Raw genomic sequence first — 57,671 nt, 5'->3', positions numbered from 1 at the left:
AGTCCCCGAGGCCGCCACCGGTCTGCGCCGGTTCCGCCGCTTTCCTCGGGGATCAAGACTGCTTGACGCGCGCCTCGCAGGCACGGATCAGCTCCAGGTGCTTCGCCACTACGGGGCGTGCCCCCCGGGCGGCCGTCTTGACCTCGGCGTTGCCTCCCGTGGCGACTTCGCGGTCGATCAGGGCCAGCGTCTCCTCGTGGCTCTTGGCCTCGGTGGTCAGCCACATGGTGTTGTACGCGCTCGTACCCACGTTGGCCTGCAAGGCGGTCATCGTCTTCTCCTGCGCGGCGGAGGGCGCGGCGGACAGCGGGACACGCAGCTTGCTCGCCAACGCCTTGACGCCGAGGTCCAGCTTCGTGTGGTCGCGCACCAGTATGGCGCCGACCGTCTTCACGCAAGCCGCCGTGGCGTTCTTGCGTGCGCTCTGTCCGGCCGCGATCTCGGCCAGGTTGCCCTGGTGAATCGCCTTCAGGAACGGCGCGTCATCGGCGGCCGAGGCCGCCGCGTACGCGGAAGGCGCGGATATGCCGGCCAGCGCTGCCAGCATCGTGGCAGCGGCTATGCGTCGCACAGCGATCATCTGCGTGCTCCCTTCGCCCGGTCCGGGACGCACACAGTTGGCGCCGGAGCGGTCGTTGGACGGGCACCCGAGTCGGTGCCCGGAGCCCATGCATTCCCTTGCGGAACACGCCGGTCACACAATCACTTCTCAATCACGCGAACGGCCGTCAGATCGCGGGCGCGGCAGCCGGCCGCGCCCTGGGCACGACAGGCCGCGGTGCTGGCCGGCCTCCGCGTACTGGCCGGCGCGAACGACTGGGGTGACGTCGCTAACAGAAAAGTGTTAGCGTTGATCTCGCCGGGTTGCGAGGAGCGCTACCCGGTCGAGAGAAGGAGCAGCGCCATGACCGAGCAGACCGTTTCTCCGCGCCGGGTAGCGATCGTCACCGGAGGGTCCCGCGGCATCGGCCGCGAGAGCGCCGAGCGGCTGGCCGCCGACGGATTCGCCGTCGTCCTCAACTACGCCGGCAACACCACCGAGGCCGAGGCGGCGGTCGCCGCCATCACCGCCTCCGGCGGGCAGGCGATGGCGTTCCGGGCCGACGTGGCCGACGAGACGGCCGTAGCGGCGCTCTTCGACGCGGCGGAGGACGCGTACGGCGGGATCGACGTGGTTGTGCACGCGGCGGGCGTCATGACGCTGGCGCCGCTGGCCGAGATCGACCTGGACGCCCTGGACCGTATGCACCGTACGAACATCCGCGGGACGTTCGTCGTCGACCAGCTGGCCGCGCGCAGGCTCCGGGACGGCGGGGCGATCATCAACTTCTCCAGCTCCGTCCTGGCGCTGGCACTGCCCGGCTACAGCGCCTACGCCGCCACCAAGGGCGCGGTCGAGGCCATCACCCTGATCCTCGCCCGCGAACTGCGCGGCCGGGACATCACCGTCAACGCCGTGGCCCCCGGGCCGACCGCCACCGCCCTGTTCCTGGACGGCAAGGACGAGCAGACCATCGCGAGGATGGCCGGCCAGGCACCCCTGGAGCGGCTGGGCACCCCGCAGGACATCGCCGAGGTCGTCGCCTTCCTCGCCGGTCCCGCTCGCTGGGTCAACGGACAGGTGCTGCGTGCCAACGGCGGCATCGTCTGACGCGGCGCGGGTCGGGCGTCGCGCGCCCTCCCGCCCGGCTCCCGAACCCTGCGCACCACATCAACTACCGAGGAGTTCCGCCATGGGCAAGACCATCGTGATCACGGGCGCCGGTTCCGGTTTCGGAGCGCTGGCCGCCCGCGCCCTCGCCCGGTCCGGCCACACCGTCTACGCCGCGATGCGCGACACGACCGGCCGCAACGCGGGCCGGGTCGCCGACGCCAAGGCGTACGCGGCCGAGCGTCAGGTGGACCTGCGTACCGTAGAACTCGACGTGCTCTCCCAGGAGTCCGTCGACGCGGCGGTCAACACCATCCTGGCCGAGGCCGGTTCGCTCGACGTGGTGATCCACAACGCCGGCCATATGGTGACCGGCCCCGCCGAGGCCTTCACCCCCGAGGAACTGGTGGCCGTCTACGACACGAATGTGCTGGGGACCCAGCGGGTCAACCGGGCCGCGCTGCCTCATCTCCGCGCCCAGCGGCACGGACTGGTCCTCTGGATCGGCTCCACGTCCACGCGCGGCGGCACCCCGCCCTATCTCGCGCCGTACTTCGCCGCGAAGGCGGCCATGGACTCCCTCGCGGTCTCCTACGCCGCCGAGCTGGCCCGCTTCAACATCGAGACCTCCATCGTCGTGCCGGGTTCCTTCACCTCGGGCACCAACCACTTCGCCACCGGGGGCCACCCCTCCGAGCAGACCGTCGTACCCGCCTACGAGGCCCGCTACGCCGGCCTGATGGACCAGGTCTCCCAGCGCCTGGCCGCGCTCGCCCCGGCCGAGGCCGATGTGTCCCAAGTGGCCGATGCCATCGTCGAGGTGGTCGACACGCCGCACGGCAGCCGTCCCTTCCGGGTCCATGTCGACCCCGCGAACGACGGTTCCGAGGAAGTCAGCGAGGTCGCCGACCGGATCCGCGCCGAATTCCTCACCCGCATCGGTCTGGATGATCTCCTTGCCCCTCAGGACGCCAGTCAGCTGCTGTCCGGTGAACGGCTGGACCGGCTCTCCGACGCTTCCTGAGAGAGCCGGCCCGCACGTCCCTTCCGCCCGGGGGCGGGACGGTCAGATCTGGGCGAGGCCGCCGTCGACGAAGAGTTCCGCGCCGGTGGTGAAGGAGCTCTGGTCCGAGGCGAGGAAGAGGGCCATCGCGGCGACCTCGTCCGGGCGGCCCATCCGGCCCAGCGGGATCTGGGCCGTGAAGCTGTCCTTGAACTTCTGCCGCGACTGCGCGTTGTCGCCCGCCAGTCCCTCGATGCCGGGGGTCTCGATCGGCCCCGGAGAGACGGCGTTGACCCGGATCCCGCGGTCGGCGAGCTCCGCCGCCCAGGAGCGGGCGAGGTTGCGGATGGCGGCCTTGGTGGCGCTGTACACGCTCATCGCCTCGATGCCCAGCGAGGCGTTGGTGGAGGAGAGCACGATCACGGACGCGCCGTTGGGCAGCAGCGGCAGGGCCTTCTGGACGGTGAAGATCAGCCCCTTGACGTTGATGTCGAAGGTGGTGGCGTAGTGCTCCTCGGTGATCTTTCCGAGCCGTGCGAGTTCGCCGCCGCCCGCGTTGGCCGCCACGACGTCCAGACGTTCGCTGCGGGTTTGGATCGTCTCGAAGAGGGTGTCGAGATCCCGCAGGTTCGACACATCGCTCTGTACGCCGACGGCCCGCTCCCCGATGGCTTCCACGGCGGCGTCCAGTTCGGGCTTGCGCCGTCCGGTCAGATAGACGGTGGCGCCTTCTTCGGCGAACCGGCGTGCGATGGCGAACCCGATGCCCTTCGAGCCGCCGGTCACGAGGGCCACCTTGTTTTCCAGCTGTCCCATGACATCCATCCTTGAGGTAATGGGTTTTGTTACATTAAAGGGTGCGAAAAACGATATGCACGCGCACTTGAGGTACGACGCGCCGAAAGTGCCTGCTCTAGCGGGCGGCCAGCACGTTCTGGAAGACATCGGCCAGCGTGGTGCGGGCCAGTTCATCGCGCAGGACGACATCGATTCCGTCGTACACGCTCTGCATCGTCGGCCGGATCCCGAAACCCACCGGACAGTCCAGGTTCGGTTCCGCGCGGTGCATGGCGAACAGGGGGCTGGGCTCCACGGCGTCGTAGACGTCCAGCAGTGTGATGGCTTCGAGCCCACGCGTCAGCGTCCAGCCCGCGCCCGCGCCGCGCCGGGATTCGACGATTCCGGCCTCGCGCAGCTCTCCGAGCAGGCGCCGGATGACCACGGGGTTGGTGTTCACGCTTCCCGCGATCTGCTCCGAGGTGGCGATCTCGTGCCCCTGGCGCCGGTGGAGTTCCATCCAGACCAGCGCATGGGCGGCGACCGTCAGTCTGCTGTTCGCGCTCACTCGTTCTTCACCTCCTGCCCTCCCGTAACTTCCGCTCCCCCGTTTTCCGCGCTCCTGCATTCCCGCGGCCGATAGTCGCAACGGTAAGTGTTACGACAGACCTCGTCAATCGCCCGCCTGGTCAGCGCGGGCCGTGGACATTAGGGTCGGCCGGTGTGACGGAGACCGATCTGAAACTGAGTGACGGTCGCACGCTTCATGTCTACGACACGGGCGCTGACGACTCCGACGACACCCTCGCCGTCTTCTGGCACCACGGGACGCCGAACATCGGCGCGCCGCCCGCGCCCCTCTTCCCGGCCGCGGCCCGGCTTCGTATCCGCTGGGTGTCGTACGACCGTCCCGGATACGGCGGATCGTCCCCTCATCCGGGCCGGGACGTGGCCTCGGCGGCCGGTTACGTCGCCGGTGTCGCCGACGCGCTGGGCATCGACCGGTTCGCGGTCATGGGACATTCCGGCGGCGGCCCGCATGCCCTGGCCTGCGGGGCGCTGCTGCCGGACCGCGTCCTCGGCGTCGTCAGCGTGGCCGGGCTCGCCCCGTTCGGCGCCGAAGGGCTCGACTGGTTCGCGGGCATGGCGGACTCCGGGGTGGCGTCACTGCGCGCCGCGGCCGAGGGGCGCGCGGCGAAAGAGCGACACCAGGCGTCGGGCGTCGTGTACGACCCCGAATTCACCCCGGCCGACCAGGCCGCGCTCGCCGGGGCGTGGTCATGGCTGGGAGAGGTCGTCGGTCCGGCCGTCGCGGCGGGTCCGGGCGGGCTGATCGCCGACGACCTGGCCTATGTCGCCCCGTGGGGCTTCGAGCCCGCGCGGGTCGGCGCACCCGTTCTGGTCCTGCACGGCGGCCGGGACAGGGTCGTGCCCAGCGCGCACGGCCAGTGGCTCGCGAGTCACTGCCCCTCGGCGGAACTCCGGCTGAGCCCGGACGACGGGCATATCTCGGTCCTCACCTCCGGTGAGGCCGCGCTGGAGTGGCTCAGGGCCCGCGCCGACCGGCACCTGACCCCGCGCTGAGACAACCGGCGGAGATCCCGCCCTCGCGGATCACGGTGAGAACGGCCGGTGGGCTGAGCGGGAGTCAGGCCACGTGGGTCTGGACGCCGGCCTCGCGGCCACCTGACTGAACGCGCGCACGCAGCACCCGCGACCCCGGTTCCACCGGCGCGGCCACCGCCCTGCCCAGCCGGTCCTTCGTCGCCGCCCGCCAGGGCTCCAGCGCGTCCAGCTCCCTGAGCACGGTCATCTCCGAGACTCCAAGTCGATTCACCACATGATGTGGCCGCGCGCTATGTGGATCACCTCCATTGCCTTCCGGCCGGGCGGGGCCGAAGATCCTCGGCACCGCATCCCTGGCCCCAGGGATCCCTGGAGTCACGGACCCATGGGCTCACGGTCCTCCGGGCCCCGGACCGTGGCAGCCAGGACGCTCGACAGGAGGACACCCGATGACCACAGCGCCCCCGCGCGAGCCGGCCCCACCGACCGGCAGGGAGCCCTGGCCGGCGCGCATGGCGCTGCGCTTCACCGCGTTCTCCGAGAGATGGCTGCCCGACGCGCTGGGCTTCGTGCTGGTGGGCACGTTCGCGGTCTTCGCGCTCGGCCTCGTGACCGGCGAGGACCTGTTCGGCGCCCCGTCGGATCCGGCGGCCACGACCGGCTACGGACTGGTGGACGCGTGGGGTCAGGGCTTCTGGTCCCTGATCACGTTCACGCTCCAGATGGCGATGATCATTATCGCCGGGTACGCGGTCGCGGTCTCGCCACCGGTCGGGCGGCTGATCGGCCGGCTCGCGCGGGTGCCCCGTACGCCACGCGGAGCCATCGCGTACACCGCGGCCGTCGCGATGGTGACGTCCTATCTCAACTGGGCCTTCAGCCTGATCTTCACGGCGATCCTCGCCAAGGAGATCGCACGCAGGGTTTCGGGTGTCGACTACCGGGCGCTGGGCGCGATGGCCTTCCTCGGACTCGGCACCGTATGGGCCCAGGGCCTGTCCGGGTCCGCGGCGCTCCAGGTGGCCAGCGATACGTCGAGCCCGCCCGCCGTGCAGAAGGTCATCGAGGAGGGGCGCGGCAGCGGTCTCATCCCGCTCACGGACACCATCTTCCTCTGGCAGGGCATGGTGGCCACGGCGATCGTGTTCGTCGTCGCCGTCGGTATGGCCTGGTTCCTGTCGCCGTCGCCGGAGCGCGCGAAGACCGCCGAACAGATGGGCGTCGACTTGGGTCCCAGCGTGGCGAACGAGCGTGCGGAGCCGCGCCGCGGCCGGCCCGGGGAGTGGATCGAGTACAGCCCCGTCTTCGCGATCCTGCTGTTCGCACTCGGAGTGTGGTACCTGGCACGGCACTTCGCCCGCGCGGAGGGCAGCGCCCTCAACGCCCTGGACCTGAACACCGTCAACCTCATCCTCATTCTGCTGGCGCTCATCCTGCACTGGCGTCCGGTACGACTGGCACAGGCGGTCAAGGAGGGGACTCCGGCGGCTTCCGGCGTACTGCTCCAATTCCCGCTGTACGGCGGGATATTCGGGATGATCGCCTTCACCGGGCTGAGCAAGACCATCGCCGGCTGGCTGGTCTCGGTGTCGAACGAGTTCTTCTACCCGGCCTTCATCGCCATCTACAGCTGTGTGCTCGGCGTCTTCGTCCCCAGCGGCGGCAGCAAGTGGGTCATCGAGGCGCCCTACGTCCTGGACGCGGCCAACCAACTCCAGGTGAACCAGGGCTGGGTGGTCGTGGTGTACGACCTCGGCGAGGCGAGCGCCAATCTGCTCCAGCCGTTCTGGATGCTGCCGACACTGACGATCCTCGGACTCAAGGCACGCGACATCATGGGCTACACCTTCGCGATGTTCCTGGTGTGCTTCCCGGTCGTGCTGATCCTCGTCACCCTGTTCGCCCGCACGCTCCCCTTCCCGTGAGCGGTGCGGTGGCGTCAGGTCGTGAACCCCGCGTGCACATGGTCGTGATGGGTGTTGTCGGTGAAGAACTGACCGGGGGCGCCGCCGGAGAGCTGGACCGGTCCGCCGACGTTGTACGAACCGGCCGCCGCCGCGTCCCGCATGAACGACTCGACCAGCCGGCGCGAGGTGGCCGGATCTACCACCTTGTGTCCGTCGATCTGCCAGACGTCGAACGCCCGGCCGCGCGGATGGTCACTGGGCCGGCTGGTGCCGAACACATTCAGCGGGTGGCCGGAGCGCACCACACTGATGTACATCCGGTACGTACCCGCCAGCCGCAGCAGGGCTCGCAGCGCGCTCGGGTGGACCTTCCCGCTGCGGATGTCCGCCTCGGCGGCGGGAGGCAGCAGGATCCGCGATTCGGCCAGTACCCGCCGCGCGGCATCGGGCAGCGAAGCGGCGGCGGCGCCGGGCCGCGCGGGGTGCAGCGCGGTCACGTCCCAGCGTGGCCGCGCCCGGCTCAGCCGTACGTCCACGGTCGTGCCGCCCGCGTGCCCCGGCGTCCACTGCCGGCACACCACGAGCACGCTGGCCGAGTCCGCCAGGATCCCGCCGTACTGCGCGTCGATCACCTGGAGGGCGGCCTCGGGCGCGCCGGGCAGCAGCGCGCCCGCCTGATCCACCAGCGACGGCGCGGCCCCGAGCGCGGCCACCCGCTTCTTCGCCGCCGCCGCACCGCCCTGGCCGGCGGGCCAGGCGCCGATCGCCTCCACGACCCGCACGGCACGCAGCTTCACGGCGGGATCCACATCGTCCCGGTCGGGCCGCCATGGCGTGGTCGCCGGCAACGAGGAGGACGGCGGGGGTGAACCGGACCCTGAGACCGACAGGGGCGCGGACGGAGGACCCGAGCACCCCGCCGCTCCCATCAGCACCCCGCCCGTTCCCAGCAGCAGCGCCCGCCGGCCGAGTGGCTGTCCCATGGCTCCACCTCGTTCGTGTCCCCGGCTCTCCACCTGCCCCCAGCGTGCGGGGGCGGCCACCACCTCGCATGCGGGCCGTGGCGAACGCGGACCGTGCTCCTGCCCACATCGATTCGATGCTCGATGGATCACCTGAATTGCACACTTGTGCCAGAACACGTGGATGGTTGATTGTTCTGGGCCCACTCCCGGCCGATTCTGGCCGTTTCCGACCAGGGGTGTAGGCCATGTACCGCAACAGGGTCAGGATATAGCCGTGGTGGGCAACCTTCCCGTCGTGACGACCAGCTTTGTCGGCCGGAGCAGCGAGCTGCGCTGGATCGAACGGGCACTCGCGGAGCACCAGTTGGTCACGCTCACGGGCAGTGGTGGCGTGGGCAAGAGCCGACTGGCGCTGCGTGCTGCGGAGCGGGCGGGCGGCTTGTTCCCGGATGGTGTGTGGTGGGCGGATCTGTCGCCGTTGTACGACGAGCGGCTGTTGCTGGGGACGGTATGTGACGCCGTCGGGCTCTCGGATCACTCGCTGCGGTCGCCGGTGGAGGCGTTGTGCGAGTGGCTGGCGGAGCGGCGGTTGCTGCTGGTGCTCGACTGCTGCGAACGGACGGTGGCCGCGGTCGGACACCTGGCCGGTGAGCTGATGACGGCCGCGCCCGGCCTGACCGTGCTGGCCACGAGCCGCCAGCCGCTCGGGACGAGGGGCGAGCGCTGTCTCGACGTACCGCCGCTGCCCCTGGAGGGCGATGACGAGGCGCTACGGCTCTTTCGCGACCGGGCGGCCCGTACCGCGCCCCAGGTATCGCTGGACGACCCGGCCACGGCCGCGGCGGCGGTCCGGATCTGTCATCGCCTCGAAGGCATCCCGCTGGCCGTCGAACTGGCCTGCGCTCGACTGGCGGACCACTCCGTCGAATACGTCGCGGACCTGCTGACCACCCGGCTCGATGTGCTGACCGACGACACGGTCTGGCCGCGGCGCCACCGCGCGCTGCGTACGGCGATCGGGTGGAGCCATGAGCTGTGCGCCCCTCTCGAACGTCTGCTGTGGGCCAGGCTCTCCGTCTTCCGCGGCGACATCAGGGCGGAGGACGCGCGGGCCGTGTGCGCCGGAGGCCCCCTCAGCCCCGACGCGGTCACCACCACCCTGGCGGGACTCACGGCCAAATCCGTCCTGCGCCAGGACGGCGACGACGGCCGCTACCGCATGCTCGACACCCTCCGCGAATACGGCGCCATGTGGCTGGGCGAACTGGGCGAGGAGAAGCTGCTCGCCGACCGGCACGCCGCCCACTTCGCCGAACTCGCACGCCAGGCCCACGCCGGCTGGCTCGGCCCCGAACAGGTCGCCTGGTACCGGCGCATCGCCGACACCCACGCCGATCTGTGCGCGGCCATCGACCATCTCCTCGAACACGACCCGGCACAGGGCGTGGAGATGGCGGGCCGCACCGGGCTCTTCTGGAGCTGCTGCGGCCATCTCCACCAGGCGCGCAGCTGTCTGGAACGCGCACTGCGCCGCCACCCCGCCGGAGGAGAGCACCGCACCCGCGCTCTCTGGGCCCTCGGCATCACTCTCGCACTCCAGGGCGACCATGAGGCCGCCCGCCGGGTCGGTGAGGAGTGCAGCGTCTCCGCCTGGCACGACAACGAACCGGAATCCCTGCTCTCCGCCGCCCACCTCGTCGGCTTCAACTGCCTGATGATGGGCCGCCCCCTGGCCGCGCACACCGTCTGCGACCGCGCGTTGCGCAATCTGCCGGGCGACCCGCTCGACGCCCCGTCGCAGCTGCGCTGCCGGGTGATAAGGCTCTTCGCGCTCACCGCCCTCGGCCGACTCGACGACGCGCGCGAAGAGGCCGCCGGGCTGCAACGGATCAGCCTGCGTTACGGCGAGCGCTGGGCGCGTGCCTACGCCGACCACCAACTCGCCTTCATACACCTCCTCCAGGGCCGTCCGCGCGATGCCGAGAGCCACGCGCGCGCGATGCTCGCGGGGAAGTACGAGCTGCACGACAGTCTCGGCATCGCTCTCGGTCTCGATCTGCTCGCCGGGGCGATCGCGGTCCAGGGCGACGGTGTGGAGGCGGCCCGCACGTACGGCACGGGACACGCGTACTGGCGCATGATCGGCCACCCCCACCGTGGTTCCCCCGAACTCGGCGCGCTCCGTGAGGAGTGGGAGCGGCGGGCACGGGAAGCGGCGGGCGACCCCGCCTACGAGCGGGCGTACGGCCGGGGTCTGGCCGATGACGCCAGGAGCGGGCTCGTCCGTGCGCTCCAGGGCCATCTGCCGTCGTAGGGCGCTACTTGTCAGACAGGGCCGAGTGCCCCACGCCGCAAGGTGCCGCCCCCCACGGGGACGGACCCTGAAGATGGATCACAACGTCACACAGACCGTGGCGGCATCACACCTGCCGGTTCTCGGCGCGAACCATCCACGCGTGCTTTTCGAGGGTGTCGATGATCGAGTGGAGGATGTCCGCGGTGGACGGGTCCGCCTTGTCCACGCCATCGTGCAGGCGCCGCATGGTCGCTGTCGTCGCGTACAGGCGCGTCGTGATGAGATCCACCACGGCTGCCACGCTCAGCTCGCCCTCGGGGAACTTCGGCAGGGTCGTGGTGGCCACAACGGTGTCGGAGCGTCCGTCCGGAACGGTGTGGAGGGCCCTCATGCGCTCGGCGATCTCGTCGCCCGCCTCTCGGGCGTCGTCCACGATGTTGTCCAGCTGCTTGTGCAGGTCCCGGAAGTTGTGGCCCACCAGGTTCCAGTGAGCCTGCTTGCCCTGTAGGTGCAGTTCGATGAGGTCGACAAGTATTGCCTGGAGGGCCTCCGACAACTGCCGGGACGCCGTGAAGCCCACGGCCGCGTCGTGCTCGGAGAGACGAGCAGAGGGTGAAACAGTGCGCGACGTCATGTTTCCGCTCCTTCAGAGAAACGCATTCCCCGGGACACTGAGCGCAGAGAAGGCGTGCCGTCATGTCACCTCCAGTCTCGTCGCAGACCCCCGACCTCGCAGCTCGGACCCTTTGGCACCGGCTTGACCGCTCCCTGGTCCGCCATCGGGCAGCCGACCCCGAAACCCTCGCCGACGCCCCGCCGGCCGACCTGCTCCCGGGGTGCCGGGGTGGCCGCTGTCAGGGCTGGAGCGTGGTGGACCAGGCCGCGGTGACGGCCTCGTAGGCGGTCTGTCCCGTCTCGTCCAGCGTCCGCGCCGTCCCGTCGGCCATGACGACCGCCAGCGTCCGCACCGCGAAGGTGTCCAGCTCCAGTACCGCTACCACGCGTTCGAGCTGGGAGATCAGGCAGCGTGGTGAGCGCGGCGGGTCGCCCCACTCGGCACCGGCCTGTCCGACGAGGTCCAGGAGCCCTTCGGTGCCGGGCTCCTCGTCGAGGGCGCGGTGCAGTCGGGTGAGGACTTCCCACAGCGCGTCCAGGTCACCGGAGTCCACCGCGAGGGCGTGCACGGTCGGCTGTGGGGCTCCGGTGGGGGAGAGCAGTGGTTCGAGACCGCCGCCGGCGAGTGCCGGGAGCATGGAGACGACGCGGTCGCACGCGGTCGCGGCCTCGGCGTAGGGGGCCGCGGGGAGCTCCCACGGGTCGTCGTCCAGGGCCGCGGCGGCCGCCAGATGATCGAGCAGCCGGTCCCCGACGGTCCGCAGATCGCGCAGCCAGTCCTTGTCGTCGGGCAGCACGCACCACCGTCGGCCCGGCCTCAGTGTTTTCGCGCTCTCGTTCATTCGTCCAGCGTTCCAGCACCGCGCCTCCGCCCGCAGGCACTTGCCCGCGCCTGGCGGAGAACGTACGGACGCGCCGGCGGTACGGCACGTCCTGGCCGGAGGCCCGGCGCCGGGTTCGGCGCAGGCGCCGGGCCTCCGGCCGGATCGGGGCGCGCGCCGCTCGCCCGGGGCGCGTAGCTGAGAGTTACCGCGCCGTAATGGGATCTCCCGTCCGTAATGAGCTCTCCTGTCCGTCATGGGGTCTCGCGTCGGAGGATCCGCCGCAGCGCCTGGGCCAGCACATCCCCGTGGCGGCCGGCGGGATCCGCCGGACCGCGCCACGCCACATGCCCGTCGGGCCTGATCAGCAGCGCTGCACCGGGCCGCAGACCGTACAGCCGGTCGAAGCTCTCCTGGTCGACACCGAAATGCGGTCCCGGCGCACGGAAGGTACGGAGGGGCAGCCGGAGGCTTCGGCCCGCGTCGCGCGCGGCGTCGCTCCAGGGGGCGCCGTCCGCGCCGTACAGCAGTGTCCACCGGCCCTCGAAGATCTCCAGGCTGGACATCGGGCGGGCGCCGTCGCGTACCCACAGATGCGGGGCGCGTCTGCCGACGGCGGCGGTGAAGGCGTCGGTCTCCGGCGGTCGCGCTCCCTCGTCCTCCGCCGTCTCCGTCCGCTCCTCGACCAGCGCGCCGTGCGGGTAGCGGAACCCCAAGTCCCGCTCCAGAGCTGCCAGATGGCCGCGCTGACGGGCTGTCGCGTCGCCCGGGGACGCCCCGTTCACGATGGACCGCCACACGCCGTCGAAACGCTCCGCGTTCTGCTGGCTCCACCGGGCGTTGGAGAGCGCCACCGGACGCCGCTCGGCCTCGTACGTGTCCAGCAGCCGGTCCCCGGCCAGGCCGAGGCGGACCAGCGCGAGCTTCCACAGCAGATTGTGCGCGTCCTGGACACCGGTGTTGAGCCCGAAGCCGCCGGTCGGCGGAAACACATGCGCGGCGTCCCCGGCCAGGAAGACCCGCCCGTCGCGGTAGGTGTCCGCGACCTTCGCCGCGACCTCGTAGGTGGCCGTACTGACCACCTCCACCGGAACGTCCTCGCCGACCGCGCTCCGGACCAGCTCACGCGCCTGCGGATCGGTCAGTCTGCCGGGGGTCGAGGCGTCTCTCGGCCGCATCCGGAAGGTGATCCACCGCTCCCGTCCGTCGACCGGCGCCACGGTGACGAATCCGCCGTCGGGAGCGGCCGTCAGATACTGGATCGCGCCGCGGTCCTTGGTGAGCCGGGAGATGTCGCCGTGCCAGTAGACGCTCTGCCAGTAGCCGAGCGAGTCACCGGCGAGCCCGATCCCGAGGCCGTGCCGGACGCCGCTCCCCGCTCCGTCAGCGGCGATGGCGTAGGCGGCGGTGAGGGTCCGTACCTCACCGCTCTCCGCGTCCTCGACCGTCGCGCGCACCCCGTGACGGTCCTGCCGGAGGTCCGTCACCGTACCGCCGAAGAGCGTACGGACCCCGGCGGTCCGCGCGACCCTGGCCCGCAGTATCCGCTCCAGTTCGTCCTGCGGGACCCGGCAGGGGCCGCTGGGGCTGAGTGTCCCGTCCTCGTCGCCGGCCGGGGTACGGGCGTACTCCGCGCCGCTCAGCGACCGGCAGTAGACGAAGCCGTGCCGGGGGTTCGCCGGGGCGCGCCCGCGTATCTCCCGCTCCAGGCCCCACAGCTGGAACAGCTCCATCGCACGCGTGCGCACCCCGCGGGCCTTGGGATGGGCGTACGGGACCCGATGGCGCTCCACGAGCGTGGCCGGGACGCCGAGCCGCGACGCGAGCAGCGCCGCGCTCAGGCCCACGGGACCGCCCCCGATGACGAGGACGCCCGTATGACCGTCGGGGAGGGTCATCGGACGCTCTCGTCGGCGACGGGCGTCTCCATGACGCCGAGACCGGTGATCTCCATCCGTACACTGTCCCCGCCGAACAGGAAGCGCGGCGGGTCCTGGAAGGCGCCGCACCCCGTCGTCGTACCGGTGTAGATGATGTCGCCGGGCGCGAATTCCAGGACCTTGCTGAAGTCCTCGATCAGTCCGGGGATGTCGACGATCATCTCCGCGCTCGAACCGTCCTGGCGCAGCTCACCGTTGACCCAGCAGCGCAGCCGCAGATCGTGCGGGTCGGGGATCTCGTCCTTGGTGACCAGCCAGGGTCCGAACGGCGCGCCGGTGGGGATGCCCTTCGCCCGGGTGATCTGCGAGAAGAGCGGGCTCAGTTCGATGTCCTTGAACGCCATGTCGCGCGCCGTCACATCGTTGCCGATCATGTAACCGGCGACATGGTCGTACGCCTTCTCGCGGGAGATGTGCCGGCCGCCGCGCCCGATGACGACGGCGATCTCCGTCTCGTAGTCGAGCTGGACGCTCTGCTGGGGGCGTACGAGGGTGTCGTGCGGCCCGATGACCGTGTTGGACGGCTTGAAGATCAGCAGGGGTTCGGACGGGGAGGGTGCGTTCTTCCTGCCCGCCGCCTCGTCGACATGGGACTGGTAGTTGCCGCCCGCGACGATGATCTTCTCGGGGCGGGGGACCGGCGGTCCGAGCCGGGTGGTGGTGGCGTCGACGCGTTCGACGGGGCCGGTCAGCGCCTCCTCGATGAGGGGCTGGAGGTAGTCCAGGAACGCGAGGACGCCATTGGTGTCCAGGGCGGGCAGGCCCAGTTGGGCCAGCAGGGGGGCCAGCGGTACGAGCTGGTCGTCCTCCAGCAGGACGGCGGGCTGCTCGGCGCGCGGGGGGCCGAATGTGACGATCTTCATGACAGGTCTCCTCGGTCGGTTCGGTGGGTGGGGCCGGGGCCGGGGCCGACCCGTACCGGCGCGTTCATGACGCCTCCCGCCGCGACGGGGCGCCGCCGAAGAACAGCCGCCCCATGTCCGGGTCGGCGAGCAGCGCGTCGGCCGGTCCGGTGTGCAGGACCCGGCCGCCCTCCATGACGACGGCGTCGTCGGCGAGGGTGAGGCCGAAGCGTACGTTCTGTTCGACCATGAGCACCGTCACCCCTTCCCGGTTGAGCGTGGAGATCGAATCGGCCAGCCGCGCGCACGCCTTGGGGTCGAGCCCGAGCGTCGGCTCGTCCAGCAGCACGACCTTGGGGCGCAGCATCAGCGCCCGCGCGAACTCGACGATGCGCCGCTGCCCGCCGGAGAGGGACGCGGCCCTGTCCCCGGCGCGTTCGGCGATCAGCGGGAAGACGCCGGTGATCTCCTCGTAACGGCGCCGGTTGCGCTCCCGCTCGCGGCGGTTCACATACGCGCCGAGCAGCACGTTCTCCCGTACCGTGAGGGCGGGGAACAGCCCGTGGTGCTGCGGGACCTGGACCACGCCGCGACGCAGGATCTGTGCCGGGGAGAGCCCGCCGATCTCCTCGTCGCCGAGCAGCACCCGGCCGCTTCGGGGGCGCAGCAGTCCGCTGCACGCCTTGAGCACCGTCGACTTCCCGGCACCGTTGGGGCCGACGACGCAGGTGATGGATCCTTCGGCGGCGGAGAAGTCGACCCCGCGCAGAATGTCGCCGGCCCGTCCGTAGCCGGCCACCAGGGACATGAATGTGATCACGCGGTGGCTCCCGAGATCGCCTCGTCGCCGTGCGGCCTCGCGGCGTGGTCACCGAGATAGGCGTCCAGCACGGCCGGATCCCGCTCGATCCGTCCTGGCGGACCGCTCGCGATGACCGCGCCCTGGGCGAGGACATGGATGTGGTCGCAGAGCGACAGCACGAGGGGCATGTTGTGTTCGACGATCACCACGGTCGTACCGGCCTCGTTGAGCGCCCGGACGATGCCGCTCAGCCGTTCCACGAGTGCCGGGTTGATCCCGGCGGCCGGTTCGTCCAGGAGCAGCAGTTCCGGCCGCAGCATCAGCGCCTGGGCGAGTTCGACCAGCTTCTGCTGCCCGTACGAGAGCCCACCAGCCTCGTGCTCCGCGTACGCGCCCATCCCGACGAAGTCCAGCCACTCACGGGCGAGGGCCGCGTCCGTGCCGCCGACCGCCCCGGCGCGCGGTCCGGCCGTGGAGAAGCTTCGGCTGGGGACGGCCAGATTCTCCAGAACCGTGAGCCGCGGGAAGACCCGGGTGGACTGGAAGGTACGGGCCAGCCCGGCGTGCGCGCGCCGCCAGCGGGGCAGGGTGTCGATACGGCGCGTACCGAGGTGGACGCTCCCGCTGTCGGCGCCCAGGCTTCCGTCGAGCAGATTGAACACCGTTGTCTTTCCTGAGCCGTTGGGGCCGATCAGGCCGGTGATCGAGCCCCGCTCGACGGTGAACGAGCACTGGTCGACCGCGTGCACACCGCCGAACGCCTTGTCCAGGCCGGTCACCCGCAGCAGGGGCACGCCCTCCGGCTCGGCGGGCCCCCGGGGCCGGATCCGCGCGGACGCGGGCAGCGTCTCCGGCACAGGATCCGGCCGGCTGCCCGCCCGCGCCGTGGGCCCGGTGCGCCGGAGGCGGGCGAGCAGGGCCAGCCCCTCCGTCAGCACACCCTTGGGGAAGAACAGCACGATCGCCGCGAGCAGAGCGCCGTAGATGATCAGACGCCAGGAGCCGGCGTCGGGGCCGCTCAGAGTCTGGTTGGTGAACTGGTTGAGCGGTTCCAGCAGAAAGGCGCCCAGGACCGGGCCCCACAGCGTGCCCACTCCGCCGAGATGGGCGGCGAGCACGATCTGCATGGCGATGACGATGTCGAACATCGCGGCCGGTTCGAGGAACGCGATGTAGTACCCGTAGATACCGCCCGCGATCCCGATGGGAAAGGCGGAGGCGGCGAAGGCCAGCATCTTGTAGCGGTCGGTCCGTACACCGATGCCGTCCGCCTTCGACTCGTCGTCGCGGATCGCCATCAGCCCGATGCCGAACGTGGAGCGCCGGATCGCCCAGGACCCCCACACGGTCAGCGCCAGCAGCACCAACAGCGCGTAGTAGAAAGGCCAGTTGAGATAGGCGCGGTCCCAGCCCGGCAGCGGCAGCGCGAGCCCGTGATTGCCGTTGGTCAGCGAGGACCAGTTGGAGGTCAGCAGCGACGTGAACTCCAGGAAGGCGAAGCTCACGATCACGAAAGCGATGCCGCGTGTGCGCCGGCCCGCCAGCCCGAGCAGCAGCGCGGCGCCGGCCGCGGCCACCCCGCCCACCGGGGCCGCGAGGAACGGTGAGACGCCGAAGTGGAGGGAGAGCAGGGCGGTGGTGTACGCGCCGATGCCGAGGAAGGCGCTCTGGCCCAGCGACACATAGCCCGCGTAACCCGAGATGATGTTCCAGCCGGACGCCATGACGGCCAGCAGGAACGCCATGATGGCCATGTTCTGGAGATAGGCGTTGTCGGACACCAGGGGCAGTACGGCGAGGAACACGGCGGCGAGCCCGATGGCGCTCGCCCGCAGCCGATGTCCGTTCGCCCGCGGTTCGTTCGTCCGCGGCTTGTCGAGAGGCGGCTTGTTGAGGGGCGGTTGGTTGAGAGGCGGTTCGTTGACGGGGGGTTCGTTGAGGCGCGGCCTGTTCTCCTGTGGTGGGTTCATGCGCGGCTCGTGTCCTCTCGCAGCCGGGTGCCCAGCAGTCCCTGGGGGCGAGCGACGAGCACCAGGATGATGGCCAGATAGGGGACCGCACCGGCCCAGTCGGGGGAGACATAGTCGGAGGTCAGCGACTCGGCGAGGGCGATGACCAGCGCACCGAGCACACTGCCGGGCAGGCTGCCCATACCGCCGAGCACGACGATGGCGAGCATCAGCCCGATCCAGTGGTCGGCCGAACTCGGCATGAACGGGTACAGGACGCTCAGCAGCGAGCCGCCCGCACCCGCCGCGGCCACCCCGATCGCGAAGGAAGCCGCCCAGACACCGCGTACCTCGATGCCGATCAGCCGGGCACCCTCCGCGCTTCCGGCGGTGGCCTGGATCGACCGCCCGAGCCAGGTGCGCCGCAGCAGCAGATACAGCCCGGCGAGCACCACCGCCGCGACCAGACACGCGTACACCTGCGCCTGCGGGAAGTTCAGCCCCAGCACGGAGAACGAGCGATTGGCATACCCCGGGGTCACCGAGTGCGGTTCGTTTCCCCAGATCAGCGCGATGACGCCCTTGGTGACGAGAGTGAGGCCGAAGGTGGTCACCAGCGCCATCGACGGGTCGGTGGTACGGGAGCGCTCGATGAAGACGTAGTACGTGGCCCAGCCGACGACCAGCAGGCACGGCGTGGTGATGAGCACCAGCACCAGGGGGTCGAGCCCGGTCGCGTTCCACAGGGTGTACGTCAGATAGGCGCTCAGGATGAGCATGCCGCCCTGGGCGAGGTTGACCACGCGCATGACCCCGAAGATCAGGTTCATACCGGCGGCGACCAGCGCGTACACCCCGCCCACGAGCAGCCCGAGTACGACGGCCTGGACCAGCCGCGCCATCAGGACCACTCCGGCTTGGGGTTGACGACCGAATCGACGGTCCGCTGGCTCTCCGGGGCGATGATCTGGAACTCCCCGTCCTGCCACTGCGCGAGCAGCATGTCGCCGTTGGGCACCCCGCGTTCGTCCCACTCCAGCGGGCCGACGATGGTCTGCACTGTGTGGGAGTGCAGCCAGTCGGCGAGCTTGTCCTGGTCCAGGCTGCCCACCGCCTTGACCGCCGCCTCCAGCACCTGACCGGCGGTGTAGGCGTTGGCGGCGTCATCGCTGGGCGCGGCGCCGTAGGCCGCCGTGTACTTCTCGACGAACTCGGCGTTCCCCGGGTAGCCGGCCTTGGGGCTCCAGGCGGCCGTGGTGAAGATGCCCTGGGTGTTCTTCGCCCCGATGGCCCGGGGGTACGACCCGGTGACGCTCGGGCTGTTCGTCTGGAAGAGGATCTCCGGACTGAACCGCTGCTTCTGGAGCGCCTTCACGAATCCGGCGCCGTCGCCGGTGCCGACCGCGCCATGGATGACCAGCTCGGGTTCCGCACGGGCGACGGCGCCCGCGATGGAGTCGAAGTTGACGGTCTCCGGCGCGTACTTCTCGCTGTAGACGCTCTTCACCCCGAGCTTGGTGAGCTCCTTGCGGAACTCCTCGATGACGACATCGGTGTTGGGGTCGTCCTGCGTGGGGTACGCCGCTGTCCTGGGCCGCTGGTCGGCGGGGAGCGAGGTGAGCCACGCCAGGAATTGCTCCGGAAGATCCACCGATGTGCTGGGCTGCGCGAAGAACAGATAGTCGTAGCCGCGGGTGAAGATCTCCGAGGCGCCGCCCGAGGGCTCGACATAGAGCATCTTGTTGCGCTCGGCCACCGCGGAGGCGGGCAGGTTGAGCTTCGAGGAGAAGGTGCCGAGGAGCAGATCGACCCGCTCCTGGCTGATGAGGCGGTTGTAGTTGGTGACCACGGTGTTCTGGTCGAAGCCGTCGTCAAGGACCTTGAGTTCGACCCGCCGTCCCAGCAGCCCGCCGTCCTTGTTCACCTCGTCGAGCCAGACCTTGTAACCCTCGTACGCGGGTTTGGAGGCGTCGGCGACGGGCCCGGACAGCGGGAGCGAAGCGCCGACCTTGATGGAGCCGCCGCCGTCCGCGGCCGGTCCCGAGCACGCGGTCGCCACGAGCAGCGCCGCGGCCGCCGTGCTGATCATCGCCGTGCGCCGTCGTCCGCTCCGGCCGAATCCTGGCATGACACTCACCTCGGGTTGGTGATCGTGATTGCGGTCAGGGCCCACCGGGCTGGGGGCGCGGGTGACAGGGCGTCGGAGCGCGTCCCGGAGGCTGTTGCCGGCGCATGTCCCTTGCGCCTTGAGGCTCGCTCGGAGCCCCCCGCATGCTTGATGTGCAATGTATACATTGCGTGCCGAGAGGCGGCAAGGCATCCGTCATGGATCGAGGGGAAAACGTTCTACTGGGAAGTAACCCTTTGTGTGCCCTGTGTGCCCTGTGTGCCCTGTGTGCCCTGTGTGCGCTTCGCGACGCGGCGGCCGGGCCGCCGATCGTCGGCCCGTCAGGCGCGGGTGTCCCGGTCCGGGTGGTTCTCGCCGTACATGGCCGCCGCCTCCCGTACATGCTCGGCCGCGGCGGCCTCCGCGCCCTCGGGGTCGCCGTCGATGATCGCGCGGACGATGGCCTCGTGCTGAACGGGCGTCAGATCCGCCCGCCGGCTGATGTTGCTGAGGCTGACGATGGCGAACCGGGCCCAGATACGGTCGAGCGCGTCCTCCAGCAGCGGATTGCCCGACAGCCGGGCCAGCATCATGTGGAAGTCGAGATTGGCGCGCCAGGCCCCGGGGGCGTCGCCCGCCTCGCCGCGCTCCGCCACCCGGCGGGACGCCTCCTTGAGCGCGCCGAGCTGGGCGGGCGACAGCATTCCGTCGCGCTGCGCGGCGGCGGCGAGTTTCGCGGCGAGGGCGTCCAGCGCTCCGTGGACCTGTGTCGCGTGCAGCATCTCCTGCGGGGAGAGGGAGCTGACCACCACACCCCGGCCCGTGGAGGTGACGAGGCCGTCGCTCTGCAGACGGCGCAGCGCCTCACGGACCGGGGTCCGGCTCATGCCCAGGTCGTCGCAGATGCCCAGCTCGGTGAGGCGGTCCCCGGGGTGGTAGTGCCCGGAGATCAGCCGCTCGCGCAGTCGCCGGTAGGCCAGTTCGGCCTGGTTGTGCACTCCTGGACGCTCTGCGGGACGGTCGCCGGATGAAAGCATGCTCAACGTATACATTGCATTCAGTTGGCCGTCCAATGCCGGTCGGCCCATGTGGGATGCCGGCCGGGCCATGCGCGGGAACGTGGGGGCGTCTCCGTCGGAAACGGAGACGCCCCCTGGCGCCTGGGCCGGTCAGCAGGGACCGGTCAGCAGTACTGGGCTTCCTTGCCGATGGACCGGTACATGCAGTCCGCGTTCTCCAGCAGCTGGAGTACGGCGTCGCGGTTCCGGCTCGTCTCGCGGGTGATCACCTCGTCGGGCGGATAGAAACCGCCGCCGCCCGAGGACGGATACATCTCGAAGGTGTACGCGAAGACCTTGTGCGTGCCCCACAGCCAGTCGTCGATCGACCCGTCCGTGATGTAGAGGTCGCTGGCCTGCTCGGGCGTGTAGCGATTGCTGGCGGCCATCCTCTGGCCGACGGTGGCGAAGGCGTTGCGGTCGTCCACGGTCATTCCGGTGGTGGTGTCGGCCGTGGTGTACCCGAAGGGCCAGAGCACCAGCTCGCCGTAGGTGTGGAAGTCGATCGCGGCCTTGATCTGCTGCGTACCGCCGACGACCCGGCCGCGTACGAAGTTCGCCACGACCTTCACCTCGGGCGCGGACTCGGCGGCGCTGCCCCGGTAGGTGTCCGACGAGGCGCTGCCCGAGGAGCCGCCGCAGCAGCCCCAGCGGTAGGCCCAGTTGCGGTTGAGGTCCGTACCGACCGCGGTGGAGCCCGAGTTGGGCTGCCGGTTCTTGCGCCAGCTGCGGTAGGAGCCGGTGGCGATGTCGTACTCGCCGCCGTCCGGGTTGACGTCCGGGATGATCCAGATCTCACGGCTGTTGACGAGGTCGGTGACGCGTGAGTCGGTGCCGTAGCCGGCGGTCAGCTCCTTCAGTAGATACAGCGCCATCTCGACGGTGAGATGTTCGCGCGCGTGCTGATGGTGGGTGAACAGGACCTCGGGCTCGTTCTCGTCGGTGCCGACATTGTCGCTGATCTTGATGGCCGTGATGTTCCGGCCCTGGTACGTGGTGCCGATGACCCGCTGGCTGACGATGCCCGGGTTCGCGGAGACGGCGGAGTTGATCTCGCTCGTCATCTCGGCGTAGTTGTGGTAATTCGAGTCCGCCGAGGGGAAGTCGAACGGTGTGACGGCGCCGTTCAGGGTACGGTCCGGGGCGGCGCCCAGCGGCGTCGGCGCGTAGCCGAGCGCGCGAAGCCTCTTCACCTGCGCGGGGTCGGCGGAGACGACCACGCTCTCGCTGTCGGACGCGTCGATCGTCACACCCGTCCTGGCGAGCGCGGTGCGCGTCGCGGACGTGGCGTGCATGACGATCTCGTACTGCTGGATGTCCTCGTCCTCGGCCGTGGCCCTGGCGGCGGCCGGTGAGGGTGTGGAATCGGCGCTGGTGGCCGTGGCCGTCGCCGTGGCGCCGAGGGTCAGGGTCAGCGCGACGGCCAGGGTGGCTGTCCGTCTGCGACCGGTGGAGCCGCTTCCGCGTATTCGGAGCCGCATGAAGTCTCCTGGTGTGGAGTTGTGGGGGTGAGAGCGCGCGGTATCTGCTCGGGGTCATCGTGAGGCTTTGGCATGATCGGGTCAAGAGTGCGCATGCGACGGGCAAAGGGGGCGTCACGCGTCCTGGCCGGCGTCGTACGCGCCTGGATTCCGGCGCTCGCGCCGGTCGACTCGGCGTACCGCCGGGCCCCGAGGTGGGCGGTGCCTACTCCGGTGTGCTTCCGGGACGGTCGCGGGCCGGCCGGGTGGCGATCGCTTCGGCGGGACCGTCGCCGAGCGCGAACCCGGGCAGCGGTGTGGCCGCGCCCGGTGCCGCCCGCATGCCGTCCAGGAGCAGCCGCAGATAGCGCCGCCACAGCTCGGGGTGTCCCGTATGGTCCGTGATCGCCGCGACCATCAGCTGGATCATGGGGAGATCGACGCCCTTGAAGTCCTGGCGCAGTGTGCCCTGTTCCTTCGCGCGGGCGACCAGCTGATCGACGGCGGGCTTGATCCGCTCATGGGCCCGCGCCTCGCGCTTCGGTCCCTGTCCGGTGCCGAGCATGACCTCGCGCAGTCCGCGGTCGAACGCCTGGATCTCGCAGACCTTCTCCAGGCTCGTGGCCAGCGCGTGCCAGGCGTCCGGGGCCGCGGCGGCTTCCCGGCTCAGCGCCTCGACGTTGTCGATCATGTCGTCGAAGAGCGCGTCCACCAGCTCTTCCTTGTTGGCGAAGCGCCGGTAGACGGTTCCCACGCCCACGCCGGCCCGGGCGGCGACATCGTCGAGGGTGGCCCCGGTGCCGCGCTCCCGGAACACCTCGTGAGCGGCGCTGACGATCCGCCGGCGGTTGCGCTCGGCGTCTCGCCGTAGCGGCCGGTCGGGCCGGTCCGGTTGTTTCCGCCGGACCGGTTGTTCCGGCCGTACCGGCTGTTCCCGCCGTGCTGGTGGCGCCATCTCGATTGCCCGGACTCCTGGAAGTTGTGCGGTTCTCTCCGCTTGATCCTATGCCTGAGCCATGAATCGGAGAAGCGATCTCCGCTTACTGTTATGGTGATTCGAAAGCGGAGATTGCTTCTCCACTTCATGGAGTGCGACACAGGGAGAACCATGGCCAGGCTGACCAGGGGCGCGGTGCTCGGCGGATCGATGATTCTGTGCCTTGCCCTCGCGGCATGCTCGACGGACGGCGGGAGCGGGGCGTCCGGTACGACCGGAAGCCCCACGGCCACGGCTTCGACGGCTCCGTGCCCGCGGCCCTCGGTCGCGCCGCCCTCCGGCGACACGGCCCGTACCGGCCGGCCGGGCGTCCCCCTCGCCACGTCGGTGGCGCCGGGCGACACCGGCACGAGCATGGTCATCACGGCGGGCGGGCCCCAGATCCAGTGCGGAAGGGTGGCGGTCGAGACCCGCCGCGACCTCGTCTACGCGACGCCGTCGGCGGCGGGGAAGAAGACCGAACTGAAGCTGGACATCCAGGTCCCCGCGAAGGACGGCGAGAAGCCGCTGGTTGTCTACCTCCCCGGCGGCGGGTTCGTCAGGGCGGACAAGAGCGGCGCGCCGGACCAGCGGACCTATGTGGCCGAACAGGGCTATGCGGTGGCCGCCATCGAGTACCGCACCACCGCCGACGGCGCCACCTACGAGGACGGCGTCGCGGATGTGAAGTCGGCGATCCGCTACCTCCGCGCGCACGCCGACGAGTACGGAATCGACGCGGGGAAGGTCGCGGTCTGGGGCGAGTCGGCCGGCGGGTATCTCGCCGCCATGGTCGGCACCACCCACGGCGTCGAGCGGTTCGACGTCGGTGACCATCTCGACCGGAGCAGCGAAGTCCAGGCGGTCGTCGACAAGTTCGGGCCCTCGGACCTCGCCGGGATCGGCGCCGACTTCGACACCGCCGCCCGGCGGGCGAACGTGGCCCCGGGCAACTCGACCGCCGCGTGGGTCTACGGTCCCGGCACCAAGAAGTCGGTCACGGACGACCCCGCGCCGGTCGCCCGGGCCAACCCGGCGACGTACGCCGATTCCTCGGACCCCGCGTTCCTCCTCTTCCACGGAAGCGCCGACCGTATCGTCTCGCCCGGCCAGACCCTGCTGCTGCACAACGCGCTGCGGGCCAAGGGCGTCGACAGCACCCGGTATGTACTCACCGGCGCCGACCACGGCGACTTGGCCTTCATGGGCGACGCCGAAGCCGGGCTCCCGTGGACGACCGAGCGGGTGGTGAGGACCATGGTGCGGTTCCTGGACGAGCGTTTGGGCGGCTGAGCCGGACATCGGCGCCGGTCGGGGCGGTACGGGGCCATCGCGTCCAACTGTCGTAATACGGGGCCCTGTACGTCCCCGAACGGGCGCTTCCCCGCTACGGGGTTGTTGCGCGGCCATGTCATGGCTATGACATCCCGTCAAAGCTCTTGTCGGCTGACGCTGCCTCAGCGAAGGTCTTTAGCGGGCGGCCCTCAGGAATCACGCGGTCCGCTCAACACACATACGTCACGTATGTACCCCCATGTTGCGCACGCACCCCAGCGCACCCGATGAGGAGGATCCCTCACGATGGCAGTGTTGCGTACCACCCAGACACGGATCGCCGCGGCGATCACGGCGGCAGCGGCGGCTGCGGCCATGACCGCCCTCGCCGTTCCCGCCCAGGCGGCCCCCGCCGTGGGTACGGTCGTCGGCGCCGATGCCAAGGACGCGGTGCAAGGCAGCTACATCGTCACACTCAAGAAGACCGCCGGCCTCAAGTCCGCCTCGGCCGCGGGCCGGAGTGTGGTGTCCGAGTACGGCGGGACCGTCAAGCGGACGTACACCGCGGCCCTCAACGGCTACGCGGCGGAGCTCTCGCCCGCCCAGGCGCGCAGACTCGCCGCCGACCCGGCCGTCGACAAGGTCTTCCAGGACCGCGAGGTCCACACGCTCGCCACCCAGACCAACCCGCCGTCCTGGGGCCTCGACCGGATCGACCAGGCGGCGCTGCCGCTGAACCAGAGCTACACCTACCCGGACACCGCCGGTCAGGGCACGACCGTCTATGTCATCGACACCGGCGTCCGTATCACCCACCAGGACATCGCCGGACGGGCCTCGTACGGCTACGACGCCGTCGACAACGACAGCACGGCGCAGGACGGCAACGGCCATGGCACCCATGTGGCCGCCAACGCCGCGGGCACGGCGTACGGCGTGGCCAAGAAGGCCAGGATCGTCGCCGTCCGCGTGCTCAACAACGCGGGCTCGGGCACCACGGCCCAGGTCGTGGCCGGTATCGACTGGGTCACCAACAACCACAGCGGCCCGTCGGTGGCGAACGTGTCGCTCGGCGGCGGCGCCAACGCCGCGATCGACACCGCCGTACAGAACTCCATCAACAGCGGTGTGACCTATGCGATCGCCGCCGGTAATTCCGGCGCGAACGCCCAGAACTACTCGCCGGCCCGGGTCGCGGACGCGATCACCGTCGGCGCGACGACCAGCACCGACGCCCGCGCCAGCTACTCCAACTACGGCGCACGCGTGGACCTCTTCGCTCCGGGCAGCGCCATCACCAGCGCCTGGAACACCTCGGACACGGCGACCAGCAGCATCTCCGGCACGTCGATGGCCACACCGCATGTAGCGGGCGCCGCCGCCGTCTACCTCGCGGGACACCCCACCGCGACCCCGGCCCAGGTCTCCACGGCCCTGGTGAACGGTGCCACCAACGGGGTGGTGACCAACCCCGGCACCGGCTCGCCCAACAAGCTCCTGCGGATAGTCCCGTAACCCACCGCACGAACCACGGGACGATCCACCGGACGACCCACCGAACGATCCACCGGACGATCTGAGAGCGTGACGCCCGGCGCCGACCACATGGCGCCGGGCGTTACGCCTGTCCGCCGTCGGCGCCGTCGATCGTCGGCGCCGTCGATCCCGGGGAGACGCCGGCGACCCCGGCGAAGTGCCGGTGGCCTAGGGGCAACTTCCCGGCGAATCCTGTCGGCAGGTAGTCGTTTGCATCCCGCCCGTCACGATCGTCTCACTAGGTTTCACCTGCTGCTCCACGGACCGCACGTGCGGTCCGACAGGGACGAGCGGCAGGGGTGGGGACGTGGGGATATGAGATCTGCCGACGAGAGCGGGAGATTAAGAAGCGCCGCCGGTCTGCGCTGTCAGACCGATATCGACGCGGACGGCCGCTACCGATGGCGGGTGGTGGCACAGAACGGGCGGGTGGTCGCCGTCTCGGCGCTCGCCTTCGCCTCGTACGAGCGGTGCCGCGCCGCGTTCGAGGAGGTGTGCAGGCGGCACGCGGCCCTGACCGGAGGGGTTCAGCACACGGCGGAGGCCAACGGCTGGATGTGGATCGTCCGGGACGAGAGCGGACGCCGGACCATCGTGTCCGCCCGCTCCTACGAGCGGTACTCGACCTGCCGGGTCGCGTACTCCCGATTCCGGGAGCTGCTGCGGGAGTTGGGGGAGAGCGGCGAGGTGCCCTGGAGCGGGAGTTGACGCCACGGCGGCGGGTGTACAGGGCGTGCGCCACCAGGTGCTTCGCGCGGTACGCGCACACGTTCGTCACCCGAAGTTGCCTCTAGGGGGTACCTCGTTCATATAAAGGTGCCTGCGTGTCAACCGCGCCCCGTGAGCGTCATGGGTGTGCTGAGACGAACAGGGGAGCGAACGGTCGCCGCCCACGGATCCGTTGGGCTCGCGACCGAGGGATCGGCCACCACCGACGGGCCGCGTGGGCTCTACGCCGACCCCGGGCTGCCCGACCGGATCTTCCGAGGCGTGGCCCGTGGCGGCGGCGGACTCGTGCTGGCCGTGATGCTGCTGGTGGGCGGCTTTCTGCTGTACCGCGCGTGGCAGGCGCTCGACCGGGCGGGATGGTCCTTCCTCACCACCGCGGCCTGGGAGCCGGACGCGGGCCGCTTCGGTATCGCCGCCGTCATCGTCGGCACCGTACTGATCGCGCTGGTGGCGATCGTGGTGGCGGTGCCGCTGGCGGTGTGCGGGGCGCTCTACATCTCCGAGTACGCGCCGCCCGCCATGCGCGGGACGCTGATCAGCGTGGTCGACCTGATGGCGGCCGTGCCGAGTGTCGTCTACGGACTGTGGGGGCTCTTCTTCTTCGAGGGAGCGGTGTTGCCCACCGCCCGCTGGATCGCCACCTACCTCGGCTGGTTCCCGCCGCTGGGTGTCGTCGGCGCCGATCCGCGCGATCCGCTCGCCACCGAGACCGTCTACACCTCCTCGACTCTCATCGCGGGCATCGTGGTGGCGCTGATGGTCGCGCCGATCATCTGCTCGGTGATGCGCGAGGTCTTCACCCAGGCCCCGGCCGGTGAGCGCGAGGGCGCCTACGCGCTCGGCGCCACCCGCTGGGGGATGATCCGCAGCGTCGTCCTGCCGTTCGGCAAGGGCGGCATGATCGGCGGCACCATGCTCGGACTCGGCCGCGCCCTGGGCGAGACCATCGCCGTCTACCTGATCATCTCGCCGGTCTTCCAGATCCAGTGGCATGTCATCCAGAGCGGCACCAGCTCCGTCTCCTCGCTGATCGCGCTGCGGTACGGGGAGGCCAGCCCGTTCGGGATGTCCGCGCTGATGGCGGCCGGTCTCGCGCTCTTCGTGATGACCCTCATCGTCAACTTCGTCGCCTCGTCCATCGTCGCGCGCAGCCGCTCCGGCGCGGCCAGCGATGCCTAGGCCCTGTCCGGTGCCCAGCCCCTGCCGGGTGCCTGAGCCCTCTCCGATGTCCAGACCCTGTCCTAAGGGGACCCGCCCGTCATGACCCTCGCACCCGAGTCGCCACCGTCCCTCGCGAAGGAACGGCGTACCGTCCTGCCCGCGAGCGGGCCGCGGCCCGTGGAGCCGGCCGGGGAGCAGCGGCGCTCCCTGGCGCTGAGGCGTGCCACCGACACCTACGCGCTGCTCGGCTCCGGCGCCGCGGCCGTCGGTCTGACCGCGCTGCTCTTCGTATGGCTGCTGCCCTTCAACGGGGTGATCGGCTTCCTGGTCATCGCGTACGCGTTCTTCCTCGGCCTCTACGCGCTGCTGGTCTCCCTCGACGAGGACGGGCCCACCGTCCGCGACCGGCTCGCCGGGGTCATCGTCCGTTCGGTGGGCCTGGTCATGGTCGTCGCCCTGGCGTTCGTGATCGTCTACACGCTGTGGGAGGGCCGCAAGGCGCTGCCCCATCTGAACTTCTTCACCGAGGACATGACGCTCGCGGGCCCCCTCGACCCGCTGAGCGCCGGCGGCATCCTGCACGCCATCGTCGGCACCCTGGAGCAGATCCTCATCGCGCTGGTCCTCACCGTGCCCGCCGGACTGGTCTGCGCGGTCTTCCTCAATGAGGTGCCCGGCCGGTTCGCGCGGTTCGTCCGTACCATCGTCGAGGCCATGACGGCGCTGCCGTCCATCGTCGCCGGCCTGTTCATCTACGCGACCGCGATCCTCGCCCTGGGCACCGGGAAGTCGGGCTTCGCCGCGTCCCTGGCGCTCGGTGTGATGATGCTGCCGATCATCATCCGGGCCGCCGATGTGGTGATCCGGCTGGTGCCCGGCTCGCTGCGCGAGGCGTCGTACGCGCTGGGGACCTCGCGCTGGCGCACCGCCTGGCATGTGGTGCTGCCCACCGCCCGCTCCGGGCTGACCACTTCGGTGATCCTCGGCACCGCGCGCGGGGTGGGCGAGACCTCCCCGGTGCTGCTGACCGCCGGTTTCACCGCGGAGATGAACGCCGATCCGTTCAACGGGCCTCAGGTCTCGCTGCCGCTCGCCACCTTCGAGTTCGTCAAGTCGCCCGAACCCGCCATGATCGCGCGCGGGTTCGGCACCGCGGCGACCCTGATGGCGCTGGTGCTGCTGCTGTTCGTCCTCGCCCGGCTCATCGGCGGACGCGCACCGGGCAAATTGACGCGCCGTCAGACGCACCGCAGGGTGCTCGCCTCGCGCCGCGACGCCGAGCGCTTCGCGAGCCGTGCCCACACCGGCGCACAGGGCCCCGGGGCCGCCGTCACCTCGTCCGCACCGACTTCCTCCGTACCCGCCGTCAAGCCCAACAGGAGTACCCCGTGAGACCCGCGACCGTCTCCCGACTGGCCATGGGGCTGGCCGCGCTGCTCTGCGCGCTGCTCGCCGTCGGCCCGCCGCCCGCCTGGGCGGTGACCTATCCGAAGATCAACGGTGCGGGCTCCACCTGGAGTTCCAACGCACTGGACCAGTGGCGCCGCAATGTCGCCTCCAACTTCGGTATGACCGTCAACTTCGCGGCGACCGGATCCTCCAACGGCCGGGAGCAGTTCAGAAACGGCTCCGTCGACTTCGGTGTCTCCGAGATCCCGTACGGTCTCAAGGAGGGCGGGGTCACCGACGCCCCGCCCAAGCGCGGCTACGCCTATATGCCGATCGTGGCCGGTGGAACGGCCTTCATGTACAACCTGAAGATCGGCGGCAAGCGGGTCACCAACCTGCGGCTCTCCGGTGATGTCCTCGCCAAGATCTTCACCTCCAGGATCACCATGTGGAACGCGGCGGAGATCAGGGCCGACAACCCGGGCCTCACTCTCCCCGCCCGCCGGATCGTGCCGGTCGTACGCTCCGACGGCTCCGGTACGACGGCGCAGCTGACCACCTGGCTGTCCAAGGAGCACCCCGCCGCCTGGAACGACTACTGCGCCCGCGCCGGACGCGCCACCCCGTGCGGTCTCACCTCGTACTTCCCGGTGGTGCCCGGCACCTCCACGATCGCCAAGTCCGGATCGCTCGGTGTCTCCGGCTATGTGAAGCAGGGCCAGGCCGAGGGCGCCATCACCTACGTCGAGTACTCGTACGCCATCTCCACCGGTTTCCCGGTGGCGAAGATGCTCAACGCGTCCAAGTTCTATGTGGAACCCACCGCGTCCAGCGTCGCCGTGGGGCTGCTCGGCGCGCGGATCAACCCGGACAAGAACTCCACGAACTATCTGACCCAGATCCTGGACGGCGTCTACGGCTCCGGCGACCGTAGGGCCTATCCGCTCTCCAGCTACAGCTACATGATCATCCCCACCTCGCTGACGGGCGAGCAGAACCCGATGACCAAGGAGAAGGGCCTCTCGCTGGGCACCTTCGCCAACTACTTCCTCTGCGACGGTCAGCAGATCGCCGAGGAGCTGGGGTACTCCCCGCTGCCCAAGAACCTCGTCCAGGCGGGCTTCGAACAGGTACGGCGTATCCCCGGCGCGCCCACGGACAAGATCAATATCAACTCCTGCCGCAATCCCACCTTCTCCTCGGACGGGACCAACACCCTCGCCAAGAACGCGCCGCAGCCGAAAGCCTGCGACGAGAAGGGCCCGACCCAGTGCTCCGACGGCACGGCGGGCGCCAAGAAGCAGCCGACCCCGGTGAAGCCCTCGGCCCAGGGCTCCAACGGCGGTTCGGGCAGCGGTGGTTCGGGAGGTACGGGCGGCTCCGGCGGTACGGGCGGCACCACCGCGGGCACCGGCGGATCAGGGGGCACCGGGAGCACCGGCGGCTCCACGGGCGGCACCTCGGGCTCCCCGGAGTCGGCGGCCGCGGCCGGCGCGTCCGGCGGGGTCATCGACCCCGATACGGGCGAGCTGATCAGCGGGGACGGATCCGGCGGCGGCGACTCCTCGGTGGTCGGGAATCCGGTCACCCTCGCCTCCAACGAGGCGACGGGGCTGCGCGGCGCGCTGATGGCGCTCTCCGCGCTGCTCCTCGTCGGTGTGGTCATCGGCCCACCGCTCACCGCACGCGCGCTCGCCGCACGGGCCCGCCGCCGGGAGGGATCGGTATGACGGCCCGTCAATTCAGCCCGAAAGAGGGCGGATCCAGACTCTCCCGGCGTGTGAGGGTCGGTGTCGGGGCGCTCTTCGCCGCCCTGGTCGTCGCGCTCGTACCGCTGCCCCCGGGCAGTGACCGGGCCCAGGCGGCGGAGCAGGGGAGCGGTACGAAGGCGACGTCGGACTCCGCGATGACGCTGACCGGCAAGAAGGGACCGTACGACGACTTCTCCGGCCTCAAGGTGACCGTCCACCAGACGAAGAACCTGCGGGCCCAGGGGGTCGATGTGACCTGGGAGGGCCCCGCCGTGCCGACCGCGGACGGCTACCGGAACTTCCTCCAGATCATGCAGTGCTGGGGAGATGATCCGGCGGGCCCGGACCGGGAGCAGTGCGAGTTCGGGGGAAACAACGCAGGCACCCACTGGATGAGCCAGCGCACCCTGCCGAAGGGCACGGACCCACTGGAGAAGGAGTACGCGGACGCCGGCGACAACAACCCGTTCGTTCCGTTCCAGCCGTTGCGGGGCGATCCGACCGACTCGCCGTCCGACGCCACCTACTTCAGCAAGAACGACACCAACGCCCAGCCGTGGCTGAGGACACGGAGCGACGGCACCGGCGAGGCGGTCGTCGAGGTGAAGTCGGCGATCGAGGCCCCCTACCTGGGCTGCGGCGACGTCGGCGGCGCGGGCGGAGCGGGGAAGCCCCGGAAGTGCTGGCTGGTCGTCGTCCCCCGTGGCGAGCATGACCCGGACGGCACCGTCAACGCCGGCGACGGTGTGCGCACCTCCCCGCTCAGCCAGTTCAACTGGGACCAACGACTCGTCTTTCCCATGGAGTTCGGCGCGGTCGGCAACACCTGCCCGGCGGACAAGGCCGAGCGACGCGTCATCGGTTCCGAGCTGCTGACCGACGCCATCACCTCGTGGCAGGCCACGCTGTGCGCGGGCGCCGACGCTCGCTTCACCTACAGCCAGGCCGGCGAGGACTACGCGCGTCGCCTCATCGAGAACCCCACATCGACGTCGCCCGGGATGGGTGTCACCGTGGCCCCCATCGAGGAGGCCACGGGTGTGGTGTACGCGCCGGTCGCGATCAGCGCGCTCACGGTCGGCTTCTTCTGGGAGGACGCGGAGGCAGGCCAGGTGCGCGACCTGAAACTCAGCGCCCGGCTGCTCGCCAAACTGGTGACCGGCTCCTACCCCTATGACATCCGGCAGGTCGGCTTTCAGTATCCGGTCCCGGATCATCTGAAGGGGAACGCGCAATCCATTGTCGTCGACCCGGAATTCATCAAACTGAATCCCTATTTCGACCGTCCGACACAGCCCCAGCTCGGTCCGGGCGGAATACTCCTCCAGGCCGGTAATTCGGATGTCAACAGCCTGCTCTGGCGCTATCTCCAGTCGAACGCGGAGGTGCGGGACTTCCTGCGGGGCAAGCCGGATCCGTGGGGGATGAAGGTGAACCCCTTCTACCGGGCGCTGGGCCTGGACACGGAAGCACCGCTCGACTTCCCGAAGGCCGACACGACCGAGACGCGCATGACACTGCCCGACAACGGCGTCGAACGCACCATCGCGTACGGCCAGCTGGAGAAGTCCCCGTACTCCAATGACATGCACGACGGCGCGCTGCGCGTGAGGCGCGGTGCCACCGGAGCCACGTTCCTCGCCTCGCTCGACCCGGGCTCCCCGCAGGGCATCAAACTGGTGCCCTCGGACAGCACCCCCGGTACCCGTCGGGCGTACGGCGTCGTCGACGCGGCGTCCGCCTCCCGCTACGAACTCGACATCGCCGCGCTCCCGAACGCCGACGGTGTCTACGTACGGCCGACCGCCGACTCGATGCTCAAGGCCGTCGCCCGTATGCCCGACTCGGCCGTCAAGGGGGTGAAGGCGCCGACCCCGGCCACCGCGAAGAGCGGTGCGTATCCGCTGACGGCGGTCGCCTACGCCATGGCCCCGGTCGACCAGCCCGCGGACGCGCGTCAGGACTACGCGCGACTCATCCGGTACGCGGCGGGCGACGGACAGACCCAGGGCCTGACGCCCGGTGAACTGCCGCCCGGATACGTGCCGATGCCCAAGGCGCTGCGTGACCAGGCGCTTTCCGCCGCTGACCAGTTGGTACGCGGCAAGGTGGCCGATCCCGCCACCACCCCGCCGGCCGATGGCGGGTCGGTCGGTGGCGCGGCCGGCGGCGGGTCCATCGGCGGTGGTGACGGTGGAACGGCCGGCGCGGGAGCCGGCGGAACGGCCGGTGCAGGTGCCGAGGCCGGGGGAGCCACCGGCGGCGACGGAGCGGGCGCCCCCGAGACCTCCGCCTCACCGGGCGCGGCGGCCGGCGCTCCCGGCCCAGCGGAGAAGAGCGAGCTCGCCTCCGGCGGGCTCACCCCCGGCGAGGTGCTGGGCGTCGTGCGCTGGGTGCTGCTCAGTGTTCTGGTGGTCGGTGGTGTGGCCGCGCTGGCCGGTCCCGTCATGCTGCGGCTCTCGGCGCGCAGGGCGGCGACGGCGGCGGGCGGTCCGGGGTGACATAGGAGGAGCGAGCGTCCGATCCAGGGGATCACCCCGGAGCGGCCCAGCGCCCTCCGGGAATTCTCCATAACCAATGGTGAGTTCTCCAGGTGTCTCCTAGGAAATACCCCCGTAACCTTTTCATCCGGCGGAGTTGGTGGTCTTGGACTGTGCATATGCGGAAATGTTCACGGCGTCGGCCGACGGGCCGGCGGAACGAAATCCGGATTCTTCTTGACAGTCCATTCCTCGAAATCCGTATTCACGGAGGAGAACAGAAGTGAACGTCAAGTCCCGTGCTCGCCTGGGCGCCGTTGTCGGTGCCGCCGCACTCGGTGTGGGCCTGCTGGCCCCCGTAGCCTCCGCCGACCCGGCGGTCGGTGAGTACCGTCAGCTCGCCGGCGTGGGCTCCGACACCACGCAGGACGTCCTCAACCGCCTCGGCGCGGTCATCCCGGACCCCGACGGGGTCCCGGACGGTCAGCTCATCGCGTCCTACAACGCGACGGGTACCGCCACCATCAAGACCCGCGCCACCGGCTGTGTCATCAACCGGCCCAACGGTTCCTCGGCCGGTATCGACGCCCTGCGCAACGCGGTCCTCAACAACACCGGTTGCCTCGACTTCGCCCGTTCCTCCCGGGGCCCGGCGGACACGACGACCACCAAGCTGACCTGGATTCCGTTCGCCAAGGACGCGGTGACCATCGCGGTCCGCTCGGACAGCGCGCTCAACAACAACCTGGACCTGACCACCGCCAACCTGCGTGACATCTACACCTGCGTGAAGACCACGCACAACGGTGTCGCCCTGACCCCGCTGCTGCCGCAGTCGGGCTCGGGCACGCGGTCCTTCTTCCTGGAGAAGATCGGGGTCACCGAGGCCCAGATCGGCACCTGCGTCAACGGCACCGTCCAGGAGCACGACGGCACCGCGCTGGACAGCGCCGGTGACATCGCCCCGTACTCCGTGGCCCAGTACATCGCCCAGACCAACGGTGTGGTGACGGACCGTCACGGCGCCACCGTCCTGGGCAAGGTGAACACCGTGGCGCCGCGCAACGCGGACGGCACGCTGAACGTCAACTTCCCCTACAACCGTGACGTCTACAACGTCGTCCCGACCCCCAAGATCACCGGATCCACCGCTGACGCCAACGTCGTCAGCGCGTTCGTCGGCACCGCCTCCAAGGTCTGTGGCCAGCCGTCGCACATCACGGCCTTCGGCTTCGGCTCGATCGGCACCGCCTGCGGCGCCACCACCCTGAAGGGCGAGCGCTGATCAGCGTTCCTTCCCACCACGCCAAGGCCGGGCACCCTCCAGGTGCCCGGCCCCACGGCGTGTCCCGTTTCCGTTCCATTACCGGCTGACATCGATACCGACGTCACCACCGACACCGACACCGACATCGACCGCGGCACCAACCGCGACACCGACACCCTGTGGGGGACCCGACCATGACACGCCTCGCGCGAGCGAGATCACTCCCGGCGCTGCTGCTGTGCTGCGCTCTGATCATGGGTGCGGCCGCCGCCGTGCTCGGCGCCGCGGCCACCGCGAACGCGGCCGGCCGTCTCGGCGATCTGACCCTCAGCAGTACTACTGGCAGCACCACGGACGATCCGCTCGTCCCCCGGGTCAGCACGGACACAGCGTGCCCGCAGGGGCAGGGCGGCGCGGTGCGGCTCACCGTGCTCCATCCGACGGACGGTACGAGCGCCCGCCTGGGCCAGGCGACGACGGGACCGTACGACGCCGGGCCCATTGACACCGAGATGCCGCAGGAATTCTTCCCCTTCTCCGACATCCTCGCCGGGTGGTTCGGAAACGAGTCCCACGACGGTACGTACGAATTGCGGCTCGACTGTGTCAACGTCCTGGACCCGAACCTGCCTGCCGCTTTCTTCACCACGAACATCGAGGTCACGGGCGACTCATGGGCGCTGGCCGTGGCCGAGACGACCAGCCTGGAGCTGACGGCCGCTCCGGAGAACCACCCCGAGGTGGGCAGCGAGGTGACGGTCACGGTGAAGGTGACCCCCGAGGCGGCGGCCGGCGAGGTGACACTGACCTCGGAGCGCGCCAATGAGGAGCCGGTCGCACTCGGCGCGAAGGCGGTCGAGAACGGCACCGCCGTCTTCACGACGAAGGAGCTGCCCGAGGGCGTGCAGAACATCCGCGCACAGTTCACCCCCGCGGATCCCGACGCGTACGCCGGTTCGAGCAATGCGATCAGTGCCTATACGGCCGACCCGGCCGGCACCCCGAGCGGCTCTCCGACGCCCACCGGGTCCGATCAGCCGACCGACGGACCCAGCGTGCCCGCCGACATCGACGCGTTGGACGCGGACGGCAAGCTGCTCGAACCGAACCCGAACCTGGAAGCGGGCCAGCGGGTGACGCTCATCGCCCGCGGCTATTCCAAGGACGCGACGGTGAAGGTCACCCTCGCCGAGGGCGACGCGACCTTCGAGGACGCCAAGGCTGACGCGGACGGCATCGTCCAGGACTACCCGTTCACCGTCCCGGCGGAGATCGCGGACGGCGATCATGTGCTGAACCTCGCCGAGGACAAGGAGGGCGGCCACAGCCTCGACTTCACGTTCACCACGGGCGAGGTGACGGAGCCCACCCCCGAGCCCAGCGACTCCGCGAGCGCGGACGGCGGCGCGGCGGCGGGCACCTCCGGTGGTGACACGGGCGGTGACACGGGCGGTGACTCCGGCGCGGCCGGTGGCAGCGGGGGCGACGGCAGCGGTGGGGGCGGCTCCCTCGCCTCGACCGGCACCGGCGTCGCCTCGATCGCCCTGGCCTCCCTGGCGCTGTGCTGCGTGGGCGCCGCGTTCGTGATCGGCGTGCGCCGCAGGGGCCTGATGACCTTCGCCACGCCTTCGGGCACGGCGGGCGACTGACACGGAACGGGTCCCGAGGTACGCCGGTTCCCGGAGGCAGGCCCTGTGTCCGCCTCCGGGCCCCGCGCCCGTACCGACACCCACCCCCGTACTCGTGCCCGTTCACCCGCCACCGCCACTCTCACCCCACCGGCGACCCCGACCCCCGACCCAGCCAGCGAGGAGCGCAGCCACCGTGGCCGTTCTGACACCGCCGCCGTCCGCCACCGCCCCGCCGGACGCCCCCTCACCACCCGCCGGATCCGCGTCCCGCGACGAGCCCGCGGGGCGCGGGGGAGCCCCGGGGAGCCCCGCCCGCCCGGGTCTGGCGCTGGCCGGGGCCGCGCTGTGCGTGCTCGCCGCCGTACTGCTCGGCTTCGCCGCGAACCTCACCGTCGTCGGGCACCTTCAGCACGCGCGCGACCAGCAGGTCTCCTACGACGAACTGCGCAAGCAACTCGCCGAGGGCACCGCGCCGGTGGGCCCGCTCGACACCAACGGCAGGCAACTCGCCCTGGGCGCCCCCGTCGCGCTGCTGGACATCCCCGCCCTCGGTGTCCACGAGGTCGTCGGCGAGGGCACCACCTCCGCCGTGCTGATGTCCGGCCCCGGGCACCGCCGCGACACCGCACTGCCCGGCCAGTCGGGCACCGCCGTGATCATGGGCAGGCAGTGGGGATACGGCAGCCCGTTCTCCCACCTCGACCGGCTCCCGGACAACGCCACGATCACCCTGATGACAGGCCAGGGCAAGGCCGAGTACCGGGTCACCGGCATCCGCCGCGCGGGCGATGAACTGCCCACGCCCAGCGGCGGTCAGAACGAGGGCCGGCTCACCCTCATCACCGCCACCGGCGCTCCGTACACCCCCTCGGGGGTGCTGCGGGTGGACGCCGAACTGACCTCGCCCGTACAGCCGAGCCCACCGCGCGAGCGCCGCTCCGGATGGATCGGCCCCGCGGAAGAGGCGCTCAAGGGCGACGGCGGCGCCTGGCTCGCCGTCTTCCTGTGGACCCAGGCACTCTTCCTCGCCGCGCTCCTCGCGGCCTGGGCACACCGGGTGTGGGGCCGCTGGCAGGCCTGGATCTGCGCCGTGCCCGTCCTCGCCGTACTGGGCCTCGCCGTTTCCGGCGCCGCCACCCGCCTTCTGCCGAACCTGCTCTGAAAGAAAGTGAGTTGCCCCACCATGACGGTGACGCCGCCCCATCTCGCCGACACCCTCGTCCAGCCCGCGGTGGGCTCCGGCACCGCCGCCTCGCTGCGGGCCGACGCCGTCTCCGCGTGGTTCGGTGACCACAAGGTGCTCGACCAGGTCTCGCTGACCATGCCCGCGCACGAGGTCACCGCGCTGATCGGCCCCTCGGGCTGCGGCAAGTCGACCTTCCTGCGCATCCTCAACCGTATGCACGAACTGATCCCGACCGCCGCTCTCGCCGGACGCGTGCTGCTCGACGGGGGAGACATCTACGACCGAGGACGGCGCATCACCCATGCCCGCCGGCAGATCGGCATGGTCTTCCAGAAGCCCAACCCGTTTCCCGCCATGTCGCTGTACGACAACGTCCTGGCCGGGCTGAAGCTCAATGGCATCAAGGCGGGCCGCGACAGCAAGGACGACCTCGTCGAGGAGTGTCTTACCAAGGCCGGGCTCTGGCGCGAGGTGAAGGACCGGCTGCGGCAGCCGGGCGGCGCGCTCTCCGGCGGCCAGCAGCAGCGGCTGTGCATCGCACGGTCGCTGGCGGTACGGCCGCGAGTGCTGCTGATGGACGAGCCGTGCTCGGCGCTCGACCCGACCTCGACGCGGCGCATCGAGGAAACGATCGCCGAACTGAAGACGGAGGTGACGATCGTCATCGTCACGCACAATATGCAGCAGGCCGCACGGGTCTCCGACTCCTGCGCCTTCTTCCTCGCGGAGCAGGGGACACCCGGGGTGATCGTCGAACACGGCGACACGGACGCGATGTTCAACGCGCCCCGGGACACCAGGACCGCCGACTACGTCAACGGCCGGTTCGGCTGAGTGGGCCCGGACTGTCCTCACATGGCTGAGAGTTGATCCACTTCCGGTCTTCGCCGGTCCTGGCTGTGGCAGGGTGTGAGCCCACCGCACTGGAGGCCGATGGTGACGTTTGAGATTGTGACCGCGAACGCCGACTACATCGAACAGCTCGGTACATGGGCGGACGAGGAGGGCTGGAATCCGGGGAAGTCCGACAGGCACTCCTTCTTCCCGACCGATCCGGGCGGCTTTATCTTCGGGCGACTGAACGGTGAGGCCGTCGCGTCCGTTTCCGCCGTGCGCTACGGCACCGATTTCGGGTTCATCGGCTTCTATATCGCCCGTCCCGCCGTACGCGGACAGGGATACGGAATTCAGCTCTGGCGGGCGGCCATGGCGCGGCTGACCGGCCGGAACGTAGGGCTTGACGGGGTGATCGAACAGCAGGAGAACTACCGCAAGTCCGGCTTCCGCAAGGCCTGGAACAATGTCCGTTACGAAGGCGTCCCGGCGGCCATCGGTATTCCCGACGACATCACGCTGATCGACGCCCGCAAGGTCTCCTTCGATCAACTCGCCGCCTATGACCGGCGGTTCTTCCCGGCGGAGCGCGACGCCTTCCTCGCCTCGTGGATCGGGCTGCCCGACCGTACGAGCCTCGCCGCCGTGCACGACGGCGAACTGCGCGGCTTCGCGGCCATCCGCCCCTGCAGCGGAGCCTCGCGCGTCGGGCCGCTCTACGCCTCGTCCCCGGAGGTCGCCGCCGCGCTGCTGAGCGGACTGGCGGCGACCGTCCCCGGGGCACCCGTGGCGATCGACATCCCGGATATCAACGCGCCGTCCGTACGTCTCGCGGAAGAGCTCGGACTGGCGCCCTCCTTCGAGGCCGCTCGTATGTACACCGGTCCGGTCCCGGAAATGGATCTACCGGGAATGTACGCCGTCACCAGTCTTGAGCTCGGGTAATTCCCGGACGCTGGCCTCATCGCCGAACCGGTATTAGATTGGTTGAAGTCAAGCAAGTAAATCCGTTGATCAAGATCTGTTGATCAAGCAAAGCCGTCGATCATGGGCGACGGGAGTGATGCCCAGTGCGGTGGACAGTCGCCAAAACGGCCGGTTCACGGCCCGACGCCGAAACCGACACCGGTCGTGAGCCGGGACCGCACTACAAGTGGATCGCCCTGTCCAACACCACGCTCGGCGTTCTGATCGCGACGATCAATATGTCGATCCTGCTGATCGCGCTTCCCGATATCTTCCGCGGAATCGGCGTGGATCCGCTCCAGCCCGGCAATACCAGTCTGCTGCTGTGGCTGATCATGAGCTATCTGGTGGTCACCGCCGTGCTGGTGGTCAGCTTCGGACGGCTCGGCGACATGTACGGCCGGGTCCGTATGTACAACCTGGGGTTCGCGGTCTTCACCGTGTTCTCCGTACTGCTCTCGGTGACCTGGATGCACGGCACGGCGGGCGCGCTGTGGCTGATCGGGATGCGCGTCCTCCAGGGCGTCGGCGGCGCGATGCTGATGGCGAACTCCAACGCCATCCTCACCGATGCCTTCCCCGCCCATCAGCGCGGGCTCGCCCTGGGGCTGAACCAGGTGGCGGGCATCGCCGGATCCTTCATCGGGCTGGTCCTCGGCGGTCTGCTCGGGCCCGTCGACTGGCATCTGGTGTTCCTGGTCTCCGTACCGATCGGCCTGTTCGGCACCGTATGGGCGTACCTCAAACTGCGGGACACCGGCATCCGCGCCCCGGCCCGGCTGGACTGGTGGGGCAATCTCACCTTCGCCATCGGCCTGATCGCCGTCCTGTCCGGCATCACCTACGGAATCCAGCCCTACGGCGGCCACACCATGGGCTGGTCCAACCCCTGGGTGATCACCGCGATCGCCGGGGGACTGGCGATGCTGGCGGTGTTCTGTGTGGTGGAGACGAAGGTCGCCGAGCCGATGTTCCACCTGGCGCTGTTCCGTATCCGCGCCTTCACCGCGGGGAACGTGGCCAGTCTGCTCGCGTCGCTGGGACGCGGCGGACTGATGTTCATCCTGATCATCTGGCTCCAGGGGATCTGGCTGCCCCGGCACGGCTACAGCTTCGAGCAGACCCCGCTCTGGGCCGGTATCTACATGCTTCCCCTGACCATCGGATTCCTGATCGCGGGCCCCTTCTCCGGCTGGGCCTCGGACCGGTTCGGCGCGCGGACCTTCGCCACCGGAGGCATGCTGCTGGCCGCGGGAACGTTCGCGGCGCTGAAGGAACTCCCGGTCGATTTCGGCTATCCGATGTTCGCCCTGATCCTGCTGCTGAACGGGCTGGCCATGGGGCTGTTCGCGTCGCCCAACCGGGCGGCCATCATGAACAGCCTGCCGCCCGACCAGCGAGGGGTGGGCGCCGGGATCAGCACCACCTTCCAGAACTCCGCCACGGTCCTCTCCATCGGCATCTTCTTCTCGCTGATGATCGCGGGCCTCGCCGGGTCGCTGCCCGGGGCTCTCACCCATGGCCTGACCGCCCAGGGTGTGCCCGCCGCCGACGCGGCGCGGGTCGCCGCCCTGCCACCGGTCGGCGTGCTGTTCGCCTCGCTCCTGGGATACAACCCCGTGCAGACGCTGCTCGGCCCGCATGTACTCGCCCAACTGCCCGCCGGACAAGCCGATTATCTGACGGGGCGCGCCTTCTTCCCGGCGCTGATCTCCCAGCCGTTCTCCGACGGCCTCTCCATCGCCTTCGACTTCGCGATCGCCGCCTGCGTGATCGCGGCCTTCGCCTCGCTGCTCCGGGGCGGACGCTATATCCACCAGGACCGGCCCCCGGCCGCGACTCCCGCCGCGGCGGAACGGCATCCGGACACCTCGGCCTCGTCGGCCTCGTCGGTCCCCGCGTCGCAGCCGGCGCCGCGACTGTCCCCGCGGCCGTACGCGCGGCCGTCTCCCGCACCCCCGCCGCCGCCCCCGTCCGAGGGGCCGTGATGAGCAAGCCCGCGCCCGAGCCGGCACCCGCGCCTGCCCCGGACCCCACTGAGATCGGCGAGATTGACGAGATCGGCGAGATCGGCGAGATCGCCGGACGGCTCCGGCTGGCGATCCAGCACCTCGTTCCCGTACTGCGTGCCCGGAGCGCCCACGGCGACCTCACCCCCAGCCGGCAGGCCGCCCTGGCCGCACTCGCGGATCACGGCCCGCTGCGCATCAGCGATCTCGCCGCACGCATGGGCATCGCCCTGTCCACCACCTCCCGCATGGTGGATCTGCTCGACAGCACCGGCTGGATCGAACGGCATCCCGACCCACAGGACCAGCGCGCCAGCCTGGTCACCCTCAGCCGTACGGGCAGGGCCGTGCTGGCCGCCAGGCGCCGCGAGACCGCCGCCCGCCTCGCCGAGCGGATAGCTCTGCTGACGGACGGCGAGCAGCGCGCCCTGTACGCCGCGCTGCCCGCGCTGGAGGCCCTGTCCGAGCGATCCGCGACGTACCCCGGCGAGCTGCCCCGGGGCATCTGAGTCCGCGCGGAACCTCAGAGCCGTATCTCGCGGTATCTCGCGGCGATACCTCGGGTGGATCAGTGGGCCGGTGGATCAGTGGGCCGGTGGATCAGCGGGCCAGTGGCCCAGGTGGTCAGACGTTGGGGACCTTGAGCTTGTCCCAGCTCGTCTTGCCCGGCACACCGTCGGCGTCGCTTCCCGTGTAGCCGAGCTTGCGCTGCCAGGCGGCGTACGACGTGCGGTCGGCCTCGGTCCAGTCCGGCCCCGGGCCCACCTCGTACCGTCCGCAGCCCTCCGCCACCAGCCGCTTGCCCATCGCCGTGATCACGGCGCTGCGCCGGCCGGCCGCGAAGAAGGCGGCCCCGGGGAACGGTTCGAACTTCGCCGGAGGCTTCGGCGGCGGCGACGAGGGGCCGTCCGGCTTGCCGCCGAGCCGGTCCCCTATTCGCGTGCGCATCGACTCCATCGTGAAGCCGCGCGGATCGATCTTCCCCGGCTGCCACTCCTTATGGCCGATCACCGAGCGCTGCGTCCAGCCGTGCGCCCGGCAGATGGCCGCCGCGGCCTTCTCGATCGCCTCCAGCTGGGCGGCGGGCCACGGGTCCTTGCCGTCGCCCAGGTTCACGCACTCGAAGCCGTAGAAGTAGCGGTTGCCGTCGGTGTTGGCCTCGTTGTCGGCGGGCAGCCCCGACTCGTTGATCACCGCGCGCAGCACATCGTCGTCGCCGAGTCCGGCGTGGTTGGCCCGGCCGTTGCCGACCAGATAGACCGAGCCGTCCTTGGTGATCACACCGTGGCACAGCGGGCCCGGCAGGCTCGAATGGCCGTTGTAGCAGAGCTCCACGGAGCCTTGCGTTCCCGAGGTCACGGTGTGATGGATCATCACTCCGTGCATCGGCCCCCACGGACCCTTGTGATTGCGGTTGTGCGTACGCCAGCTCCGGTGCTCGACGACGCGCAGACCTTCGTTACGGAGGACTTGCAGCAGTTTGGTGGCGGTCAGAGGCGTTGCCATCGCGATGCTCCTTCACTTTCTGATGAGCTGTCAGTTCTCGGTCTGTCCCTCGCTGTTCTGTTCCGGCTCACGCTCCGCGGTGTCGTCCGCCGCGGCCCGCTCGGCGGCGACGGCCTCTTCCTCGGCCGCCGTCTCCGCCGCCAGTTCCGCTTCGTTCGCCGCGGGGATCGCGGTGGCCAGCGGGGCGAACGCCAGCCGCAGATCGGCGGCGGATCCTTCGCCGAACACCCACGCGAGCGGAGCGTAGTGGTACTGGACCCCGCTGGGTGCGCGGAGCAGCGGCCGACGGGCCGTGTCCTTGGGCCATTCCACATCTCCGGTCGCGGTACGCGCGGGAACGGTCCAGAAATCACCGGAGCGATAACTCTTCCCCGGCTCGAAGTAGACGAGAACGCCGTCCTCCAGCGGCAGCCAGCCGCCCTCCTCGATCCGCAGCGCGCCGTCGCGCGGCTTCGTCGCGCCGCGCTTCTGCCGTCCCGACCGCCCCGCGCCACTCGTGTGGTGCGAGTCCGGCCGGTGGTCCCAGCGGCGCAGGAACGGGTGCAGCTCGGGCCGGCGCCCCACCGACGGGTCCGGCTCGCCGGAGAGCCGTACCCGCCGTCCCGGCAGGTCGACCTCCTCCACCCTGAGCAGCGGCAGCGGCTCGCCCCTGCTCAGATACGCGGTGTCGGCGAACTCGACCTGGTCGCCGACGTTCAGATCGAGCTTGTCGTCACCGCCGAGCGAGGCCAGCTCCACCCACGTACCGTCGAGTCCGTCGACCGGGAAGGTCACCGAACCGTTCTCCCTGGACCACTTGAACGTCGCGTCCTTCGCCGCGCCGCCCTGATGGATCTCCACGCGGTACATCTGGTTCTCCGGCCCCCGGTAGCGCGCGTCCGGCCTCACCAGGCACGGGTCCTCGTCCGCGTGCTCGGGCCGCCGGGCGCGCGCCGCCATCCGCGCCGTCGGCGCCTGCGCCGCCACCCAGGTGGTGAACGCCGAGCGGGCCTGCTCCTGCGGTGTTCCGTCCGCCGGATCCAGCTCCAGTCGCTCACCGGGCAGCGGCAGCAGCTGCCAGACGACCTTGAGCCTGGCCGCCGTGTCGGGCATCGCCGAGCCCAGCGCGACCTCCCGCAGCTGCGGGTCCTCGGCAGCCGTGACCGAACGCTCCCACACCTTCAGATAGACCAGATAGGGGTATTGGGTGGGCAGCCGGTCGCCGGGCCGCTCCGGGTCGCGGTACGCGTCGGGCTGGTCCCAGTACGTCCAGCCGGCCGGCGGTCCCGGCGCCGCCGGAGCGTCCTCGTCACCGTCCTCGGCCGGGGCCGCGTCGTCCTCGACGGGCACCCCGGGCGCCGGGCGAGTCGCGTCCACCAGGATGCCGTCCACGTAGTAGCGGCCACCGGCGATGGTCAGATCGTCCAGCTCCCGGCCGCCGCCCACGAAATCCAGCGCGAATCCGGTGGCACCGCGCGGGCCGCCGTGCGGCCCGATCAGATCGGCGGCGAGGGTACGGGTCTGGTGCAGCTGGATCGCGGCCTGCTCATTCGCGTCCGCGTCGAGCTGGACGCGGCCCTGCTGGGCGATCACCGCCGAGTAGCGCCGGTCGGGCCGGAAGGTGTTGCGGGAGATATCTGCGTGCATGGGAAGGGGTCCCCCTCGGAAGTTCGGCATTCGGTCGCGCGGGATACGGGTTATCGCATAGGGCACACGGAGGAAGGAGGGCTCAGGTCACGGTCACGATCCCGGCGTCGGTACCGGCCGGGGTGTACTCGGCCAGCCGCGCCCGCAGACTGTCCAGCCGCTGCGGCTGGTAGAGATCGTGGAAGGCGCCCATCTCGGCGCCGTCCTCGGCGCCCCTCTTGATCTCCTCGGCGCACCCGGCCGCCAACTGCCCGTACGCGGGAGTGCCGTACCGCTCACTGGTGAACAACGGCCGTACCCGCGCGGCCTCTTCGCCACCCACCAGATCCGGCTGGCAGCGATGGCGGCGCGGGGTGCGCGAGCCGGGCGGTACGTACGAGAACCGCACGCACCCGACGCCCCGCCTGGCCACCCGCAGCGCCCCGGTGAAGACGGAGTTCTCGGCGATCTCCACCGCGTGCGTATGGACCTCCCCGATGACGGTGGTGCGGTGCGCGTGCAGTACGGCGTGGGCATGCCGGCAGTCCGGGGCGGACAGGGCCGCCCGGTCGTGGCCGGTGGCGTCCAGGACGCTGTCGCGGATATGGAGGGGCAACGGGTCGTGCCCCACCTCGTCGCCGATCACCTCGATGGTGCCGAGGACACACCGTTCGATCTCCACGCACGCGGTGGTCCTGTCCAGCACCAGACTCGGTTCCTCGGGGGAGTGCGGCGCGCAGTGGGGCTCCAGTGACCAGCCGGGTACGAGCGTGCAGTGCCGCAGCACGACCGCGCCCATGGGACCGGCGACATGGAGCCCGCGCCCGGTGATCAGCAGACCGTCCAGCACGATCCGGGGAGCGTCGCCCCCGCCCTCCCGCCCGTCCTCGTCGGGCCGCCCCTCCTCGTCCCGCGCCCGGATGTTGAGCGCGTCGGGCCGGTTGCTGTACCAGTCGAGCAGCCGGATCACCGGCCGGGTGCCCTCCGCCGCCCGCACCTCCAGCCGGTCGCCGGGGTCCAGATCGAAGTCCAGCTGCTCCTGATAGGCGCCGCTGTGCGTGATCTCGATCAGCCCGTCGGGCCCGCAGTGTCCGGCCCGCCGGTCCGAGCGCCACTGCCCGTACGCGTCCATGATCCGCTGGTACGGCCGGCCGGGGCCCACCCGGTAGACCGCCGCGGACGCCGGTGTCTCCCGGTCACGAGGGTACTCACCGCCGCCCGTGTCGTCCGCGAACGCGTGGTGGTACGTGACCCACACGCCCTGGCGCGGCGCGGAGCGCGAGCCGAAGGCGATCCGGCCCAGCTCCGGATCGACCGCGACCTGCCCGCGCTTGGGCCGGTAGCGCCAGTCCGTCAGATCCGCCACCACGAGATCCGCCGGCGCCACCGGCTCGTCCTGGCCGTCGCGCCAGACCGTGAAGCTCCTGCCGGGACCGTAGTAGTCCGCGAGCCGGTCGGCCAGCTGCCTGCGGCGGATATACGCGGGGACGTTGTCGACGGTCGCGACATGGGTGGCCGACGGCTCCGGCACCGGCCTGGTCACCAGCGGGGTGTCATTGCCCAGGATCGAGAACGTGTAGAGGTTACGGGCCCGGTCGACGCAGTACGCGGGCGCCTTGGTCAGCCGGTACGGCTTCAGCCGCCACACGAACAGGCCCACCCCCGCGGGGGAGTGGCCGCCTTGCGTACGCGCCGAACCTGCCCGCCGTACGTCCACCGACCGCGCGACCGCGCCGAACGGCCCGCCCGCCAGATCCAGCGCCGCGCCCTCCCGTACATCCACGAGCCGGCCGCGCTCCAGCCGGCGCGCGTTCACGGCCGCCGTCCCCGATCCGTACAGCTTGACCGGCTGCTGATGCGCCAGGAGCCGGGAGAACTCCACCGCACGCGCGGGCCATCCCGCCACGTCCTCGGCCAGCTCCTCCAGCAGCGCCAGAGTGCCCTTGCGCCGCCGGTTGGCGACGGTCGCGGCGACATCGCGGCGCGGCGCCAGCGCCTCGGCGAGCCGGTCGCGCGCCTCCTCGGCGCCGCCGCCGCTCGCCAGGCCCTTCGCGAGCACCCGCTCATAGCCGGGCAGCGGGGTGTGACCGACCAGATCGCCGAGATACGGCAGCACCCAGGGCGCCGCGGTCTCCACGAACCAGTCCTCATAGCTCTGTTCGACCCCGTCGCGGACCCGGTCGACCTGCTCGGCGATCACCGCGAGCAGCGCGCGCAGCGGCTCCCCGCCCTCGGCGTCACGCAGCCGGTGCCACTGCGGAAGCAGCTCCGCGAGCCCGTCCGGTTCCCTGCTCATGTGGTGACCTCCGTCAGAATCAGCGTGTCCGCGACACGCGGTGACAACAGGGCGAGCTGGGCCGGCCTGATACCCCGGAAGACACACACCGCCCGCCCCTTCGCGAGCCGCCGCGTATCGGTGATGTCCGGGTTCAGCCGCAGCAGTTCGGCCAGTGGGATGCCGTACTGGCCGGCGATCCCGGTGAGCGTCTCGCCGTCCCGCTCGGTGACCACGTGCACGTCCTCGTCGTACGTGGCGAGCCGCGCCGGGACCGTCGGGCGCGGCCGGTCCAGCCCTCCAGCGAGCGCGATCAGCTCATCCGGGGTGACGGACGCCGGTGCCCCGGTGAAGACATCGACATCCACATAGTCGACCCCCGGCACCCGGTGGGCCGTCGCCAGCACGTCCGAGAGCCGGGCGGGCTCGCCCAACTCCCTCCGGCCACTGCCGAATTCAGCCAGCAGCGCCTGCCGCAGCCGGGGCTCGACCACACTCCAGGTGTGATCACGGGCCACCTTCACCCGCGCGGCGAGCAGCAACAGCACCAACTCGCGCACGTCCACGCGCACGGGCAGCCGCGAGTCGCCGTAGCGGGCGAGCGAGGACCGCAGGGCGCCCAGCACCTCGGAGTCCTCGGCGATCGCGATGTCATCGACCCCGGCGACCGTCACATGCAGCACCCGCCGCCGCCCGTCGAAGAGCTCGCGGGCCACGGCCCGGCCGATGCCCGCCCGGGAGCGTGCGAAGTCCTCGTAGTCCCTGACGGACACGAGCCGGTCCAGAGCGGAGACCGCGAGCGGGATCGTGCGCCGGGTCAGTCCGGGACCGTCGGCGTCCGCGCCACCCGTGGCGGGCTGCGGATTGGTGACGGCCGTGACGCCCAGCGGCCGGGTGACGGCCTGGGTGATCCGGTCCGCCGGGACGTTGGCGGCGCTGCCGGTGCCGAAGCGGTACCGTGCCCGGACATTCTCGTGCCCGGACGGCAGCCGGGCGCCGAACACCCCGTCGCCGAAGGTCACCGTCGTCCGCCCGTCCGCGGCCGCGCCGATGACATGCACCCGCTCGCGCGGACCGCGTCCGGCCAGGCTGTCCACCGCGTGCCAGAGCAGACCGTCGACCCGTACCTCCAGGGTGGGTGTGGCGCCCAGCGGATTGTCGGCGGGCAGCCAGGTCAGCGGCGACTGCCAGAGGGCGAACGTCTGGTTGATCCGGCCGGCGTCGCCGCTGCCGATCGGCTCGTCGCGGCTCTCGCCGTGCGACGCGGGCACCACATTGCCGTGGACGCGCACGGTGTCACGGCGGTAGCGGTAGGCCAGGTCCGTGGTGAGCGTGAGCCTCGTATGGACATGGTCACCGGGCAGTTGGGGATCGAGTGTCTGCTCCACCGCGGCGATCACCGCCAGTTCGGTGCCCCGCACCCCCGCCGTGTGCGGGGTGTCGGTGCGTTCGCCCGACACGATCAGATGGCGTCCCGGCCGCAACCCGTCGTACAGCTGGGCCAGTTCGAGTTCATTGCCGTGGACATCCTCGCCCAGCGGCTCGTCGGCGAGGCGCAGCGCCTCACCGCCCGCGCGCACGGTGGTGTCCCGGATCGTGGAGAGCAGGACGTCGTGCTCGTCCAGCCAGGGGTCGGCGAGCGTCAGTTCGGTGCCCCGGCCGGTGATGCCGTAGTTGGTGTACGCGGCGGTGCGCATGGCGGTCACCCGGGTGGTGACGGACGCGAGATTCTCGTCGCCCGGGATTCCGTCGGGGCCCTCGGCGCCCTTGCGGGGACGCTCGACCACGACCCAGCTGCCGACCGTGATGCCGTCCTGCACGGAATCGAGCGGCAGCGTATGGCGGTTGGCCTGCTCGGGGACGGTCGCGAGACCGATCTCGACATTCGCCGGCTCGCCGCCGACGGTGTACCGCACGGTCAGCTCAAGCTCTCCGTGGGAGACCTGCTTGTGCTCGCCGGGAGCGAGCCACCACTCCAGGGCCTCGCCGTTGTGCACGGCGACATGGACCCGGCCGTCCTCACCGGGACGGGAGACGAAGAGCGTCCGCTCGGGGAGGCCGGGCAGCAACTGAGCGGTCACGCCGGGCTCCTGGGAGTCGGCCGGGCGCCGGGAGAGCCAGCTCAGATCGCGGTCCTGGGCGGTACGGGTCACCAGCGAGACCCGGCCGGGCGCCAGATCGAAGGTGATCTCGGCGGGCAGATTCTCCGACCGCTGTACGGACGAGCCGGTCTCCGTGTGCTGGAACTCGGCGCGTACCGGCACCCGGCCCGCGGTGTCGTACACGATCCGCATGGTGGTGAGGGACGAGCCGCCCAGCGGCCAGTCGGTCTGCCGGATGACCCGGCCCCGCTCGTCCTGGACGGGCTTGAGCGGCGCCGTCGCCCCGAACGGCGCCGCGGTCACCCGCATCGCCTGGAGCTCGCGCAGCGGCGCGGGCACGGCCGGGGCGGCGTTGCGCCACGCCGCGTACATCCCGTCCGCGACCCGCGGATCGAGCGCGGACAGCAGCCGCGCGCCGAGGTCGGAGCCCGGCGCGAAGAGGCGCGCCGGATCGTGCGGGAGCGCGCGGGCCCCCGACGGGGGCTTGACGACCCGGGTGCGCAGGGCGGGCAGTACGGCGCCGAGCGCCCGCATGGCCGGGGAGTCCGCCGCCCCGGCGTTCGCGGGGGCGGGCGGCACGGGCTGCGAGGGCTCCAACTCGGCGGCCCGCTCCATCAGTTCGCCGACCACGGCCTCCAACCGCTCGAACCAGGCCACCACCTCCTCGTACGGAGCCGCCACGGCCTGCGCCTCGGCCAGCCGCTCGTGCGGATCCGCGAGCCGCCGGGCGAACGCCGCCGGGGACGCGATCCCGTCCAGATCGGCACGCAGCGGCGCCAGCACCTGACCGTCGAACTCCTCGATGATCAGGCTGACGGGGCGCGGATTGGGGTTGTCGGGGGTGGGATCGCCCTCCTCGGCCTCCCGCCCGTCCTTGGTGATCCACTCGCGCAGCTCCGCCACCAGCTCGGCCAGTGACGGAGGCGCGGACTCCGGCAGACCGATCGCCGTCACGTCGTCGTCCCGGTCGATCCGGACGCGCGCGACCGGCAGCAGCAGCCGCCGCCCGGCCGCTTCCCCGTCCGCCCCGAAGACGAACAGCAGCCTGTCCCCGGTCCGGAGCGAGGTGGCCGTCCCGGAGACCTGGATCTCGGAGCGCTCGCGCAGATCGTCCGGGGTGAGCAGGGCAGGCCGGCGCCGGCGTACCGCCAGCTGGTTCCAGGCCCAGCGGGCCGTCAGGTCCTCACTGGTCTCGAAGGTCCGCGACTCCTCGTCGGCCGAGGCGGGCACACTGTTGCCGCGCGCGCCGCGCGGGATCAGCACCGGCAGGTCCTCGGCGCGCGGATCGCGGTCCAGGGTGTACGCGAGATGGGTGTCCGAGGCGATACCGGGCCGTGGCCGGTGCCCGACCAGCCGCCCCAGCAGGGCCAGCGAACGGTACTCACGTGCCGTACGGAGATACCCCTCCTCGGCGATCCGCTCGGAGTGGAACGTGAGCAGGTCACCGACGACCGCCCAGGAGTCGAGCAGCCCGATCGCCGGGTCGTCCGGGGTACGGACGGTCAGTCCGCGCAGCGCGGGATAGGCGGGGGAGGCGAGCCGGTCGAGCATGGCCGCGAGGAACGAGCCGTACTCACCGACCCGGTGGTCGAGGGCCGTCCGGCCCGGCGGGTTGTACGGCGGCCGGGGCGCGTGGCGCTCGTCATGCCCACCGCAGCCGCAGCCGCGGGCGCGGGTGTCACTCATCGTGCCCCTCCGGCCAGTTCGATGGACAGCCGGCCGTTCTCGGGCCGGTCCGGGTCGTTGTCGCAACGCGCGATCTCCAGCGGGCCGATCCGCAGCACGCCTTCCTCCAGTGCGGTGTCGTCGTCGGGTTCCTCGTCGAAGAGCCGGATCAGCCGGGTCACTCGTACGCTCTCCACACCCTGTACGGCCGCCGCCGCGGCCACCAGACGGCTGAGCCGCACCGGTTCGCCGAAGGTCAGCGCGTCGGGGTGGAAGAACCCGAGCCGGCCGCCGGACAGCCGTCCGCCGCCCAGCAGCCGGTACAGCTCGGCCAGGATCCGCCCGTGCTGGTGACCGGGTTCGGCACACACCGTGAGAGCGATGTCCAGCGGTACGTTCCCGGCGGGACCGACGACCAGATCGTGGCCGATCCGGCGGTAGTTCTCCAGGGCGTACGACACCGAGTCGAGCAGCGCGGTCGAGGGATCGCCGGTCCCCAGCGCGTCGATGGCGACATGCGCCTCCTGGACACTGCCCGTCCAGCGGATCTCCGCCGCCGCGCTCCGCACCCCCGGGAGCCCGGCGGCCAGCGCCGCGTAATCCTCGGCGGTGACAGCGCGCAGCCGCGAGCGCTTGAGGTCGAGCGGTGCCAACTGGCGTACCTGGTCGACGGGTTCGGGCTCCGTACCACCGACGGCCGGCAGCGGATTGCGTACCCCGGCCACCGGCATCGGGTCCCCGGCGTCGGCCGCCTCGGGATCACGGCACAGCACCAGATGGTTGATCGCCTCCGCGCCGACATTGCCCGCCGTACCGCCGCCGAGCCGGTAGCGCGGCTCCAGCCGGGCACCCGGTCGCGGACGCGCGCCGTGCCGGCCGTCGCCGAAGCGCAGGGCGATCCGTCCGTCGTCCTCCAGCTCGCCGACGAAGTGCCGGTCGCGAGGGCCGCTGGAGAGCAGATCCCGCCGGGGAGCCCAGGACGAGTCGCCGTCCGTGACACTCACCGCGGGCAGCGCGGCCCGCGGGTCCTGTACGAGCGCCGCGGCGGGCCCGCGCAGCACCGCCTCGCCGGGATGCAGTCCGACCGCGTACGCCGGGCCCCAACTGTGCGCGATCTCCCAGGCGATGGAGCCGTCGAGCACCGTGCCCGCCTGCGCCCGCGCGCTCAGCACCTCAAGCCGGCGCAGCTTCGTGGCGAGCAGCCGCTCGCCGCGGTGCAGCAACTCCCGCAGTGCGCGTACCGGATGGCGTCGCAGCTCAAGACGTTCCAGCACCCGTAATCCGAACAGCACGGTCAGCTCATTGATCTGACGCTCCGTCAGTCCGTCATGGTCGCGGGCGCCGCGCCACAGCTCCACCAGCCGCTCCCGCACCAGGCCCCCGATGGCCGCCAGCCGGGTGGCCTGTCCGGCCGAGACATGGCGGGGCTCAGGGAACGGTACGGACTGGACGACGGGGGAGCGGTCGAGCACAGGCCGGAAACGCGGCCGGATGCCGGGATAGGCGACCTGCGCCAACAGGGTCGCCAGCGCATCCGCCTGGGCGTAGGCGGTGCCGGGGACGACCTTCTCCTGCCGCCGCCCCGCCAGCTCCAGCGTGAGTCCCGCGCGTACCGTCGCGTCCTCACCGACGACGCTGAACAGCTCACGGACCTGATCAGCCGTCAGTGAACGGCCACAACGCGTCTGTTCGATACGGGTGTTGATGAGCGCGGCGGTCGCGTTACCGGCGTCCCCGTCCCAGCAGCCGAAGCCCGACGGCGCACAGGAGCCGAGAACGGCCGGCGCCGGCGGGACGGTGACCGTCTGGGCCGCGCCCCCGTGGAAGGTCAGCGATCGGCCGTGGTCGACGAGCACGACATTCCCGCGCGCCACGCTCACGTCCTCCACCGGCTCACAGCCGGGGCCGCCGCGCGTGGACAGACAGACGGGGAAGGCGAGCGCGTCCTCCCGCGCCCAGGTGACCTCCAGGACGGGCTGGTCCGTCAGCCGGTCCACGCCCGGGGTGACGGAGGTGAGGCGTACGGCCTGCCGGTGCGCCGGATCGGCGTCCCCGGGCGTACCGGACCGCGGCCCCCGTACCTCCTCGATCAGCAGCAGATCGCCCGGGGACAGCTCCAGCGTCCGGGACACACACTCCTTGTCCGCCGACTCCTTGTCCGCCCACGCGTCGCGGAGCGTGGCGGCGGTGGCTCCCCTGGGCAGCGCGCACACCTCGTCGCCCCAGGTCCAGAAGCGGATGGTGTTGTGCTCGGGGGACAGGACCAACGGGTCCTCGGCGACGACCGGTTCGAAGACCTCCACGGAACCGCGTTCGTCCAGCACGGCCAGATCCCGGTCGTCGATGACCGTACCGATCTCGGGCCGGTCACGCGGCCCCAGCGTACGGACGTCGACGGCGGCGAAGCGGAACGTACCGGGCGGCAGTGTCAGCCGACGCGCGGTCTCGACGGTGACGAACGCGCGGGCGTTGACCCCGTCGTGCATCGGATAGTCGATGAGTCGCACATGGCGGCGTACGGACACCCGGCGCCGCGCCGTGTCGAGATACGCCTCGGTCGCGACCGCGTCCTGCTGATGGCTGATCAGATCGGCGGTGTGCGCGAGGAGTTCGACCAGGGTGGTGCCGAGATCGGCGGCGTTGCGCTCGACCCAGCCGGGGGTGGTCAGCGCCAGCCGGTCCAGAATCAGGCGGCGGATCGTGTCGTAGTCCCGTGCGGTGTAGTCGATGACGGGTGCGGGTGCGGGTGCGGGTGCGGTCGTGTGCGGGGGCGCCGCCCCGTCGGTCCCCTCGTCCTTCTCGCAGTCGAAGGGGGTGGGACAGTCCGCCCGGAAGTCGAAGTCGGCCCGGAAGTACCGCTGGTCGAAGCCGGGAAACGGTTCGGTGCCCGGCCGTCCGTACGGATCCGTCCCGACCACCGAGAGCCGGTAGCGGGAGGTGTCGCCGGTGCGGTCGAGTGTGACGAACAGCCGGTCGTCCAGCTCCGGGTCCTCCTCACGCTCCACCGACACCTCGACGGCCTCGATCCCGGTGATCCGCCGTCCGCCGTCGATCCTGATGTTCTCCGGGCAGAGCCCGTGGGGCGCCTTGCCGAGGAACGTGACGGTGAGGGTCAGCCCGTCGTCACCGACCTCGACCGCGTCCACACCACCGAGCCGCGCGGCCCGTACCTTCGTACGCCTGCCGTCCGTACGGCAGGCCAGCTGATCGCTCGGCTCGCTCATACCGGGCCGCTCCCCTCGAACACCTCGTCGCGGCGGCTCGCGGTGGAGCGCACCACATAGCGCAGATACACCCGCACCACGTTCTCCTCGCTCACCACGTCCAGCGCCTCCACCTCGATCAGTTCGCCCAGCCAGCGCTGGAGCGACGCCTGTACGGACAGCTCCAGGGCGGAGGCCAGTTCCGGGCTGTTGGGTGTGAAGACCAGATCGAGCAGACCGCAGCCGAAGTCGGGGCGCATTACGCGCTCGCCGGGGCTGGTGAAGAGCAACTGCTCGATCAGATCCCGCACATGGTCGTCGTAGCCGGCGTGCGCGGTGCGCCCGCGCCGGTCGGTACGGAAGGGAAAAGCGATGTCGCTCCTCATCGGCTGGACACCCCCCGGGTCACGGGGGTGACCACCGGCGGTCCCTGCGGCGCCAGCGCGGCGCTGAAGCAGAGCGCGGACGTGGTGTCGAGCAGCGCGGGCACGCCGTCGATCAGCACACCACCGCGCTCGGGCGTCCAGCGGACCGTGACACACGGATGGGGGACCCCGTCGATGTGGTGCGGGCAGCCGGTGACGGTGAAGACGTCGGTGGCGGTGGGTACCGGCAGGCCGTCGATCCGTACACCGGACGACCGGGCGGAGGCGGGTACGACACGGCCGCCGTGCGGACAGCTGATCGTGGACCCACCGTTCACAACATTCCCGGACAACAGACCTCTCCCCGTTCTGTTCGTCGTCATCGTGATCGTCGTTGTCATTGCCATCGCCATTGCTGTCGCCATTGCCGTCGCTGTCGCTATCGCTTCTTCGGGACGATCAGCCGGCCCTCGTTGATGCTGACCTCGTCGCCGATCAGCACGATGGACGCCCCTTTGCCGTTGCCGATGGTCACGCCCTTCTCGTCGATCTGGACGTACGCACCGCCCTTGGCCTCCAGCAGGATCCCGTCGCCGCCGGGCACGTCCGACATCACCAGCTTGTGGGCGCCGGGAGTCTGGATCACCACCGGCTGCGAGGCGGGCAGCTCCGCGCTCGCACGCGGCGGCAGCTCGGACGCGTCCCCGTACCAACACCCCGTCCAGACAGGGAAGCTGGGATCTCCCTGCTCGAACTCCACCCACACCCCGGCGCCGATCTCCGGGACGGCGTACTGACCCGACTGGCGCCCGGTGAACGGCAGGCAGGGCAGCGCCCAGGTCGACGCCTCGTCGCCCAGCACATCCGGCACCTGGGCCGTGATCCTGCCGATTCTGAGCGGATCCTTGTTGTCGATCACGCGGCCCCGGAACTTGCCGAGGAAGCGGTTGTTCGGTGCCGCCATACGAAATTCTCCTGGTCCCTACGGGCGAACGGTCGTGCCGCGGGCGATGAGGCCCTCGCGGGAGAGCGTGAAGTTCTGCTGGTACGAGCCGGGCCTGAGGTTGTGGGTGACGCTCTTGACGTAGTAGTCGCCGTCGTAGGTCACCCCGGCCCCTCGGACCCCCACCAACTCCCTTGGCCGCAGCACATATCCATGCCGGTTGACATCCAGCGACCCCGAGCCGGAGATCGCGTCCGCCGAGGTCGCGGCCCTGGCGAGGGCCTCGGCGCTCGCCTGCCCGAGGTCCTTCTTCGCCGTACCGGAGAGCGTTCTGCGCTTGAGCGCAGGGGTGGCCCGCCTGCCGAGCGGGGGCCGCAGCGGACTGATGTCGGGCTGGGAGAGCAGCGTGGAGTCGCGCGACGCCGGATCCTGCACGCGCGCCTGCGGCTCCTCGCGGGCGGTCCCGTCGTACGCGAACGTCAGCTGGTCGACGGTCGAGTTGTTGTCCATATTCACATTGAGCGCGTGCTGACGCTGCCCGAGCCGCTGCTCGGGCCCCCAGAACGCGCTGGACCGTCCGGGCACGGGCCCCGGGTCGAGATAGAACGTGTAGCCATTGGCCTTGGCCAGCTCGTTCACGTACTGGAGATCGGTCCCGGTCTGGTAATCGACGCGGTACTGCTCGCGGGCCGGCTGCTGAATCTGCTCGCGGATGATGCGCGCGTCGATCCCGTAGTCGGCGTACTTCGCGAGAATCCGCTCGACGCGCTGCGAGGGCGCGAGATTGGGATACCGGTCGGTCCGCTCCTCAAGGTCCATCAGCAGGGTGAGGTCCTCGCCGGTGACCGTGAGCGTCGTCTGCCCCGGCTGATTGCTGGCGCCGACCTCCTGACGCACGATCAGCCCGTCGAGCAGCACGGTCGTGGTCCCCTTGACGGAGGCCGCGACGATCACCCGTGTCCGCGGATCGAAGAACCCCTCGGGCAGCAGCCGCCGCGTGATCACACCGGTCTTCGTCAGATCGAACGCGATCTGAAACCCGCTCCGTTCCCCGGACGTGGTCGTGATCTGAGCGGACAGCAGCGCCTCGGTCACCTCCGCGGGCACGGGCCGGGTGAGCTTGGGCCCCATATGGAGGGTGAGATGGACGGGCCCGGTCCCGATCGGCTCATCAGCCATGGAATCCACCCGGCAGAGGAATGTCGATCTGACGACCGGGCTCGGCGGTCAGCTCACGTGGGTCGAGGACGGGGTTGGCGTCAGCGATCTGCCACCACTGCCCGGGATCGCCGAAGTAGCGCTGCCCGAGATGATCGAGCCGCTCACCGCTGTTGACGGTATGGGGCGCGGTCTCGTCGACGGCCGCGCTGAGGGACGGCAGCAACCGCCGCTTGGCATACCGCACTTCGGTACCGTCGGGTTGTACGTGCACCCCGATCTCGGCGTCGTGATACCGACTGGAACGGGGGTACGGATGAGCCCCGGGTATCCCGTCCAACGCACTCTCATACGGCTCGATCACTGTGGCCTACCTCCCCATCCCGATACCGCCACCAACGCCACCACTCAGCCCCAGAGCCCCGATCTGCCCCGCGGCCACCCGAGCGGCGAGCCGCTCCTTCTGCGCCAGATGCGCGAGATACAACTCGGCACCCCGATGCCCGGCGGGCAGATCACTGACCGTCAGCACCTTCAGCCCGATGCTGAGCGCGGCCCGTATGGGGTTCAGATTGACGTCGAACGCCGACTCATTGATCGACAGCTCGGTCAGCCGCACGGGCATGACGCGCTTGCTGCCCCAGGTGAAGAGGGTCAGCGGCGTCTCGATCGGACTGATCTCGATGGTCCCGTTCTGCGCCAGGCGGGACGCGGCCCGTAACTGCGCCGTGGTGGGCTGCACCAGCATTTCGAGGACGGCGAGCTGCGGATGAATCCCATCGGGCGCCGCCACATCCAGCTGATCGGTCGCGTCGATCTCGGCGGTGAACTTCCACGTCTCCTGCGCCGGCCCCTTGAGCCGCAGCGCCTCATTCCGATCCCCGCTTCCACTCCCCCCTCCACCGGAGTCCCCACTACCGCCGGCGGCCTGGGGCGCGACGGAGCGTTCGAGGGTGTCGGGATTGAACTGCAGCACGATGATGCGCTGGGGAGTGCCGCGCTCGGGATCGACGATGACGATCCCGGACCGAATGGGCTTTGGAATATTCGCGTAGCGGGTCACAACCGGTCCTCCAGACGTCCCCGAAGGCCGCTGTAGTCGTGGCCGGGAAAGGCTTCTTCAAGTGTGCCCAGGGAAAGTTCCAATTGGTTGGCGAGCTGGCGAAATTCATCGTCAGCCAATCGCCTGTCAGCGTAAAGGTACTGCCAGCCCGGGATCCCTTTCGTGATGAGTAGGGTGTCCAAGTACGACGAGTAATCGAGATCCAGTAGCTCAAACCGTTGTTGGTTCATGTCATAGAACCAGATCTCCTGACATGGGGTCATGTCCATGGGGACCCGCAGCGCCGTGAGACGGCCTGAACCTGGCGCTTCTTCCAGTGTCTTGATTTCGCCCATCACTAGTTGCTCTGACACTGTAAGCCGTTCGTCCATGTAAGGCATGTAGTGCCCCGATAGGCAAACCCTGAGATCTTTGAGGGCGAACTCTCCGTATACGTAGTGATCGGGAGTGTGCCAGGAGAGATGGATTCGGTCGTCATCGAGCAGATGATCCTCAACGTCATCGACGGCGGTAGGCCCCATGTATCGGCGAATAAGTTTCGCATCGTCTTCCGTAAGTGAGCGTTCTCGTTCGCTTGTGATTTCGTACTTTTCCACGATGAATTCATCCATGGACCTTACTTCTTCGAATGCCTCGCGGGCGCGCAACTGAAATGCGGTTGGCATCTCGTTCTCCCTGGTTAGTTCTTCCAGTCAATCTTTCCTGCTCTGGCGAGCTGATTGAGCTTTGCGAGCGCGGGGTTGACTAGTGTCTTGTGATTCTGATCGTGTTACTTCGAGTTGTTATTGACGAGTTTCTTCACGCTGGTCTGGACGAGTCGGACCTTGGTGAGGATCT

47 protein-coding genes are annotated in these 57,671 nt (G+C 70.4%); 19 read left to right on the top strand and 28 right to left on the bottom strand.

Translation table 11 applies throughout. The features are described 5' to 3' along the window. Positions 1 to 52: 52 nt before the first annotated feature. Complete coding sequence (locus tag ACFRMN_RS33070; RefSeq protein WP_383026727.1) at positions 53 to 580, bottom strand: DUF4142 domain-containing protein; 528 nt, start codon at positions 578 to 580, stop codon at positions 53 to 55. 324 nt (positions 581 to 904) lie between these two features. On the opposite strand from ACFRMN_RS33070, the gene ACFRMN_RS33065 reads away from it, so the two are divergent. Further along, positions 905 to 1,651 (top strand): SDR family oxidoreductase, encoded by a 747-nt coding sequence (locus ACFRMN_RS33065; protein ID WP_383026724.1) that lies wholly within the window; start codon positions 905 to 907, stop codon positions 1,649 to 1,651. Positions 1,652 to 1,733: 82 nt separating this feature from the next. Next, on the top strand, positions 1,734 to 2,675 hold the full coding sequence (locus ACFRMN_RS33060) for an SDR family NAD(P)-dependent oxidoreductase (RefSeq protein ID WP_383026722.1): 942 nt from the start codon (positions 1,734 to 1,736) through the stop codon (positions 2,673 to 2,675). Positions 2,676 to 2,717: 42 nt separating this feature from the next. Here ACFRMN_RS33060 and ACFRMN_RS33055 read toward each other — a convergent pair whose 3' ends face one another. Continuing rightward, positions 2,718 to 3,470, bottom strand: coding sequence for an SDR family NAD(P)-dependent oxidoreductase (locus tag ACFRMN_RS33055; RefSeq protein WP_383026719.1), 753 nt, complete (start codon positions 3,468 to 3,470; stop codon positions 2,718 to 2,720). Between the two features lie 97 nt (positions 3,471 to 3,567). After that, positions 3,568 to 3,999 (bottom strand): Rrf2 family transcriptional regulator, encoded by a 432-nt coding sequence (locus ACFRMN_RS33050; RefSeq protein WP_383026716.1) that lies wholly within the window; start codon positions 3,997 to 3,999, stop codon positions 3,568 to 3,570. Between the two features lie 155 nt (positions 4,000 to 4,154). Here ACFRMN_RS33050 and ACFRMN_RS33045 point away from each other — a divergent pair, with 155 nt between their 5' ends. Next, on the top strand, positions 4,155 to 5,015 hold the full coding sequence (locus ACFRMN_RS33045) for an alpha/beta fold hydrolase (protein WP_383026714.1): 861 nt from the start codon (positions 4,155 to 4,157) through the stop codon (positions 5,013 to 5,015). Between the two features lie 64 nt (positions 5,016 to 5,079). Here the strand turns inward: ACFRMN_RS33045 and ACFRMN_RS33040 are convergent, their stop codons facing one another. Further along, complete coding sequence (locus tag ACFRMN_RS33040; RefSeq protein WP_383026711.1) at positions 5,080 to 5,244, bottom strand: hypothetical protein; 165 nt, start codon at positions 5,242 to 5,244, stop codon at positions 5,080 to 5,082. A 202-nt stretch (positions 5,245 to 5,446) separates the two neighbouring features. On the opposite strand from ACFRMN_RS33040, the gene ACFRMN_RS33035 reads away from it, so the two are divergent. After that, positions 5,447 to 6,922, top strand: a complete 1,476-nt coding sequence (locus ACFRMN_RS33035; RefSeq protein WP_383026708.1) for a short-chain fatty acid transporter — start codon at positions 5,447 to 5,449, stop codon at positions 6,920 to 6,922. Between the two features lie 14 nt (positions 6,923 to 6,936). Here ACFRMN_RS33035 and ACFRMN_RS33030 read toward each other — a convergent pair whose 3' ends face one another. Further along, positions 6,937 to 7,887, bottom strand: a complete 951-nt coding sequence (locus ACFRMN_RS33030; RefSeq protein WP_383026705.1) for a hypothetical protein — start codon at positions 7,885 to 7,887, stop codon at positions 6,937 to 6,939. Between the two features lie 259 nt (positions 7,888 to 8,146). Between ACFRMN_RS33030 and ACFRMN_RS33025 the strand changes: the two genes are divergently transcribed. Next, the gene (locus ACFRMN_RS33025) at positions 8,147 to 10,183 is read left to right on the top strand and encodes an ATP-binding protein (protein WP_383026774.1); all 2,037 of its coding nucleotides are present in this window, start codon (positions 8,147 to 8,149) and stop codon (positions 10,181 to 10,183) included. Between the two features lie 106 nt (positions 10,184 to 10,289). Here ACFRMN_RS33025 and ACFRMN_RS33020 read toward each other — a convergent pair whose 3' ends face one another. The 11 genes from ACFRMN_RS33020 to ACFRMN_RS32970 form a co-directional block, all read right to left on the bottom strand. Then, the gene (locus ACFRMN_RS33020) at positions 10,290 to 10,799 is read right to left on the bottom strand and encodes a Dps family protein (protein ID WP_383026702.1); all 510 of its coding nucleotides are present in this window, start codon (positions 10,797 to 10,799) and stop codon (positions 10,290 to 10,292) included. A gap of 220 nt (positions 10,800 to 11,019) precedes the next feature. Continuing rightward, positions 11,020 to 11,622, bottom strand: coding sequence for a hypothetical protein (locus ACFRMN_RS33015; RefSeq protein WP_383026699.1), 603 nt, complete (start codon positions 11,620 to 11,622; stop codon positions 11,020 to 11,022). Between the two features lie 233 nt (positions 11,623 to 11,855). Continuing rightward, positions 11,856 to 13,499 (bottom strand): FAD-dependent monooxygenase, encoded by a 1,644-nt coding sequence (locus ACFRMN_RS33010; protein WP_383026697.1) that lies wholly within the window; start codon positions 13,497 to 13,499, stop codon positions 11,856 to 11,858. Then, positions 13,496 to 14,404, bottom strand: coding sequence for a fumarylacetoacetate hydrolase family protein (locus tag ACFRMN_RS33005; protein WP_383026694.1), 909 nt, complete (start codon positions 14,402 to 14,404; stop codon positions 13,496 to 13,498). The genes ACFRMN_RS33010 and ACFRMN_RS33005 overlap by 4 nt, the downstream gene beginning before the upstream one ends. Positions 14,405 to 14,468: 64 nt before the next feature. Continuing rightward, positions 14,469 to 15,203 (bottom strand): ABC transporter ATP-binding protein, encoded by a 735-nt coding sequence (locus ACFRMN_RS33000; protein ID WP_383026691.1) that lies wholly within the window; start codon positions 15,201 to 15,203, stop codon positions 14,469 to 14,471. Continuing rightward, entirely contained in the window at positions 15,200 to 17,155 is a 1,956-nt protein-coding gene (locus tag ACFRMN_RS32995; RefSeq protein WP_383026689.1) for an ATP-binding cassette domain-containing protein, read from the bottom strand. Before ACFRMN_RS32995 ends, ACFRMN_RS33000 begins: the two co-directional genes overlap by 4 nt. Next, the gene (locus ACFRMN_RS32990) at positions 17,152 to 18,036 is read right to left on the bottom strand and encodes a branched-chain amino acid ABC transporter permease (RefSeq protein ID WP_383026686.1); all 885 of its coding nucleotides are present in this window, start codon (positions 18,034 to 18,036) and stop codon (positions 17,152 to 17,154) included. The genes ACFRMN_RS32995 and ACFRMN_RS32990 overlap by 4 nt, the downstream gene beginning before the upstream one ends. After that, entirely contained in the window at positions 18,036 to 19,262 is a 1,227-nt protein-coding gene (locus ACFRMN_RS32985) for an amino acid ABC transporter substrate-binding protein (RefSeq protein ID WP_383026683.1), read from the bottom strand. Before ACFRMN_RS32985 ends, ACFRMN_RS32990 begins: the two co-directional genes overlap by 1 nt. Positions 19,263 to 19,582: 320 nt before the next feature. Beyond that, positions 19,583 to 20,278: a GntR family transcriptional regulator gene (locus tag ACFRMN_RS32980; protein WP_383026681.1), complete on the bottom strand. Its 696-nt coding sequence runs from the start codon at positions 20,276 to 20,278 to the stop codon at positions 19,583 to 19,585. 146 nt (positions 20,279 to 20,424) lie between these two features. Further along, complete coding sequence (locus ACFRMN_RS32975) at positions 20,425 to 21,780, bottom strand: M14 family metallopeptidase (RefSeq protein ID WP_383026678.1); 1,356 nt, start codon at positions 21,778 to 21,780, stop codon at positions 20,425 to 20,427. Between the two features lie 205 nt (positions 21,781 to 21,985). After that, complete coding sequence (locus tag ACFRMN_RS32970) at positions 21,986 to 22,714, bottom strand: TetR/AcrR family transcriptional regulator (protein ID WP_383026675.1); 729 nt, start codon at positions 22,712 to 22,714, stop codon at positions 21,986 to 21,988. Positions 22,715 to 22,867: 153 nt separating this feature from the next. Here ACFRMN_RS32970 and ACFRMN_RS32965 point away from each other — a divergent pair, with 153 nt between their 5' ends. From ACFRMN_RS32965 to ACFRMN_RS32900, 14 genes are all read left to right on the top strand, one after another. Further along, positions 22,868 to 24,028, top strand: a complete 1,161-nt coding sequence (locus tag ACFRMN_RS32965; protein ID WP_383026673.1) for a prolyl oligopeptidase family serine peptidase — start codon at positions 22,868 to 22,870, stop codon at positions 24,026 to 24,028. 288 nt (positions 24,029 to 24,316) lie between these two features. Further along, positions 24,317 to 25,525, top strand: a complete 1,209-nt coding sequence (locus tag ACFRMN_RS32960) for a S8 family peptidase (RefSeq protein ID WP_383026670.1) — start codon at positions 24,317 to 24,319, stop codon at positions 25,523 to 25,525. A 336-nt stretch (positions 25,526 to 25,861) separates the two neighbouring features. Beyond that, a complete protein-coding gene (locus ACFRMN_RS32955; RefSeq protein ID WP_383026668.1) occupies positions 25,862 to 26,254 on the top strand; it encodes a hypothetical protein in 393 nt (130 codons plus the stop codon). A 147-nt stretch (positions 26,255 to 26,401) separates the two neighbouring features. Beyond that, positions 26,402 to 27,454, top strand: a complete 1,053-nt coding sequence (pstC, locus tag ACFRMN_RS32950) for a phosphate ABC transporter permease subunit PstC (protein ID WP_383026665.1) — start codon at positions 26,402 to 26,404, stop codon at positions 27,452 to 27,454. An 81-nt stretch (positions 27,455 to 27,535) separates the two neighbouring features. Beyond that, complete coding sequence (pstA, locus tag ACFRMN_RS32945; protein WP_383026662.1) at positions 27,536 to 28,828, top strand: phosphate ABC transporter permease PstA; 1,293 nt, start codon at positions 27,536 to 27,538, stop codon at positions 28,826 to 28,828. Next, positions 28,825 to 30,555 carry a phosphate ABC transporter substrate-binding protein PstS gene (locus tag ACFRMN_RS32940; protein WP_383026660.1) on the top strand — a complete coding sequence of 577 codons (1,731 nt, stop codon included), beginning with the start codon at positions 28,825 to 28,827 and terminating at the stop codon, positions 30,553 to 30,555. The genes pstA and ACFRMN_RS32940 overlap by 4 nt, the downstream gene beginning before the upstream one ends. A gap of 50 nt (positions 30,556 to 30,605) precedes the next feature. Then, entirely contained in the window at positions 30,606 to 33,077 is a 2,472-nt protein-coding gene (locus tag ACFRMN_RS32935) for a hypothetical protein (RefSeq protein WP_383026657.1), read from the top strand. 262 nt (positions 33,078 to 33,339) lie between these two features. Further along, positions 33,340 to 34,341, top strand: a complete 1,002-nt coding sequence (locus ACFRMN_RS32930; RefSeq protein ID WP_383026654.1) for a substrate-binding domain-containing protein — start codon at positions 33,340 to 33,342, stop codon at positions 34,339 to 34,341. 176 nt (positions 34,342 to 34,517) lie between these two features. Continuing rightward, positions 34,518 to 35,972 carry an Ig-like domain-containing protein gene (locus ACFRMN_RS32925; RefSeq protein WP_383026651.1) on the top strand — a complete coding sequence of 485 codons (1,455 nt, stop codon included), beginning with the start codon at positions 34,518 to 34,520 and terminating at the stop codon, positions 35,970 to 35,972. Positions 35,973 to 36,147: 175 nt separating this feature from the next. Beyond that, the gene (locus ACFRMN_RS32920) at positions 36,148 to 37,116 is read left to right on the top strand and encodes a sortase (protein WP_383026648.1); all 969 of its coding nucleotides are present in this window, start codon (positions 36,148 to 36,150) and stop codon (positions 37,114 to 37,116) included. A 21-nt stretch (positions 37,117 to 37,137) separates the two neighbouring features. Beyond that, positions 37,138 to 37,974, top strand: coding sequence for a phosphate ABC transporter ATP-binding protein (locus tag ACFRMN_RS32915; protein ID WP_383026646.1), 837 nt, complete (start codon positions 37,138 to 37,140; stop codon positions 37,972 to 37,974). Positions 37,975 to 38,073: 99 nt separating this feature from the next. Then, positions 38,074 to 38,919, top strand: coding sequence for a GNAT family N-acetyltransferase (locus ACFRMN_RS32910; protein ID WP_383026642.1), 846 nt, complete (start codon positions 38,074 to 38,076; stop codon positions 38,917 to 38,919). Between the two features lie 125 nt (positions 38,920 to 39,044). Continuing rightward, on the top strand, positions 39,045 to 40,928 hold the full coding sequence (locus tag ACFRMN_RS32905; protein ID WP_383026640.1) for an MFS transporter: 1,884 nt from the start codon (positions 39,045 to 39,047) through the stop codon (positions 40,926 to 40,928). Beyond that, complete coding sequence (locus ACFRMN_RS32900; RefSeq protein WP_383026637.1) at positions 40,928 to 41,458, top strand: MarR family winged helix-turn-helix transcriptional regulator; 531 nt, start codon at positions 40,928 to 40,930, stop codon at positions 41,456 to 41,458. The genes ACFRMN_RS32905 and ACFRMN_RS32900 overlap by 1 nt, the downstream gene beginning before the upstream one ends. A 115-nt stretch (positions 41,459 to 41,573) precedes the next feature. Here ACFRMN_RS32900 and ACFRMN_RS32895 read toward each other — a convergent pair whose 3' ends face one another. The 12 genes from ACFRMN_RS32895 to ACFRMN_RS32840 all read right to left on the bottom strand — a co-directional run bounded on the left by ACFRMN_RS32895 (position 41,574) and on the right by ACFRMN_RS32840 (position 57,445). Then, positions 41,574 to 42,455: a peptidoglycan-binding protein gene (locus tag ACFRMN_RS32895; RefSeq protein WP_383026634.1), complete on the bottom strand. Its 882-nt coding sequence runs from the start codon at positions 42,453 to 42,455 to the stop codon at positions 41,574 to 41,576. Positions 42,456 to 42,485: 30 nt separating this feature from the next. Continuing rightward, on the bottom strand, positions 42,486 to 44,081 hold the full coding sequence (locus ACFRMN_RS32890; RefSeq protein ID WP_383026631.1) for a DUF6519 domain-containing protein: 1,596 nt from the start codon (positions 44,079 to 44,081) through the stop codon (positions 42,486 to 42,488). Between the two features lie 82 nt (positions 44,082 to 44,163). After that, the gene (locus tag ACFRMN_RS32885) at positions 44,164 to 46,356 is read right to left on the bottom strand and encodes a hypothetical protein (protein WP_383026628.1); all 2,193 of its coding nucleotides are present in this window, start codon (positions 46,354 to 46,356) and stop codon (positions 44,164 to 44,166) included. Continuing rightward, a complete protein-coding gene (locus ACFRMN_RS32880) occupies positions 46,353 to 50,123 on the bottom strand; it encodes a putative baseplate assembly protein (RefSeq protein ID WP_383026625.1) in 3,771 nt (1,256 codons plus the stop codon). The genes ACFRMN_RS32885 and ACFRMN_RS32880 overlap by 4 nt, the downstream gene beginning before the upstream one ends. Beyond that, positions 50,120 to 53,326: a putative baseplate assembly protein gene (locus tag ACFRMN_RS32875; protein ID WP_383026623.1), complete on the bottom strand. Its 3,207-nt coding sequence runs from the start codon at positions 53,324 to 53,326 to the stop codon at positions 50,120 to 50,122. Before ACFRMN_RS32875 ends, ACFRMN_RS32880 begins: the two co-directional genes overlap by 4 nt. After that, entirely contained in the window at positions 53,323 to 53,691 is a 369-nt protein-coding gene (locus ACFRMN_RS32870) for a GPW/gp25 family protein (protein ID WP_356510649.1), read from the bottom strand. The genes ACFRMN_RS32875 and ACFRMN_RS32870 overlap by 4 nt, the downstream gene beginning before the upstream one ends. After that, positions 53,688 to 54,023, bottom strand: a complete 336-nt coding sequence (locus ACFRMN_RS32865; RefSeq protein ID WP_383026619.1) for a hypothetical protein — start codon at positions 54,021 to 54,023, stop codon at positions 53,688 to 53,690. The genes ACFRMN_RS32870 and ACFRMN_RS32865 overlap by 4 nt, the downstream gene beginning before the upstream one ends. Before the next feature lie 86 nt (positions 54,024 to 54,109). Next, entirely contained in the window at positions 54,110 to 54,634 is a 525-nt protein-coding gene (locus ACFRMN_RS32860; RefSeq protein ID WP_356510645.1) for a phage baseplate assembly protein V, read from the bottom strand. An 18-nt stretch (positions 54,635 to 54,652) separates the two neighbouring features. Beyond that, positions 54,653 to 55,792 (bottom strand): hypothetical protein, encoded by a 1,140-nt coding sequence (locus tag ACFRMN_RS32855; protein WP_383026616.1) that lies wholly within the window; start codon positions 55,790 to 55,792, stop codon positions 54,653 to 54,655. Continuing rightward, positions 55,785 to 56,135, bottom strand: coding sequence for a LysM peptidoglycan-binding domain-containing protein (locus tag ACFRMN_RS32850; protein WP_383026613.1), 351 nt, complete (start codon positions 56,133 to 56,135; stop codon positions 55,785 to 55,787). Before ACFRMN_RS32850 ends, ACFRMN_RS32855 begins: the two co-directional genes overlap by 8 nt. Before the next feature lie 6 nt (positions 56,136 to 56,141). Further along, positions 56,142 to 56,834, bottom strand: coding sequence for a hypothetical protein (locus ACFRMN_RS32845; protein ID WP_383026610.1), 693 nt, complete (start codon positions 56,832 to 56,834; stop codon positions 56,142 to 56,144). After that, entirely contained in the window at positions 56,831 to 57,445 is a 615-nt protein-coding gene (locus ACFRMN_RS32840) for a hypothetical protein (protein ID WP_383026607.1), read from the bottom strand. Before ACFRMN_RS32840 ends, ACFRMN_RS32845 begins: the two co-directional genes overlap by 4 nt. Positions 57,446 to 57,671: the final 226 nt, after the last annotated feature.

This window comes from Streptomyces sp. NPDC056835 (assembly GCF_042789485.1).
GTDB lineage: Bacteria > Actinomycetota > Actinomycetes > Streptomycetales > Streptomycetaceae > Streptomyces.
This window is presented reverse-complemented; position numbering and strand designations above follow the sequence as displayed.

Coding starts and splice junctions, on each gene's coding strand:
- ACFRMN_RS33015 (WP_383026699.1), bottom strand. CDS start 11,622: ATGAACGAGAGCGCGAAAACACTGAGGCCGGGCCGACGGTGGTGCGTG.
- ACFRMN_RS32860 (WP_356510645.1), bottom strand. CDS start 54,634: ATGGCGGCACCGAACAACCGCTTCCTCGGCAAGTTCCGGGGCCGCGTG.
- ACFRMN_RS33060 (WP_383026722.1), top strand. CDS start 1,734: ATGGGCAAGACCATCGTGATCACGGGCGCCGGTTCCGGTTTCGGAGCG.
- ACFRMN_RS32980 (WP_383026681.1), bottom strand. CDS start 20,278: ATGCTTTCATCCGGCGACCGTCCCGCAGAGCGTCCAGGAGTGCACAAC.
- ACFRMN_RS32900 (WP_383026637.1), top strand. CDS start 40,928: ATGAGCAAGCCCGCGCCCGAGCCGGCACCCGCGCCTGCCCCGGACCCC.
- ACFRMN_RS32890 (WP_383026631.1), bottom strand. CDS start 44,081: ATGCACGCAGATATCTCCCGCAACACCTTCCGGCCCGACCGGCGCTAC.
- ACFRMN_RS32975 (WP_383026678.1), bottom strand. CDS start 21,780: ATGCGGCTCCGAATACGCGGAAGCGGCTCCACCGGTCGCAGACGGACA.
- ACFRMN_RS33055 (WP_383026719.1), bottom strand. CDS start 3,470: ATGGGACAGCTGGAAAACAAGGTGGCCCTCGTGACCGGCGGCTCGAAG.
- ACFRMN_RS32965 (WP_383026673.1), top strand. CDS start 22,868: ATGGCCAGGCTGACCAGGGGCGCGGTGCTCGGCGGATCGATGATTCTG.
- ACFRMN_RS32880 (WP_383026625.1), bottom strand. CDS start 50,123: ATGAGTGACACCCGCGCCCGCGGCTGCGGCTGCGGTGGGCATGACGAG.
- ACFRMN_RS33070 (WP_383026727.1), bottom strand. CDS start 580: ATGATCGCTGTGCGACGCATAGCCGCTGCCACGATGCTGGCAGCGCTG.
- ACFRMN_RS33010 (WP_383026697.1), bottom strand. CDS start 13,499: ATGACCCTCCCCGACGGTCATACGGGCGTCCTCGTCATCGGGGGCGGT.
- ACFRMN_RS32955 (WP_383026668.1), top strand. CDS start 25,862: ATGAGATCTGCCGACGAGAGCGGGAGATTAAGAAGCGCCGCCGGTCTG.
- ACFRMN_RS33030 (WP_383026705.1), bottom strand. CDS start 7,887: ATGGGACAGCCACTCGGCCGGCGGGCGCTGCTGCTGGGAACGGGCGGG.
- ACFRMN_RS32985 (WP_383026683.1), bottom strand. CDS start 19,262: ATGCCAGGATTCGGCCGGAGCGGACGACGGCGCACGGCGATGATCAGC.
- ACFRMN_RS32875 (WP_383026623.1), bottom strand. CDS start 53,326: ATGAGCGAGCCGAGCGATCAGCTGGCCTGCCGTACGGACGGCAGGCGT.
- pstA (WP_383026662.1), top strand. CDS start 27,536: ATGACCCTCGCACCCGAGTCGCCACCGTCCCTCGCGAAGGAACGGCGT.
- ACFRMN_RS33005 (WP_383026694.1), bottom strand. CDS start 14,404: ATGAAGATCGTCACATTCGGCCCCCCGCGCGCCGAGCAGCCCGCCGTC.
- ACFRMN_RS32970 (WP_383026675.1), bottom strand. CDS start 22,714: ATGGCGCCACCAGCACGGCGGGAACAGCCGGTACGGCCGGAACAACCG.
- ACFRMN_RS32895 (WP_383026634.1), bottom strand. CDS start 42,455: ATGGCAACGCCTCTGACCGCCACCAAACTGCTGCAAGTCCTCCGTAAC.
- ACFRMN_RS32910 (WP_383026642.1), top strand. CDS start 38,074: ATGGTGACGTTTGAGATTGTGACCGCGAACGCCGACTACATCGAACAG.
- ACFRMN_RS32840 (WP_383026607.1), bottom strand. CDS start 57,445: ATGGATGAATTCATCGTGGAAAAGTACGAAATCACAAGCGAACGAGAA.
- ACFRMN_RS33065 (WP_383026724.1), top strand. CDS start 905: ATGACCGAGCAGACCGTTTCTCCGCGCCGGGTAGCGATCGTCACCGGA.
- ACFRMN_RS32925 (WP_383026651.1), top strand. CDS start 34,518: ATGACACGCCTCGCGCGAGCGAGATCACTCCCGGCGCTGCTGCTGTGC.
- ACFRMN_RS32855 (WP_383026616.1), bottom strand. CDS start 55,792: ATGGCTGATGAGCCGATCGGGACCGGGCCCGTCCATCTCACCCTCCAT.
- ACFRMN_RS32990 (WP_383026686.1), bottom strand. CDS start 18,036: ATGGCGCGGCTGGTCCAGGCCGTCGTACTCGGGCTGCTCGTGGGCGGG.
- ACFRMN_RS32885 (WP_383026628.1), bottom strand. CDS start 46,356: ATGAGCAGGGAACCGGACGGGCTCGCGGAGCTGCTTCCGCAGTGGCAC.
- ACFRMN_RS32870 (WP_356510649.1), bottom strand. CDS start 53,691: ATGAGGAGCGACATCGCTTTTCCCTTCCGTACCGACCGGCGCGGGCGC.
- ACFRMN_RS33040 (WP_383026711.1), bottom strand. CDS start 5,244: ATGACCGTGCTCAGGGAGCTGGACGCGCTGGAGCCCTGGCGGGCGGCG.
- ACFRMN_RS33020 (WP_383026702.1), bottom strand. CDS start 10,799: ATGACGTCGCGCACTGTTTCACCCTCTGCTCGTCTCTCCGAGCACGAC.
- ACFRMN_RS32960 (WP_383026670.1), top strand. CDS start 24,317: ATGGCAGTGTTGCGTACCACCCAGACACGGATCGCCGCGGCGATCACG.
- ACFRMN_RS32995 (WP_383026689.1), bottom strand. CDS start 17,155: ATGAACCCACCACAGGAGAACAGGCCGCGCCTCAACGAACCCCCCGTC.
- ACFRMN_RS32915 (WP_383026646.1), top strand. CDS start 37,138: ATGACGGTGACGCCGCCCCATCTCGCCGACACCCTCGTCCAGCCCGCG.
- ACFRMN_RS33035 (WP_383026708.1), top strand. CDS start 5,447: ATGACCACAGCGCCCCCGCGCGAGCCGGCCCCACCGACCGGCAGGGAG.